Origin of the sequence: Streptomyces sp. NRRL F-6492 (assembly GCF_001280125.1) — a bacterium.
Taxonomy (GTDB): domain Bacteria; phylum Actinomycetota; class Actinomycetes; order Streptomycetales; family Streptomycetaceae; genus Streptomyces.
The window spans coordinates 1-57,078 of the sequence record NZ_LGEG01000160.1; the positions used below are offsets into that span (position 1 = coordinate 1).

Below are 57,078 nucleotides of genomic sequence, written 5' to 3' on the forward strand. Positions count from 1 at the left end.
CCTTCGCCCAACTGAAGTCCTGGCGCATCCTCCGACGAGCCCGATGCTCCACCCGCCGCATCAGCACCATCGTCCAAGCCGTCCACACCCTGCTGACCTCCAACTATTCAGGATGAAAGAGGCTCACTGACCGGTTGTGCGCTGTCGTGCCAACTCCTGGGCGCAGGAGGTCAACGCGGTCGGTCGGGTCGCTCGTAGCTTGAAGAAGTGCCGAGCCGCGGACGCGGCGGGCACGCTACCGATCGCTTCGAAAGGACCCCTCATGTTCGACATCAACAAGGTGCAGGCCGCCCCGAGCAAGGACCTGCTCACGCCCGACAACTCCGTCATGCTCTTCGTCGACCACCAGCCGCAGATGTTCTTCGGCACCGGCAGTGGCGACCGTGCCGCGATCATCAACAGCACCGTGGGTCTCGCCAGGGCGGCGCAGGCTTTCGACGTGCCGGCCGTCCTGACCACGGTCGCCGCCGAGTCCTTCTCGGGCCCCCTGCTGCCGCAGCTCGCCGAGGTGTTCCCCAAGCACGAGATCGTCGACCGCACCACCATGAACGCCTGGGAGGACGAGGCGCTCGTCGCGGCGGTCAAGGCGACCGGGCGCAAGAAGATCATCCTGTCGGGTCTGTGGACCGAGGTCTGCCTGGTGCTGCCCGCGCTCTCCGCGCTGGAGCAGGGCTACGAGGTGTACGTCGTGACCGACGCCTCGGGTGGCGTCAGCCCGGCCGCCCACGAGCACGCGCTGCAGCGCATGATCGCCGCCGGCGCCGTCCCCGTGACCTGGGTCCAGGTCCTCCTGGAGCTGCAGCGCGACTGGGCGCGCCAGGAGACGTACGGCGCCGTCATGGAGATCGTCAAGGCCCACGCGGGCGCGTACGGCCTGGGTGTCGTGTACGCGCAGTCGGTCATCGGCGCGCACGCGGCCGGCTGATCCCTGTGGACACCGGCATTCTGATCCTGCGTCTGCTGGTGGGACTGCTCGTCGCCGGGCACGGTGTGCAGAAGGTCAGCCGGCACCTGGGCGGCAAGGGACTCGAGGGCGGTACCGAGGAGTTCCGTGGTGACGGCTTCCGCGGCGGTGCCCTCACCGCCCTGGCTGCCGGCGGCGGTCAGATCGGCTCTGGCCTGCTGCTCGCCGCCGGCCTCCTGACGCCGCTCGCCGCGACCGGCGTCATCGGGGTCATGACCGTCGCCCTCACCGTGAAGTGGCGCCACGGGCTCTGGGTGCAGAACGACGGATACGAGTACCCGCTCGTCCTCATCGGCACCGCCGCCGCCCTCGCCGCCACCGGCCCCGGCGCCTGGTCCCTCGACGCGGCCCTCGGCCTCACGCCGTACCCGCTGTGGTGGGCCGCCCTCGTGGCCGGTCTCGGCAGCGGACTCCTCACCCGGCTCGTCCTGCACCGGCCCCCCGCCGCCCCGGCGATTGCCGAGCGCTGAGCGCGAGCAACGCAGACCGGGTCCGGCCTGCCGGGTACCCCCGACCGGGCGGCCGGGCCCACCCACCCACCTCTCCCTGTACAGGAGTACTCGATGGACACCCTCACGTCTCCGCACAGCGGTGGCCAGCCGCTGCTGCATCAGAAGGGCGCCGAGACCCAGGCGTTCGGCACACTCAAGCAGTTGCCGATCGGCCTCGGCCACGACACCCGCATGTACGCCTGCCAGCGGCTGAACCGCGTCCTCGCCGACACACAGATCCTCTACTCCCTCTACAAGAAGCACCACTGGCTCATGCGTGGAGCGACCTTCTACTCGCTCCACCTCATGCTGGACAAGCACGCGGAGGCCCAGCTGGCCATCGTGGACGCGCTGGCCGAGCGGGTCCAGAGCCTCGGCGGCGTCGCCGTCGGGGACCCGCGCCACGTCGCGGAGCTGACGTCGATCCCCCGTCCGCCGGACGGCGTCGAGCCGGTGCCCGTCATGCTGTCGCGGCTCCTCGACGCGCACGAGCGGATCCTGATCGACGCCCGGGACGCCGCCGCCCGGCTCTCAGGCGAGGGCGACGAGGGCAGCGCCGATCTGCTCGTCTCCGATGTCATCCGCACCGGCGAGGCGCAGGTGTGGTTCCTGGCCGAGCACCTCGTGGACACCCCTCTGGTGCACGGCTGATGGACACGTACGACGTCGTCGTGGTCGGCGGCGGGCCGACCGGCGAGGTCGTCGCCGACCGGATCGTCCGGTCGGGGCTGACCGCCGTCGTCGTCGAGGCCGAGGCGGTCGGCGGCGAGTGCTCGTACCGTGCCTGCGTGCCGAGCAAGGCCCTGCTGCGTCCCGGCGCCGCCCGAGCGGAGGCCCGGTCGGTCGACGGGGCCCGGCAGGCGGTCACGGCGGCACTCGACCCGGCGCGCGTCCTTGCCCGCCGCGACCGCTTCACCGGGCGCGGTGACGACACCGGCCAGGCCGACTGGCTCGACGGTGCGGGCATCGCGCTCGTACGGGGCCACGGACGGATCGCCGGTGAGCGCCGGGTGGAGGTGGCCGGAGCCGACGGCACGGTCCGTACCCTGCGGGCCCGGCGCGCGGTCGTGGTCTGCACCGGCACGGAACCCGCCCTCCCTCCGGTCGAAGGGCTCGACCGGATCGGTGTGTGGACCAACCGGCAGGCCACCACCGCCGACGCGGTGCCCGAGCGGCTCGTCGTCATCGGCGGGGGAGTGGTGGCCTGCGAGATGGCCACCGCGTGGCGCTCGCTCGGCTCCTCCGTCACCCTGCTCGTCCGCGACCAGGCCCTGCTGACCGGCTGGGAGCCCTGCGCGGGCGAAGAGGTCACCCGGGGGCTGAGCGATCTGGGCGTCACGATCCGCTTCGGGGTGTCGGCCCTCCGGGTCGCCCGTGACGAGACCACTCGTACCGTGACCGTGGGGACCGACGACGGCACCTCCCTTGTCTGCGACGAGGTCCTTGCCGCCGTGGGCCGTCGCCCGCGCACGGTCGACCTCGGCTTGGAGACCGCCGGACTGCCCGCCGGCGACTGGCTCCCGGTCGACGACACCTGCCGGGTCACCGCGGTCGACGGCGACTGGCTCTACGCCGTCGGCGACGTCAACCGGCGCGCGCCGCTGACCCACATGGCCAAGTACCAGGCCCGCGCCTGCGCGGCGGCGATCGTCGAACGAGCCGCCGGGCGCCCGGCCGTCACCGGCGGCCGGCAGCCGTGGAGCGCGGAAGCCGACCGTTTCGCCGTCCCGCAGGCCGTCTTCACCCGTCCCGAGGTGGCGAGCGTCGGCCTCACGGAACGCGCGGCACGCGAAGCGGGTCTCGCGGTACGCACGGTGGAGTACCGCATCGACGACGTCGCCGGTGCCGCGCTCCACGCGGACGACTACCGCGGCCTCGCCAAGCTCGTCGTCGACGGGACCCGAGGCGTGGTCGTCGGCTGTACCCTCACCGGCCCGATGGCGACCGAGCTCATTCACACGGCCACCGTCGCCATCGTGGGCGAGGTCCCTCTGGAGCGTCTGTGGCACGCCGTGCCCGCCTTCCCGACAGTGAGCGAGGTCTGGCTCCGGCTCCTGGAGGCGTACGGCCTCTGAGGCCGGGCCCCCTAACCGAGTCCCGCTTGACCGGCGTATCCCTCCCGCTCGAACGAGCGCACCCCCACGCATCCCCACCCGACAAGGACACACCCACCCATGCAACTCACGAGGCGCACCCTCGCCCTCGCCCTGCCCGCGACGCTCGCCGCCCTGGTCGGCGCCGCACCCGCGAGCCGCCCCGCCGCCGAGAACACCGACCGGCACGATCCCAAGCCCACGATCGTCCTGGTCCACGGCGCGTTCGCGGACGCCTCCAGCTGGAGCGGCACGATCAGGCGGCTGCAGCACGCCGGCTACCCCGTCCTGGCCCCGGCCAACCCGCTGCGCGGTCTCACCGCGGACACCGCCTACCTGCGCAGCGTGCTGGCCGCTGTCGACGGACCCATCGTCCTGGTCGGCCACTCCTACGGCGGCGCCGTCATCAGTGGCGCCGCGGTGGGCAACAGCCGTGTGAAGGCCCTCGTCTACATCGCCGCGTTCACCCCGGACAAAGGCGAGAGCGCGGCCGAGCTCGCCGCCAAGTTCCCCGGCTCCACCCTCGGCGACACCGTGAACCCGCGGTCGTACCCGCTGCCCGGCGGTGGCACCGGCATCGAACTCGTCATCGAACGGTCCAAGTTCCACCGGCAGTTCGCCGCCGACGTCCCCACCGCCGACGCGGCCGTCATGGCCACGACCCAGCGCCCCGTCGCCACCGCCGCGCTGGAGGAGAAGGCCGGGGAAGCCGCCTGGAGAAAGATCCCGTCCTGGGCGCTGATCGCCACCGCCGACAAGAACATCCCGCCGGCCGCCGAACGGTGGATGGCCCGGCGCGCCGGTTCGCAGATCACCGAAGTGGACGCGTCCCATGCAGTGGCCGTCTCCCGCCCGGCCGTGGTCACCCACGTGATCCTCGCCGCCGCGCGGGCGACCGGCTGACGCTCCGACCCAGCCCGTCCCGTACACCCTCCGAAGGAGACCCTTATGAAGAACCGTCCGGTCCTCGAACCCGCCGCCCAGGCCTTCGCCGACGCCACTGGCCAACCGCCGTTCCTCTACCAGATCCCCGTGGCCGACGGCCGCAAGGCCGTGGACGACGTCCAGAGCGGTGAGGGCGTCCTCCTGCCCGACGTCGACGAGGAGTGGATCACCGTCCACGGCGGCCCGACCGGCGACGTCCACGCCCGGATCGTCCGCCCCCGCGGCGTGACCGGTCCGCTCCCCGTCATCCTCTACATCCACGGCGCCGGCTGGGTCTTCGGCAACGCCCACACCCACGACCGGCTCGTCCGCGAACTCGCCGTCGGCACTCGGGCGGCCGTGGTCTTCCCCGAGTACGACCTGTCGCCCGAGGCCCGCTATCCCGTCGCCATCGAGCAGAACTACAGCGTCGCCCAGTGGGTCGCCCGAGAGGGACACCACAAGGATCTCGACGGCACGCGGATCGCCGTCGCGGGTGACTCCGTCGGCGGAAACATGAGCGCCGCCCTCACCCTCATAGCCAGGCAGCGCGGCGACGTCACGCTCGTCCAGCAAGTCCTCTTCTACCCGGTCACGGACGCGAGCTTCGACACAGACTCATACCACCAGTTCGGCGAGGGCTACTTCCTGCGCCGCGACGCCATGAAGTGGTTCTGGGACCAGTACACGACCGAGGAGGCCGAGCGCGCCCAGATCACCGCCTCCCCGCTGCGCGCCACCACCGAGCAGCTCACCGGCCTGCCGCCCGCCCTGGTCATCACCGCCGAGGCCGACGTCCTGCGCGACGAGGGCGAGGCGTACGCGGCCAAGCTCCGCGCCGCCGGCGTCCCCGTCACCGCCCTGCGCGTCCAGGGAGTCATCCACGACTTCGTCATGCTGAACGCGCTGCGCGAGACGCACGGCGCGGAACTCGCCATCGGCGTCGCCACCGACATCCTCCGCAAGGCCCTCGCATGACCGGGCCGTCGACCAGCATGCCCGTCGCGGGCCTCGTGCCCGCCCCGCGGCGGGAGCACGAGCACGCCGACCTTCTCGTCCGCAACGCGAAGGTGTTCACCGGTGACGCCGCCCGTCCCGAGGCCAGTGCCGTCGCGATCCGCGACGGCCGGGTCGCGGCCCTCGGCGACGACCACGACCTCGCCCATCTCGTCGGGCCGGGCACGAAGGTCGTCGACGCCCTGGGCCGCCGGGTGATCCCCGGACTCAACGACTCGCACCTGCACGTCATCCGGGGCGGCCTGAACTACGTCCTGGAGCTGCGCTGGGACGGAGTACGAAGCCTCCGCCAGGCTCTGGCCATGCTGCGCGAGCAGGCCGGCCGCACCCCGAAGGGGCAGTGGATCCGGGTGGTGGGCGGCTGGACCGCCGAGCAGTTCGCCGAGCGCAGGATGCCGACCGTTGCCGAGCTGAACGCCGCCGCCCCCGACACCCCGGTCTTCGTCCTGCACCTGTACCAGTCGGCCCTGATGAACCGGGCCGCGGTGCAGGCGGCCGGATTCACCCGCGACACACCGGATCCGCGCGGCGGCCAGATCGTCCGGGGCCGGGACGGCGAACCGAACGGAGTCCTCCTCGCCGCCCCGAGCGCGCTCATCCTCTACTCGACCCTGGCCAAGGCGCCGGCCCTCGACGAGGCCGACAAGCGCACGTCGACGCGGCACTTCCTGCGCGAACTGAACCGCTTCGGCCTGACCTCGGCGGTCGACGCCGCGGGCGGGTTCCAGAACTTCCCCGACAACTACGCCACGGTCGTCGACCTCGCCAGGTCGGGTGAGCTGTCCCTGCGGATCGCCTACCACCTGTTCCCGCAGACGGCCGGGCAGGAGCTCGCCGATCTGAAGCGCTGGACCGAGATGGTGAAGCCCGGGGACGGCGACGAATGGCTCCGGCTCAACGGCGCGGGCGAGAACCTGACCTGGGCCGCCGCCGACTTCGAGAACTTCTCCGAGCCCCGGCCCGAGCTCGCCGCCGGTTACGAGACCGAGTTCGAGCAGGCCGTCCGGCTCCTGCTGGAGAACGGCTGGGGCTTCCGGCTCCACGCCACGTACGACGAGACGATCCGCCGCGACCTGGCCGTCTTCGAGAAGCTCGCGGCCGAAGGCCTCTTCCCCGGTGGCAACCGCTGGCTCTTCGACCACGCCGAGACCGTCTCGGCCGACAGCCTGGACCGGATCGCGGCCCTCGGCGGCGCCCTGTCCGTCCAGAACCGCATGTCATTCCAGGGCACAGCGTTCCGTGATCGGTACGGTGCCGAGGCCGCCGCCCACGCCCCGCCGGTCCGCGCCATGCTCGACCGGGGCCTGACCGTCGCCGCCGGAACCGACGCCACCCGTGTCTCCTCGTACAACCCCTGGGTCGCGCTCCACTGGCTGGTGACCGGCAGGACCGTCGGCGGCACCGCGCTCTCCCCGGCCGGGAACCGTATCGACCGGGAGACCGCCCTCGACCTCTACACCCGCGGGGGAGCCCGGCTCACCGGCGAGCAGGACGTCAAGGGAAGCCTGCGGGAAGGCTGGTACGGCGACCTCGCGATCCTGTCCGACGACTACCTGACCGTGCCCGAGGACGTCATTCCCGACATCGAGTCCGTCCTCACCGTCGTCGGCGGCCGCATCGTCTACGCGAGCGCGGAGTACGAGGGCCTCGACGAGACCGTCCCGCCGGTCACCCCGGAATGGAGCCCGGTGGCCCACTTCGGCGGCTACCAGAGCGGTGCCCGCCAGGCGACGCTCGTGGCCGAGGCCGTCGCCGAGTCCGAGCAGCACCGCCAGTGGCGCGTCGCGCGCGGCTCCGTCTCCGACACGCCGCCGTCGTTCGTCGACCCCTGCTTCGAGCACTGAGAGAGATCCACACGATGAGTACCGCCTCCCCCACAGCCGACGGCGGCGACGACGCCCAGGCCGGCCTGCCGGACGTTGCCCCGGGCCGCCGCTTCGAGCCGGACCTCCGGTCGATGACGCGGATCAACCTGCGCCCCATCGCCTCACCCATGCCGCTCGGCTTCTTCACGATAGCCATCGCGTCCGTGATGACGGGCTGCCTGCAGCTCGGGCTCTTCGACGAGACGGCCCGCGGCGCCGTCGCCTTCACCGTGCTGCCGGCCTTTGTTCTGCAACTCCTCGTGAGCTTCCTGGCCTTCGGGGCCCGTGACGTGATCGCGGCGACGCTGATGGCGGTCTTCGCCGGCAGCTGGCTGCCCTACTCGCTCATCATGCTCAGCGGCGCGCCCGACGGCCTTCAGGTCCTCGGTGTGTTCAACCTGGCGCTCCTTTGCTTCGGGGCCCTGATGACCGCCGTGACCCGGCCCAAGCGCGCGCTGTGGCTCGTCCTCGCGGTCTCCCTGCCCCGCTGGGCAGCCACCGGCCTCGGCGGCATCACCGGCGCCGAATGGCTGACGCGCACCTCCGGGGCGCTCGGCCTCGTGGTGGCGTTCGTCGCGATGTACACGGCGTTCGCCCTGATGCTCGAAGACATGCGCAGCGAGCAGGTCCTTCCCATCGGCCGCAGCGGCCCCGCGCACCTCGCCGTGGAAGGCGACCTGGCCGTCCAGCTCCGCAACCTGGAACGCCAGGCGGGCGTGCGCCGCACGCTCTGACCGCCCCACCACCCCGTCACACCACGATCGGACAGGAGCACTCATGGAACCGCAGGTGACGGACCGGCCCGAGAAGTCCCGGTACGAGATCCTCGTCGGCGACGACGGCAACGAGACCGCGGGCTTCGCCGAGTACCACCTTTCGGAGGGCGAGATCGCCTTCATCCACACCGAGATCGATCCCCGGTTCGGCGGCCGGGGCCTCGGCGGGCTGCTCGCCCGCGGGGCCCTCGACGACGCCCGGGCCCGCGGGCTGCGCGTCCTGCCGTACTGCCCCTTCATCCGGGGCTGGATCGGCAAGCACCCCGAGTACGCCGATCTGGTGCCCGAGGCGCGCCGCGCCCGCTTCGGCCTCTGAGACACCCCGACATCCACCCCCTGTCCCCTGCCACACACCGAGGAGTTCTCCCATGCCCCGACACGCCCGTCCCACCGTCGTCCTGGTCCACGGCGCCTTCGCCGACGCTTCCAGCTTCGCCCGCGTCATCCCCGAACTGACCGCCGCCGGCGTGGCGGTGGTGGCCCCGGCGGTGCCCAACCGCGGCCTCGTCGACGACGCCGCGTACATAGCCTCGGTGGTACGGGACGTCGACGGTCCGGTGATCCTGGTGGGGCACTCCTACGGCGGCGCCGTCATCACCCTCGCCGGCGTGGAGGACAACGTCCGCGCCTTGGTCTACCTCGCGGGCTACGCCCTTGAGGAGGGCGAGAGCCTGGGCAAGCTGCAGGGCGGCTTCCCCGACTCCGGTCTCGCCGACGCGCTCGTCTACACCCCGTTCCCGGTGGCCGGCTCCACCGAGACCGGTACCGACGTCTCGGTGGCGGTCGACCGCTTCCCCGAACTGTTCGCGGCCGACGTCGAGCCCGAACTCGCCGCGGTGCTCGCCGTCTCCCAGCGCCCCCTGGCCGCGCGCGCCTTCTCCGAGGCGGCGCCGGTCGCCGCGTGGAAGACCAAGCCCTCATGGGGCCTGGTGGCTTCCGCCGACCGCACCATCAACCCCGACGTGGAGCGCTTCGGCTACCGGCGCGCCGGCATGACCACCGTCGAGGTCGACTCGTCGCACCTGGTCATGCTGGCCCAGCCCAAGGCCGTGGCGGAGCTGATCCTGGACGCGGCCCGGTCCACGGGCCACTGATCCGAACGTTGATTATCGAACGATTGGTCTATGCCGTTCGAACGCGGTAGCTTTCCGAAACGCCCGCCGAGACCGTGCGGCGGGCGATCGGAGGAAGCACACCCATGAGGTTCGGCGCGAGGCTCGCGCTCGCCGTCATCACCCTCGCCGTCACCGCCACCGCCTGCGGCACCCCGCAGGACAGCGCTTCGCGGTCGCACACCAGCGCGGACTGCGGACCGTACGCCCGGTACGGCAAGCACCCCGGCACCGAGGTCACCGTCTACGCGGAGAACCGGGACCGGGAGGCCGATCTGTTCGAAGAGACCTGGGCGGACTTCGCGGACTGCACGGGCATCGACGTCCAGTACGAGGGGGACGGGGAGTTCGAGGCCCAGATCCAGGTCCGGGTGGAGGGCGGCAACGCGCCCGACGTGGCGTTCTTCCCCCAGCCCGGGCTCCTGGAACGCTTCGCGCGGGACGGGAAGCTCAAGCCCGCGAGCGCCGGCGTCGCCGCTCTCGCGAAGCAGGGCTGGTCGGCCGACTGGAACGGCTACGCGACCGTGGACGGCACCCTCTACGGCACGCCGCTCGTCGCGAACGTGAAGTCGTTCGTCTGGTACTCCCCGGCGTTCTTCCGCGACAGAGGACTGCGCGTCCCGCGCACGTGGTCCGAGCTGATGGCCGTGACCGAGAAGGTCGCGGCGTCGGGTGTCAAGCCGTGGTGCGCGGGCATCGAGTCCGCCGAGGCGACCGGCTGGCCCGTGACGGACTGGATCGAGGACGTCCTGCTGCGCCAGCAGGGCACACGCGTCTACGACCAGTGGGTCGCCCACGAGATCCCGTTCGACGACCCGCGGGTGATCAAGGCCATGGACACCGTGGGGTCCATCCTCAAGAACGACCGCTACGCCAACGGCGGTTTCGGCCCGGCCCGGTCCATGGCGTCGATCCCTTTCCAGGAGGCCGGCACACCGGTCCTCTCCGGCGACTGCGCCATGCACCGCCAGGCCTCGTTCTACGCCGACATGTGGCCGAAGGGCACCGAGATCGGACCGGACAAGGACGTCTACGCCTTCCTCCTGCCAGGGACCGACCCGTCGAGCCGCCCGGTACTGGGCGGCGGGGTGTTCACCGCGGCGTTCGCCGACCGTCCCGAGGTGCGGGCGTTCCGGGAGTACCTGGCCTCCGCGGACTTCGCGAACGCGCGCATGAGGAAGGGCCCGTTCGTCTCGGCGAACAGGGGCGTGGATCCGGCGAACGCCGCGACCCCGGTCGACAGGCTCTCGATCCAGCTGCTCCAGGATCCCCGGACGCGGTTCAGGTTCGACGGTTCGGACCTGATGCCGGCGTCGGTGGGCGTCGGGACGTTCTGGAAGGGAGCCGTCGACTGGATCGTCGGCGCGAGCACCCGGCAGGTCGCCGACTCCGTCGAACGATCCTGGCCGAGCCACTGATGTCGTTCGACGCCGTCGCTCAGCAGCCCAAGCTGCTGTACCTGCTCCAGGGCGTCGCCGCCCTCGCGGCGGTGGTCGCCCTGGTCTTGTTGGCGCTGCACCGGGGGCCGGTACGGAGGAGAGCCGCGGCCCTGATCCTGCTGACCCCAGCACTGCTGCTGCTCACGGTCGGTCTGCTCCTGCCCGGGCTGCGCACCCTGGCGCTGTCGTTCACCGACGGCGGGGGAGACGCCTGGGCCGGCGTCGACAACTACGTGTGGATGTTCACCGATCACCGGGCGCTGGTGGCGCTGCGCAACACCCTGGCGTGGGTGGTGCTCGTGCCGCTGACGGCGACCGCGGTCGGTCTGCTCTACGCGGCGGCCGTCGCACGGTCGCGGTGCAGAGCGTTCGCGCTGTCCCTCCTCCTGATGCCGATGGCGATCTCCCTCGTCGGCGCGGGTGTCGTCTGGAAGTTCGTCTACGCCTACCGTCCCGCCGAAGCCGGGCAGATCGGCCTGCTCAACCGGCTCGTCGTCGCCTTCGACGGCGAACCGAGGCAGTGGCTCGTGGACTCCCCCTGGAACGTCCTGTTCCTCATCGTGGTGATGGTGTGGACCCAGGCGGGCTTCGCGGCCGTCCTGCTGGCCGGCGCGATCAGGGCCGTACCCGCGGAGCTGACCGAAGCCGCCCGGCTCGACGGCGCGTCCCCCCGGCAGATCTTCCGGTGGATCACCCTGCCGTCGATCAGGCCCACGCTGCTGGTCGTGCTCCTCGCCCAGGCGATCGGCACCTTCAAGGCCTTCGACATCGTCAAGACCATGACCGGCGGACAGTTCGACACGGGCGTCATCGCCCACGAGATGTACGACCAGGCCTTCCGCTACGGCGATACGGGCCGCGGCGCGGCGCTCGCCGTGCTCCTCTTCCTCCTCGTCACCCCCTTCGTCGCCCACCAGGTCAGGGCGCAGCGGAGGGCGGGGTGAACGGCGTCCGGGAGCGTCTGGCCTCCCGCGCCTTCACGTTCATCGCCGTGGTGATCGCGGTCCTCTGGACGACGCCGACCCTCGGTCTCCTGCTCTCCTCGTTCCGCCCCGAGGAGGAGATCAAGACGACGGGCTGGTGGACCGTGTTCGGTACGCCGCGCCTCACGCTCGACAACTACGGCGAGGTGCTGTCCGACGGCGGGAACGGGCCGGGGCGGCTCGCGGAGTACTTCGTCAACTCCGTCGTCATCACCGTTCCCTCGGTGCTGTTCCCGCTCGTCCTGGCCTTCTTCGCGGCGTACGCCCTGGCCTGGATCGACTTCAGGGGGCGCGACGCGCTCGTCGTCGGCATCTTCGCGCTCCAGGTCGTGCCGCTCCAGATGGCGCTCGTCCCTCTCCTGAAGCTCGTCTCCCAGGGTTGGCTGTTCCTGCCCGCGTGGCACCTCACCGGACCCGCGCGGTTCGGCCAGGTCTGGTTCGCCCACACGGTCTTCGCGCTGCCGTTCGCGGTGTTCCTCCTGCACAACTTCCTGGCAGGGCTGCCCCGGGACCTGATCGAGGCCGCCCGCGTCGACGGCGCCTCGCACGGGACGCTGTTGCTCCGGATCGTGCTGCCGCTGACCCGACCGGCCCTGGTCAGCTTCGCCGTCATCCAGTTCATCTGGGTGTGGAACGACCTCCTCGTGGCATTGACCCTGTCCGGCGGAACGGCCGAGACCGCGCCGATGACGGTGAGACTCGCGAGCATGGCCGGGACCTACGGCAACGAGTGGCAGCGGCTCACCGCGGGAGCCTTCGTGGCGGCGCTCGTCCCGCTGCTCGTCTTCTTCTCCCTCCGGCGGCACTTCGCACGGGGACTGCTCGCCGGATCGGTCAAGGGATGAGCCCCGACCGGCCAGAGGAACCAGCCGCGGCGACGGAGCTGAGCCGGCCCGGACTGCGGGGCCGCGAAGCCGAGCTGGAGCGGCTGCGCGCCCTGGTCCAGGCAGTGCGCGACGGCGAGGGAGGAGCGATCGCGCTGCTCCTGGGCGAGCCCGGGATCGGGAAGACCGTGCTGCTTCAGGAGGCCCTCTCGCTGGCGCGGGCCCACGGGTTCCTCGTCAGCCACGGACGTGCCGAGGAACTGCACGAGCTGGCACCCCTCGCCTCACTTGCCTCGGGCCTTCTGCACGGCGACCCGCCGCTGCTGACCACCACGGATTTCGCGGACCTCGCCGGCCACCACGACCAGCGCATCTGGCTCGTCGAACGGCTGGCCCAGCTGATCGAGGAACGCTCGGCGGGCACGCCCGTAGTGATCGCCGTCGACGATGTCCAATGGGCCGACCCGCTGAGCCGCTTCGCCCTCAGCGTCATGCCGGCACGGCTGCTCAGCTCTCCGGTCCTCTGGCTGCTCACGGGCAGGGAGGATCCGGAACTGTACGGGCAGGGGCCGCGGACCACGACCCTCCCGCTGCGGCCGCTGTCCGACACGGCCCTGGCCGAGCTGGCCCGCGACGTCCTCGGCGGGGACGTGCCGGCGCGGGTCGAGGAACTCCTCGACGGCGCGGGCGGCAACCCCTTCCTCGCGGTCGAGATGCTCGCGGGCATCGCGGCGTCGGGCGCGGACGGACCGGAACCGCCCGAGCGGTTGGTCCTCGGTGTACGCGGCCGACTGGCCGATCTCCGGCCGGACACCCTGCACTTCCTGAGGATCGGCTCGGTCCTCGGCCGCGCGTTCTCGCTCGCCGACGCCGCCGCCCTGTGTGGCCGGCCCGCCTCCGCACTCGGCGCCAAAGTGGACGAGGCGATCGCCGCCGCCCTCCTCCACGACGACGGCGAACGCCTCCTGTTCCGCCACGACCTGCTCCGCCAGGCGGTGTACGCCGATCTCGCCCCATCCGTACGCCGGGCGCTGCACCGGGAGGCCGCGAGCCGGCTCATCGTGGCGGGCCGGAGCTCCGTCGAAGCGGTCCCGCACCTGCTGAAGAGCGCCGAACCCGGCGACATGGAGGCGGTCGGACTGCTCGGCACGGCCGCCGCGGACGTGAGCGCCGTGATGCCCGACCTCGCCGCCGACCTGGCTGTACGCGCCCTGGAACTCGTACCGCCCCGTGCGCCCATGGCGTACGACGTGGGGGAACGGGCCATCGTCGCGCTGACCCGCGCGGGCCGGTACACCCAGGCGCGGGACACCGGCGACGCGCTGCTCGCCCGGCAGCCGCCCCTCGACGTCTTCGCCCGTCTGCAGTCCGTACTCGGCGACACGCTGTGGCACCTCGACGACATCCCCGAGCTGACCCGCCGCTCGACGGCGGCGCTGGCAGCCGTCACCGACCCGGTGCTCCGGGCCCGGCTCACTGCCCGGCAGGCCCTGGCCCGGTCCCGCGGGCGCGACCTCGCGGCCGCGCGCGAGACCGGCGAACGGGCGCTCGCCGAGGCGGAGCGGGCCGGTGACCGGGAGGCTCGCGTCCTCGCGCTGTGGGGTCTCGGCGAGATCGCCCTCAACGCGGGCGACTGCGCCGCCGCCCTCGAACACCACACGGCCCTGAGCGTGTTCGACAGAGCCTTCCTTCCCGAGGAGGCCGTCGCCCTCATCCACATGGACGACTTCGACACCGTCCGGCGACTGCTCCGGACCGCGGGCGACGCTTCCCTGCGCCCCGCCATGCTGATCTGGGCCCAGGGAACCCTCACCATGGGGCTCGGCCGGCTCGACGACGCGGACGGCGACTTCGTCACCGCCGAGCGGCTCGAGGCGGACCTCCACGTTCCCGGCAACCTGGTCAACATCCGCGTCAACCGCGGCCTCCTCGCGTTGCTGCGCGGCGACCGCGAAGCCGCCGGGGAACACCTGGACGTCGTGCGGGCGACCGTGGCCGACCGGCCGAACACGGGCAACCGCGCCACGCACCAGTACTTCGAGGCCGTCGTCGCCGACGCCGACGGCGACCACGCGACAGCGGCCGAACTCGTCCGGTCCGTGCAGCGCGACCATCCCTTCCTCCGGTGGCGGCTCCTGCGTACTCATCTCGTCCAGGCCGTGCGGATCGCCCTGCGCGCCGGGGACCGGAACCTGGCCGAGGACCTCGCGGACCAGGCTGCCGCACACGCCATCCGCAACCCCACCGTGCCGACCGCCCAGGGGACGGCCGCCCACGCGTCCGCCCTGGTGAACGCCGACCACGAACTCATGGAGCGGGCGGTCCGCATCCTGCTCACCGGCCCCCGACCGCTGCCCCTCGCCTCCGCGTCCGCCGACCTCGGGCGCGCGCTGCTGACCTCGGGCGACGCCGCCGCAGCGACACCCGCCCTGGCCAGGGCGCACGACATCTACGCCCAGGCCGGGGCCGACGCGGAGGCCGACCGGGTCCGGGCCGATCTGGAACGGGCCACCAGCCGCCCCGGCCGACGCCCCGGACGCCTGCGGCCACGCGCCGACCAGGGCTGGGACGCGCTCACCGCCTCGGAGCGCAAGGTGGCCCGGCTGATAGCCGCGGGTCACACCAACCGGTCGGCCGCGGAGGCCCTCGTCGTCTCCCCGCACACGGTCAACACCCATCTGGCGTCGATCTTCCGCAAGCTCGGGGTACGCTCGCGGGTCCACCTGGCCCGGATCGTCCTCGCCGAGGACGACGCCGGAACGGCCACCGGCGGCTGAGCGACCTCTGCGCCCCCGTGCAAGGTGCGGTGCGCGGGACGGCAACAGAAGGTGCGGGACCGGTCCTAGCGTGACGGGCATACCGCGCCGCTCCGACGCGCGGACCAGTCCACCCGAAACGAGGGAACCCCCATGCCGTACATCACCGTGGGCCAGGAGAACACCAACCCCGTCGAGCTGTACTTCGAGGACCAGGGAGCCGGGCAGCCGGTCGTCCTCATCCACGGCTTCCCGCTCGACGGGCACTCCTGGGAGCGCCAGAGCGCCGCGCTGCTCGACGCCGGCTACCGCGTGATCACGTACGACCGCCGCGGCTTCGGCCAGTCCTCGCAGCCGGCCACCGGCTACGACTACGACACCTTCGCCGCCGACCTGAACACCGTGATGGAGACCCTCGACCTGAACGACGCGGTCCTCGTCGGCTTCTCCATGGGCACCGGTGAGGTCGCCCGCTACGTCTCCGCGTACGGTTCCGGCCGCGTGGCCAAGGTCGCCTTCCTCGCCTCGCTGGAGCCCTGCCTGCTCAAGAGCGACGACAACCCGGACGGCGTGGCCCCGCAGGAGTTCTTCGACGGCGTCGTCGCCGCCGTCAAGGCCGACCGGTACGCCTACTACACGGCCTTCTTCAACGACTTCTACAACCTCGACGAGAACCTGGGCACCCGCATCAGCGAGGAAGCCCTCCGCAACAGCTGGGACACCGCGGCCCGCGGCGGCTCCTTCGCCGCGTCCGCCGCGCCATCGACCTGGTACACCGACTTCCGCGCCGACATCCCGGCCGTCGACGTGCCGGCCCTGATCCTGCACGGCACCGCCGACCGCATCCTCCCCGCCGAGGGCACCGCGCGCCCCTTCCGCAAGGCGCTCCCCTCCGCCGACTACGTCGAGATCGAGGGCGCCCCGCACGGTCTGCTGTGGACCCACGCCGAGGAGGTCAACACCGCCCTCCTCGCCTTCCTGGCGAAGTGAGTTCACGACGTTGATCCGCCGGGGTGACGACGCCGGAGCCCCGGTGTCACCCCGGCCCCGGTTCCCCGCCGAGGGAACCGGACGAGCTCAGGAGAGCAGACACCCCATGCAGTTCGGCATCTTCACCGTCGGGGACGTGACCCCCGACCCCACCACCGGCCGTACCCCGACCGAACGCGAGCGCATCAAGGCGATGGTCGCCATCGCGCTCAAGGCCGAGGAGGTCGGCCTGGACGTCTTCGCGACCGGGGAGCACCACAACCCGCCGTTCGTCCCGTCGTCGCCGACCACCATGCTCGGCTACATCGCGGCCCGCACCGAGAAACTGATCCTGTCCACGTCCACGACGCTGATCACCACCAACGACCCGGTGAAGATCGCCGAGGACTACGCGATGCTCCAGCACCTGGCCGACGGCCGGGTCGACCTCATGATGGGCCGCGGCAACACCGGTCCCGTCTACCCGTGGTTCGGGCAGGACATCCGCCAGGGCGTCAACCTGGCCAAGGAGAACTACGCGCTGTTGCGCCGACTGTGGCGCGAGGACGTCGTGGACTGGGAGGGCACGTTCCGTACGCCGCTCCAGGCCTTCACCTCGACACCGCGGCCCCTGGACGGCGTCGCGCCCTTCGTCTGGCACGGATCCATCAGATCCCCCGAGATCGCGGAGCAGGCCGCCTTCTACGGCGACGGCTTCTTCCACAACAACATCTTCTGGCCGGCGGACCACACCAGGCGGATGGTGCAGTTGTACCGGCGCCGGTTCGCGCACCACGGTCACGGCCGGCCGGAGGACGCGATCGTCGGCCTGGGCGGACAGGTCTTCATGCGGAAGAACTCCCAGGACGCCGTACGGGAGTTCCGGCCCTACTTCGACAAGGCGCCGGTGTACGGCCACGGCCCGTCGCTGGAGGACTTCACCGAGCAGACCCCGCTGACGGTGGGCTCTCCCCAGCAGGTCATCGAGCGGACCCTGTCGTTCCGGGAGACCGTCGGCGACTACCAGCGCCAGCTGTTCCTGATGGACCACGCGGGCCTGCCCCTGAAGACCGTCCTGGAACAGCTCGACATCCTCGGCGAAGAGGTCGTGCCCGTGCTGCGGAGGGAATTCGCCAAGGGGCGTCCGGCCGACGTGCCGGAGGCACCCACGCACGCGTCCCTGCGAGCCGTCCGGGAGGTGTCCGCCGCGTGAAGCTGACCGTCGTCTCCGCGGGGCTGAGCACCCCCTCCTCCACCCGCCTGCTCGCGGACCGGCTGGCCGAATCGGCCCGCGACGGACTCGCCGGCCGGGGTCACGAGGCATCCACCGAAGTCGTGGAACTACGCGAACTCGCCGGCGACATCGCCCACCACCTCGTGACCGGATTCCCCCCGCCGCGACTGAGCGCCGCGATCGACGCGGTGACGGCGGCCGACGGCCTGATCGTCGTGACTCCCGTGTTCGCGGCGTCCTACAGCGGTCTCTTCAAGTCCTTCTTCGACGTGATCGACCCGGACGCCCTCACCGGCAAGCCGGTCCTGATCGCGGCGACCGGCGGCACCGCCCGCCACTCCCTGGCCCTGGAGCACGCCGTACGGCCGCTCTTCGCCTACCTCCGCGCCGTCGTCGTCCCCACCGCCGTGTTCGCGGCCTCCGAGGACTGGGGCTCGGGGGGAGACGAGTACACCGACGGCCTGCCCGGCCGCGTCCGCCGGGCGGGCGCCGAACTCGCCGCTCTCATGGCGGTGCGCCCGGTCGGGGAGGAGCCCGAGGACGACGTCACCGTCCTCGAACGGCAACTCGCCGACCTGCGCTTCGACTGAGACCGGCCCGCGGGCCGGGCGACGGCGGGGTGGTGCATATGGTTCATACTGTTCCGCCGTACCGCACGAGGACCGAGCCCGTCCCGTGCGGCCCAGGCCGGCGGAATGAGCGTGAACCGAGTGACGACAAGGACCGTGCCCGAGGAGCTCGACGACGTACGGACACCCCTCCGCGGCAGAGACGCCGAATTGGCTTTCATCGAGGCGCGGCTCGACGCGCTCGACCGGGGCGAAGGCGGGATCGTCCTCGTCGAGGGCCCCGCCGGCATCGGCAGGTCCAGGATCCTCGCGGAGGCCGCGGCGGCCGCGCGGCGCCGCGGGACGAGGGTCTTCGAGGGGGCCGCGGGCCCCGACGAGCACGTCGTGCCGCTCGGCCCGTTCCTCGACGGCGTGCTCGCCGACAAGGGGCCGCTGTCGGGCGCCGTCCGTCTCCGGGACCTCGCCACCACACCCGGTCAGCGGTTCTGGCTGCTCCAGGAACTGGGCGACCGCCTGCGGGAGACCGTGCGGAACGGCCCCCTGCTCGTCGTCCTCGACGACCTCCAGTGGTGCGACGACCTGACCCTCCTCACCTTTCACACCCTCGCGGCCGGACTCTCGTCGCACGCCGTCCTGTGGCTGGTCGCCGTGCGCGGCGGCAGTGTGCCGTCGGGAGTGCGCACGACCCTGGACAGGATCCGGCGGGCAGGCGCACACGAGCTGGCGCTGGGAGCGCTGGGGGACCGGGCGACCGCACAGATCACCGAGGACGTCCTGGGCGCCGCTCCCGACCCGGACGTCCTGAGCGTCGCCCGCCGAGCCGAGGGGGTGCCACAGCTGCTGGTCGAGCTGCTCGGCTCACTGCGTGAGGACGGGGCGGTGACGATCGAGAACGGCATGGCCAGACTGTCCGCCGGACCCCCGGCCCCACGGGTCCTTCCCTCCGTCGAACGCCCCCTCGACCAGCTGTCGGACGAGGCCCGGGAGCTGGTGCGGACGGCGGCCGGCGTGGGCGGCCCGGTCACCGTCGGACAACTCGCCGAACTGCTCGGCAGGTCCCCGGCGGCGCTCATCATGGCACTGCAGGAATCCCTCGACGCCGATCTGCTCGCCGAGAGCGGCGACCGCCTCGCCTTCCGCCACAACCTGATCCGCGAGGCGGTGGGAGCCGGCCTCCCCCTGCCGCTTCAAGCCGCCGAGCCGCCGCCGGGGAGCGCGGCCTCCTCCGTCGACCGTCCCGGACCCCCGGCGGGAACAGCGGGCCGAGACGCCGCGGAGGCCGACCGGCTGCGCACCGAAGGGACGGAACTCGAGTCCACCGCACCCGGACTTGCCGCGGAGCGCACCCTCAAGGCCCTGGAGCTCACCGCGGCGGACGCTCCGGAGCGGCCTCGGGTCATCGCCGAGACGATCCCGCTGCTCTGGCAGACGGGACGGGCCGCCCAAGCGCGTGAGCTGGGGGCCTCCGCCCTGGCGGCCGGTGGCCTCGGACCCGAGGACGAGGCCCTCCTACGCCTTGCCCTGGCACGCCTCGCCGTCCAGTTCGACTTCTCCGAGGCGGTCCGCCAGGCCCGCGCCGGGGCGGAACTGCCCGGGATATCCGTGACCGCGAGAGGGCGACTGCTCGCCATGCTCGCCGTCGGCCTGTCGATGTCGGGCGAGCACGCTGCGGCCGAGCAGGTCGCCGCGGAGGCGTGGGAGACCGCGGCGGCAGCGGGGGACCGCACTGCCGAGGCCACGCTGACGACGGTCCGCTCGGCCGTCAGTTTCCACCGCATGGACCTGACCGAGGCGTTCCGGCAGGCCGAGCGGTCCGCCGCGCTGGCCGACGCCCTGGGCGTCAGCACCTCGCTGTGGATGCCGGAGGCCTTGTGGCACGCTCTCCTGGCGAACACCACGGGACGCACCGCGGAGGCGCTCGCCGTCGCGGAGGAGGGCATCCGGATCACCAGGGAGCAGGGCCGTACGGCCGCCACCCGCATGTGGCTCATGACCCGCACCCGCGTCCTGCTGGAAACCGGACGGCTGTCGGACGCCCGGGCCGACGCCGAAGCCGCGTCCCCGGCGACCGGCGACCCCGGCCCGGGCAACCTCGCCGACGTCACGCTCCGGTACGTGATGCTGCGCGTCGCCCTCCACACCGACGACCGGCAGACCGCAGAAGCGTACGCGGCGGAGGCGAGGCGCATGCGGAGCGACGGCGCACCCGTCGTCCGGCACTTCGGCACCTGGATGCTGGCCCTGATGGCCGACTCCGAAGGCCGGCCCGACCGCGCCATGGCCGAACTCGACGAGGTGATGACGTCGCCCGCCGCGGACCGGCCCGCCTACGCCGGCCTGATCGACCCCGCCGACGCCCCGGTGCTCGTCCGCATGGCGCTGCGCGCGGGCAGGCACGAACGGGCCGCGCAGGCGGTCGCCCTGGCCGAGAAGCGAGCCGTGCTCAATCCCGGCCTCACGTTCCTCGCCGCCACCGCCGCGCACGCCCGGGGGCTCCTCGACAACGACCTCGCCCCTCTCGTACGCGCCGTCCGGCTGTACGAGGGCTGCCCTCGGGTGCTGGCCCGGGCGTCGGCACTGGAGGACGCCGGACGCAAGCTCGCGGCCACCCGCAGGTCCGAGGCGGTGCCGTACTTCGAGACGGCCCTTGCGCTCTATGCGCGATCCGGTGCCGAGCGCGACGTCGCACGCGTCCGCCGGCGCCTGCGGGCCGTCGGCGTCCGCCGCCGGCCCTCAGCGGCCGGACTCTCCGACACATGGCCCGAGTTGACGGCCGCAGAGCTACGGGTGGTACGGCTCGTGGCCCGAGGGCTGACCAACCAGCAGGTGGCCGAGCACCTCTCCCTCTCACCGCACACGGTGAGCTCGCACCTGCGCCGGGCCTTCACCAAGCTGGACGTCACCTCGCGCGCCGGGCTGACCCGGCTGGTCAAGCACCGTGACAGCGGAGCGTAGTCGCTTCGTATCCCACGTGGATGTCGTGGCAATGGACGATTCATGCGATGTGCCGACGTCGTCGTTTCCTCAGACTGATCAAGAACCGCGGGATGCAGAGGTTCGCGGGGAAGAGTTGATCGAGAGAGGAACAGCGCATGACCGTAAGGCTCCAGCGAGCCCGCCCCGGCAGCCCCGAGCTCCAGGCACTCGTCGACGAGCTCGCGGAGCGGCTCGGCCGGTCCGTCGCCGTCGACGACCCGCTGGTCCGCATGGTCTGCACGAGCCGCCACTTCGGCGACGAGGACCCGGTGCGCATCGGCACCCTGCTGCAGGGCCGCGCCGACAATGCGGCCATCCGCTATGTCCTCGCCCAGGGGGTGACCCAGTGGTCCGGACCCGGATTCATCGACGGCCGTGACGATCTCGGACTGCTGCCCCGTTACGTGGTGCCGCTGCGCGAGCGCGGGCATCTCCTCGGGCTGCTCGTGGTGGTCGTGCCCGAGAAGGCGCTGGGGGAGGAGGAGACCGCCGCCATCGCCCGGGCTGCGGACGCCATGTCGGCCCAGTGGTACGGGGAGCACATCGCCGCCGACACCCGGAAGACCGACGAGCGGGACCTGGCCCTCGCACTCGTCGGCGCCGACGTCGCCGCACGCACCACCGCGCGTCGGCACGGCAAGGAGCTCGGGCTGCTCGGGGCGGCGGAGCACGTCCTGGTCACCATCGTCCAGCTGAGCTGCGGGACGGAGCTCGTGCGGCAGTCCGAGGCCGCCCTGTGGGCGGCGTTGGAGGGGTTCCGGCAGACGCGCACCGCCCAGGGCCTCATCGCGATCGACAAGGAGCGGGCGCTGCTGCTCCAGCTCCGAGACCGGCCGCAGCGCCCTGACGAGATCGCCGCCCAGTCCGCTCGCATCCTCGACGAACTCCGCACCTTCCTCGACTCGTCGGCGGACCCCGTGATCGGCGTCGGCGGCCGGCACGCCGGCCTGGACGACGCCTGGACGTCGTACGAACAGGCGCTCGTGGCGGCCCGCGCGGCACGCCGACTGCCCACCCTGAAGAACATCGGTGACTGGGAGTCGCTCGGGGAACTCGCCGTGCTGCTCCAGCTCCCCGAGCACGCCCTGAACGCGTCCCTCGTCCCGAAGCCGCTCCGCACCCTGAGCGAGGCTCATGGCGGCGACCGCCTGCGGGACACTCTGCGCTGCTTCCTCGAACACGCGGGATCGATTCCCAGGACCGCGGACACGCTGGGCATCCACCGCACCTCGCTCTACTACCGCCTGCGCCAGATCCAGGAGATCACCGGACTCGACCTCGACGACGGCGCCCACCGGCTCACCCTGCACCTCGGCCTCAGGATCGAGGAACTCCTCGCTCCGGGCGCCGACGGGACCCTGTGACCACGGACTCGCTTCGACAAAGCGAGGAGGATCCACGGCCCGATTCCTACAGCTCGCGGTGGTGCGGGCGACGGGCCCCATTCGATGATGTCCGGGACGGGCGGGGCACCACGTACCGCCTCTGACCAGGGGAGAGGTCATGAAGGAACTGATCACGACGGACGGCGCACGGCTCGCGTACCAGGACACCGGCGACGAGGGCGTCCCGCTGGTGATGCTGCACGGCTGGGGGCAGACGCAGGCGATGTTCCGCCACCAGGTCGAGGGTCTCGCGCCCGGTCGACGCGTCGTCACCGTCGACCTCCGCGGCCACGGGAAGTCCGGCAAACCGCGTCACGGCTACCGCATCGCCCGGCTCTCCCACGACGTGCTCGAACTCGTCGACCACCTCGGTTTCGACCGCTTCGACGCACTGGGCTGGTCCATGGGCGTCTCCGTGTGGTGGAGCTTCGTCGACCAGTACGGGACCGGACGGATCCGGCGCTTCGTCGCCGTCGACCAGCCCGCGGCGGTCGCAGCCGTGCCCTGGATGACCGAGCAGGAACAGCGGAACTCCGGCGCCATTTTCGATGTGTCGGGGCTGTTGTATCTGGGCGCGGCACTCGCGGGGCCGGAGGGCGACATGGTCCTCGCCGACTTCGTACGCGGCATGTTCACCGGCGAGCCCGACCCCGAGGTGCTGGCCTTCGTCGCCGAGGAGATCAGGTCGACGCCCGCCTACGCGGGCGTACCGCTGCTGTTCGACCACTGCGCGCAGGACTGGCGCGACGTGCTTCCCCGGATCGATGTGCCGACCCTGGTGATCGGCTGTGAGGGAAGCCATGTGCACCCCGAATCGCAGCGCTTCGTCGCCGAGCGGATTCCCGGCGCACGCCTGCACATCTTCGCCTCCGACGTGGCGAGCTCGCACTTCCCCTTCCTGGAGAACCCGCCGGCCTTCAACGCCGTGGTGGAGAAGTTCCTGGCCGAGGAGCGGGCGATGGGGGCGTGAATCCGCCCCCTCCGCCCGCACGAACCTACGGCTAGGAATCCCCATGACTCTCACACTGACGTCACGTACGCCCGAACGGGTGCCCCGGCAGACATCTGCTCCGACCTCGCTCCCCCCCTCCCGCTCGGGGTGGCTGGTCCAGATGCTCTCCGAGATGCCGGACACGAACGACCGGAACCACGTCTACCTCGGTGTCCATGTCCGTGGGCCCGTCACAGTCCTCCATGAGCGTGCCAAGACCCCGTTGGAGCCGAATGATCTGGTCTTCTGCGACCCGGCCCGACGGCACTTGCTGCAGTTCGGCGAGGACTGCCAGATGATCTTCTTCCGGGTGCCCCGCTGCTATCTGGGCGTCACGGAGTCGGAACTGGGCCAGGTGCTCGGCATCCCCGTACGCGGCGGGGAGGGGATCGGGGCTCTGGCGTCCGACTTCCTGACCGCGCTCGCCGCCAAGGCGGAGTTCCGCCGGTCCACGATCGGGGACCGGCGTGCCCGGACGGCCGTACACCTCCTCTCCGTCCTGGTCGTGGAGCTCCTCGAAGCGGACACGACGGACGAGACCGACGACGCGTCCGGGACCGGCAACGAGATGCTGTCCCGCATTCGCGCCCACATCGAAGAACACCTGATGGACCCCGACCTGTCACCGGATTCGATCGCACGCGCCCATCACATCTCCGTCCGGTACCTGCAGAAGCTCTTCCAGAACGACGGCAGCACGGTGAGCCAGTGGGTGCGGCAGCGCAGGCTCGAGTTCTGCCGGTTCGAGCTGGGCCGCTCCAACCGGAAAATCACCATGGCCGCGGTGGCACACCGCTGGGGCTTCAGCAGCCCCTCGCACTTCAGCCGCACGTTCCGCGGCGCCTACGGCATGAGCCCCAGCGAATGGCAGGCGCTGGCGACCTCGGCCTTCACACCGACGCATGCCGGCGCCCAGGACGAGCGAAGGCGCTGAGGCGCGTGTGCGCCGTCATGACAGCGTGGTTGCGCGCAGGGACAAGAGGTGCCGATTCCTCGGCTCTACCGTGAGTAATAGTCGCACGGACCTCTGCCGAATTCCGGGCCGCGCCCCGACCGTCGTCGTGACGACGCCCCACACGTGGCCCGACACTGAGAAGAGAACTCGCATGACCAACCCCACCGTCGTCCTCGTGCACGGCGCCTTCACGGACGCGACAGGCTGGATAGGCGTGATCTCGGAACTCCGGAGCAGCGGTATCCCGGTGATCGCTCCGTCCAACCCGCTCCGGGGCCTGACCGCGGACGCCGCCTACCTCGCCTCGGTCCTGGCGCAGATCGAGGGTCCGGCCGTACTCGTCGGCCACTCGTACGGCGGTGCGCTGATCACCGTGGCCGGCGCCGCGGAGAACGTCGTGGGGCTCGTCTACGTGGCCGCCTACGTGCCCCACGAGGGCGAGAGCCTCGGCCAGCTCCAGGGAGGCTTCCCCGAGTCCCCGCTGGCGGGCAACCTGAAGGAGTGGACGTACCCGCTCCTCGACGGCGACTCCGCGGTCGAGGTCACGATCGACGAGACGGCCTTTCCCTCCGTCTTCGCGGCGGACGTGCCCGAGGACGTCGCCGGCGTCCTGGCGGTGGCCCAACGTCCGCTCGCCACAGCCGCGTTCACGGAGAGCGCGCCCGCGGCGGCGTGGCGGACGAAACCGTCCTGGGCTCTGGTGGCCGGGGCGGACCGCACGATCAGCCCCGAGGTCCAGCGCTTCGGCGCCGCACGGGCCGGAGCCGTCGTCGTCGAACTCCCGGACGCCTCCCACGCCGTCGTCCTTTCCGAGCCCACACGGGTCGCCGACCTGATCAGAGACGCCGTACGGGCGACGAGCTGACCGACCGGCCATCGGAACGACAGGAGTGGGACCGCGTCAGCCGGTACGCCACACCCTCGGAACGGACCGGGGGCCCTACCCGCCTGGCCGCGGAGCGCGTCCCGAGTGACGGTGAGCCATTCGTGGACCTCGCGGTCGTGCTGTACGGCCTTGGCCAGGTTCTCGCTGTCCAGAACGAAGGCGCCGCTCACGCGGCTGCCCCGACCTCGAACGAGAGGCTACCGGGCAGCTTGGGATGGGCATTCAGGGCACCTTAAAACCGCTGGTCAGGCGGTCTAGGCGGAAGGATGAGGAGATCACCCGGACTTACTACCTCCCTAGGAACTGCGGTTACGATGCCGCCTACTGAGTTCCCCACATCATTGTCATATGAAGGCGGTCGGCGTCAGCGAGACGTGCCGCTGATGCTGACTTTTGCTGACCTCCGAGGATCGCAAGCCGCTGACCTGCGGTGATGTGTGCTGATCGTCATGTGGTGGAACTTCGTCGGCCGATCCGGCGACGAGATCGTGCAGGCGCGAAACGACTGGGAGAAGGGCTCGCGGTTCGGCGAGGTGCACGGCTACGACGGTGCCCGCCTGCCCGCCCCGGAACTGCCCGCCACCCCGTTGAAGCCGCGTGGGCGAGTGCGCTGACCTGCGGAAATGCGGGGATGGGGCGGCGGTGCGGTCACTGGCGGCCGCCATGCCCGGACCTCCGATCCGCTGCCTGGCCTGGGTTCGGGGGCGGGCGTCCGCCGGGTCCGGGGAGAGGGTGTCGAGTCGCGTCTTCGGATGTCTGTGACAAGGTTCGACCGGATCGATGCTGACCTTTTGCCGACTTTCCTGACGGCCCGTCAGGCGTGTCGTGCGGGAGTCGGCACCCCTTCGTTCGACGGTGGTGCAGGCGATCTGGCATGCCTGGCCTGCACCCCGGAGCAGTGTCAATGACTGACCGCCGCCATGCCCCCAGAACGCGAACAGCGCCGGCACGAAACAGGAGCCCGGCCTCCGGGCCCACCGCCAGTTCCTGGCCGACCTCCCCGCCCACCGGCCCTCGGGCGAGAGCCTTGTCGCATCCGGGGTGTCCAAGCCCGGCGCCCCCGTCTTCGTGGACACCCGCTCCTTACCCGGCCGGCCGGCCGCCGCACCGCATCGCCTACCGCTGCCAGGGCACCGGAACCGCCACCGCCACCACGCGGCGTCCCACCCCGCACGGCGGGTTCGGGCTCTCGTAAAACCGTCACGGTTCCTCTGCCCCGTCCCCCACCACCACGGCGCCTGCGTCCTGGAAACAGCAGCGACCGGCCCGGCCGGACTGCGCGTCGAACCCGACGGCAGCGCCGTGGTCGCCCACGGCCCGTTCACCGACACCCTCCTGGCCGCCGTCCGCGCCTGCCACCCCACCCGCGCCCGAGGAGCAGAGGGCCGACACCTGCGCCTGACCCGGTAGTGGGAAGACGACGGCCCCCGCCCATGCCGGGGGCCGCCTTCCCGCTGTTCCGCGCGAGCAGTCCTCAGTCGCCCAGGAAAGGCTAGAGGATGTTCCAGGTGAGCTGCTTGTCTCGCATGCGGAGTCCTTCGACCCGTCGCTGGATCTCGCTCAGCGACTCGGGGGCATGTCGGACCTTCCGTGCGTTGGTGGTGATCATGCGCAGTTCGCGGATATCACGCAAGACCGGATAGCCCGCGCTTCTCCTGACGTCCCACCCGTAGGTGTCCGCGAACGCTTGGTAGTGGGCTTGGCCGTAGCCGAACCGTCTGCAGTGAACCTCAACGGTGACGAGGTCCCATTCCGGCTGCCCCTGGGCCACCGTGTCCCAGTCGCACAGCACTGCCGACCCACCAGTGGTGTGCAGCGCGTTCCGGTGCTGAGGGTCGCCCTGTATCAGTCCGGGTACGAGGGAGAACTGGACGTCCCCCAGTGCTTCTTCGAGTCGGTCCGCTTCCTCCTCCAAGAATCCGAGGGCTACGGCAGGAAGGCAGGTAATGGCCGTCAATGAGCGACGGATCGCGCGGATGTTGTCGTGCTCGGCAAGAGCGATCGGGGGCGGGGGCAGCGAGTGAAGCGTCTTGAGAGGCCCGGCCAGCTCCCCCGCCGCCACCGGATGCCCGGGCTGTGGCCAAGTAGGTCCAGAAGGTGACAGCGTGCCCGTCGACCCCGAGGACTGGAGGCCGGACAAGGGCACCGACCTGTTCGGCCGGACGTGAGCCCAAACGTCCTGACCTGCCGGGCCGGGGACGGGACGATCGGCTTTGCGGGCACCCTGACCGGCGCCCTCGGCGCGGCTGACGACGACCTCGGAGGGATCCCCTCGGGTCGTGGCCCTTCACGGGTTCGCGTCGAAGCGCACCCGGATCGTCAGGCCTCCGCCCTTCGCGTTCGCCGTTGCCGTCGCGGTCGCGCCGTGGGCGCGCGCGACGGAGTCGACGATCGACAGGCCCAGGCCCGCGCCCTCTCCCGCGGCGTGGGTGCGCTCGGTTAGGCGCCGGAAGGGTTCGAAGAGCAGGGGGACCGTGGTGTCCGGGACCACCGGGCCGGTGTTCGTCACCTCGATGCCGTCCGGCCCGGTGCGGACCTCCACCCGGCCGTCAGGGACGTTGTGGCGTACGGCGTTCGCGAGCAGGTTGTGGAGCAGCCGGTCCAGGAGCACCGCGTCTCCGGGGACCGTCAGCGGCCGGGCGTCGACTGCGACCGTCACCCCGCGCTCCGCGGCCTCGGCCGCCAGCGCGTTGGCCGCCCGGCGGGCCGCCTCGTGCAGTGCCACGGGTCGTCGCTCGGTCAGGCCCTGGTCGGAGGCGGCCAGGAGCAGCAGCCCTTCGATGATCTTCTCGCTCGTGTCGGCGACGTCGATCAGCTTCGCGCGGATCCGGGCGACCCGCTCCGGGTCCGGCTCCCCGGCCAGTCCGATTTCGGCGGCGGCCCGCTGCACAGCGACCGGGGTCCGCAGCTCGTGCGCGGCGTTCGCGGAGAACCGCTGCTGCGCCGACACCAGCCGTTCCATCCGGCCGAGCATGCCGTCGAAGGTGTCGGCGAGTCTTTTCAGCTCTCCCGGTGGAGCGTCCAGGGCGATCCTGCCCTAAGTACTTCGTCCGGAGGCCGTCCCCAGCAGGTTCTCGCCCGAGAGTCGACGGGCCGTCTCGGTGATCACAGCGACGGGCCGCAGCACCCGGCCCGCCACCCACCAGGCGAGGATGACGGAGAGGACGGCGTACGCGGCGAGGACGAGCAGCGAGACCGTCAGCAGCCGCTCCAGGGCGGCGCTCTCGACTGCGTCGCTCACCCGGCTGGTGACCGTCATGCCGCGGTTCGCTCCGGGCGGCAGCGGGCCGGGGCTCGCGGGCTGGGCGTCCTGCCAGGTCGGCAGAGGGTACGGCGAGACGAACGGAGCGGGTGTGGAGGACGACAGCTCGTCCAGCCGCTTCGCAGGTACGGCGCCGTTGACCGCCACGCTGATCGTGGAGTACAGCCCCTCCTTGACCAGGAGGTACACCATCCCCGTGAGCAGTCCGCCGGCCAGGAGCAGCAAGCCGCCGTACAGGGCCGTCAGCCTGACCCGCTCGCTGCCCAAGAGGCCTTTGAGGGTGTTCAGGCGCTCAAGGCCCCGGGCGTTCACGAGGTCCCCGAAGTGATTCGGTAGCCCGAGCCCGGCACCGTCTCGATCACCGGCGGCTCACCCAGTTTGGCGCGGAGTTTGCTCAGGGTTACCCGTACCGCGCTCGTGCGGTAGCTGGTGTGTTCCTCCCACACCTGCTCGATGAGGTCCTCGCCGCTGACGACGGCTCCCTCGGCGCGCAGCAGGGTCTCCAGGACCGCGAACTCCTTGCGGGACAGCTGCAGGTGGCGACCGTCGCGGCTGGCCTGGCGGCGGGCCGTGTCGAGGACGATGCCGGCCCGTTCCAGGACGGGTGGCAGCGCAGGCCGGGCACGCCGGCCGAGGGCCAGGACACGGGCGAGTAGCTCGTCGTAGGCGAAGGGCTTGGCCAGGTAATCGTCGGCGCCCAGACCGAGGCCGTCGACCCGGTCGCGCACCGTTCCCGCCGCCGTGAGCATCAGGATCCGCGTGAGCAGCCGCTGCTCGACGACCTGGCGGCACACGTCGTCCCCGTGCACGCCGGGAAGGTCGCGGTCCAGGACGAGCACGTCGTACTCCCCGAACCGCATTTTCTGCAGTGCCTCCAGCCCGTCGCCGGCGACATCCACGGCGAGCGCGTCCCGGCGCAGCCCCTCGGCGATCATCTCGGCCAGGAACGCTTCGTCCTCCACCACCAGTACGCGCATGAGCCCTGTGTACCCGACGGGGGCTTTCGTCGGTGTTAACCCATCCGCTGAGGGAAACGAAACATCCCTGCGCGGCACGCTGCGCCCATGACGATGCGAACGACTCGACGGAACATCGCGCTGGCCGCCGCGACCGGTCTGGCCGCCCTCTGCCTGCTCACGACCGCCTGCACCGCCGACGGCGGCAAGACCGGCACCGGGAGCGAAACGGTCAGCGACGAGGGCAAGAAGGCCGACCAGGCGCTGGAACACCGCAAGTGCCTGCGCGAGCAGGGGCTGGACGTGCCCGAGCCCGAGCCCGGCGAGGAGGGCGTGGGCCTGACCATCGGCGGTGACGGCATGTCCAAGGAGAAGATGGAGAAGGCGTTCAAGGCCTGCCGTGACAAGGGCGGAGCCGGCATGGGCAAGGAGCTGACCCAGGCCGACAAGGACAAGATGATCAAGTACGCCCAGTGCATGCGGAAGAACGGCGTCGACATGCCCGACCCGAAGTTCGAGGGCGGCGGCGCGGTGTCGGCGGCGCGGCCGGCGACCCAGGGCGCGGAGAAGGAGAAGTTCGACGAGGCCAACAAGGCCTGCGAGAGCGTGTCGCGATGAGCCGGCGCAAGCTCGTGGTCGCCCTGGCGGCGATCGTGGCCGTCGCCGGGGCGGGTGCGGCCGCCACCGCTCTGACCGCGCGCGGGCCGCGGCCCGTCGTGGCGGACCCGGGGCTGCCGCCCGCGACGACCGCGATCACCCGGGGCGACCTCAGCGACAGTTCCCGGCAGGACGGGACCCTCGGACACCTCGGTGAGCGGAAGATCAACGGGGGCGCGGCCGGGACCCTCAACTGGATCGCCCCGACCGGCTCCGTCGTCGAGCGGAACGAGCGTCTCTACGAGGTCGACGGCAGGCCCGTCCGCCTGATGTACGGCGCCGAGCCCATGTACCGGACGCTCAAGACGGGTGACGAGGGAAAGGACGTACGGCAGGTTGAGGAGAACCTGGCCGCGCTCGGGTACACCGGCTTCACCGTCGACGACGAGTACTCGGAGAAGACCGCCGCCGCCGTCAAGCGGTGGCAGAAGTCGCACGACCTCAAACAGACCGGCACACTCGGGCCCGACACGATCGCCTTCGCGGGGAGCGCGGTGCGCGTCGAGGAAGCAAGCGCCGCGACCGGCGACCAGACGGGCCCCGGCCGGCCGGTGCTCACCGTGACGGGTTCCGAGCGCGTCGTACGGTTCAAGCTCGCGGTCGCGGACGCGGCACGGGCGAAGACGGGCACGCGGGTCTCCGTGGAACTCCCGGACGGCACGCGAGCGCCGGGCAAGGTGTCGTCGGCGGGCAGAACCGCATCGGCGGGCGACGATCCGCAGGACCGCACCCCGAAGATCGACATCACCGTCTCCTTCGACGACCCGGAGAAGATCAAGGGCGTCGACCGGTCACCGGTCGCCGTCGACCTCACCGGCGAGACGCGCAAGGATGTCCTCTCCGTACCCGTCAACGCGCTGCTCGCCCTGCCGGGTGGCGGCTTCGGCATCCAGGTCGTGGAAAACGACCGGGCCAGGGACGTGGAGGTCGAACTCGGGATGTTCGCGCAGGGACGCGTCGAGATCAGCGGCGACGGACTGCGCGAGGGCATGAAGGTCGGGGTGCCGTCCGCATGACCACGACGACCACCGCGCCCCCGGCCGCCGTGACGGCCCCGCCGCCCGCGGTCGTACGACTCCGCGGGGTCACCAAGGAGTACGCGGGCGGGGTACGCGCCCTCGACGGGATCGACCTGAACGTCGGCGAAGGAGAACTGCTCGGGATCGTGGGCCCGTCCGGCTCCGGAAAGTCCACCCTGCTGCACATCGTCGGCACTCTGGACCGGCCCACCGCCGGGACGGTCGAGATCGCCGGCCACGACGTGGCCACGCTGGCGGACCGCAGGCTGTCGGCGCTGCGTGCCCGGCACATCGGCTTCGTCTTCCAGGCCTTCCACCTGGTGCCCGGGGTCGGTGCGCTGGAGAATGTCGCCGAAGGGCTGCTGTACTCCGGGCTGCCCCGGGCCCGGCGGCGAGAGATGGCTGCCGACGCGCTCGTCCGGGTCGGGCTCGCCGACCGGATGAAGCACCGGCCGCACGAGCTGTCCGGCGGGCAGAAGCAGCGCGTCGCCATCGCCCGGGCAGTGGTCGGCGAACCCGATCTGCTGCTCGCCGACGAGCCGACCGGCGCGCTGGACTCGACGTCCGGCGAAGCGGTGATGGACCTGCTGCACGACCTCAACGCACAGGGTACGACGATCGCGGTCATCACCCACGACACGGAGATCGCGGAGCGGCTGCCCCGCCAGGTCCGTATCCGTGACGGCCGGATCGCGGCGGACACCGCGCTCGGAAAGGTCGCCACCTGATGGCCCGCGCGAACAGGGCGGTGCGAAGGGGCAGAACGCTGCGAGCGGCCCGGCTCGGGCCGCGGGACGTCCTGCACGTCGGCTCGGCAGGGCTGCGCAGTCGTCCCGTACGGGTGGTGCTGTCGGCGCTGGGGATCGCGATCGGCATCGCCACGATGATCGCGGTGGTGGGCATCTCGGCGTCGAGTCGGGCGCAGTTGACGCGGCAGCTCGACGCGCTCGGCACGAACATGCTGGTCGCGAAGGCGGGCGAGTCGATGTTCAGCGGCAAGGAGGTGAAGCTGCCGAAGGACGCGGTGGGCATGGTCGGCCGGATCGACGGCGTCGAGGACGTCGGCGCGACCGGGGACCTGGGGCACTCCGTGCGACGCTCGGAGAAGATCCCCGAGGGCGGGACCGGGGGCATCGCGGTCAAGGCCGCCACGGAGGGAATGCTCGACGTGCTGCGCGGCGGCATGGCCACGGGCACCTGGCTGAACGCCGCCAACGGCCGCTATCCGTCCGTCGTCCTCGGCCATGTGGCGGCGGAGCGGCTCGGCATCACCGAGCCGGGCCGGCAGGTCTGGATCGGCGACCGGTACTTCACCGTCGTCGGCATCCTCGACCCGTTGCCGCTGGCGCCGGAGATCGAGCGCTCGGCCCTGGTGGGCTGGGAGGGCGCGCAGCGGCTGCTCGGCTTCGACGGGCATCCGACGGCGGTCTACGAGCGGTCCACGGACGCGTCCGTACGCACCGTGCAGAAGCTACTCGCCTCGACGATCGACCCGCGCAACCCGCACAACGTGGCGGTCGGGGACCCCTCATCCGCCCTCCAGGCGAAGGCGGTGACCGAGGGGGCCTTCTCCTCCCTGCTGCTGGGGCTCGGCGGGATCGCACTCCTGGTGGGTGGGGTCGGTGTCGCCAACACCATGATCATATCGGTCCTGGAGCGCCGGCACGAGATCGGCCTCCGCCGCTCCCTCGGCGCGACCCGGGGCCAGATCAGGATCCAGTTCGTGGTCGAGTCCCTGATGCTCTCCGGTCTCGGCGGACTGGCGGGCGTGGCCTTGGGCGGGGTGGCGACGGCCGCGTACGCGTACGCCGCCGGGCTGCCCTGGGTGGTCCCGCCGTGGGCGGTGGGCGGCGGTTTCGCCGCGACGCCGGTGATCGGTACGGTGGCCGGTCTCTATCCGGCGGTCCGGGCATCTCGGCTGTCCCCGACGCTGGCGCTCCAGGCGTAGCGGAGAAAAGCCCCGGGGGTGGTGGCGATCCTTTGCCGCGGTCTCCGGGGCCTCTTCGGCCGTGCTCCGACCACCTTCCGGCTGCCTGGCGAAGCAGCCGGTGATGCCGACCAGAACCTGCCCGTCCGATCACGTGGTCACCAGTGGTCCGGATCTGCGAGCCCTTCTGTGGTCAACTGGACCGCCGTCCAACTGCGCGCCCTGGCCGACGAGGTGCCGGTGGGCCTGGGTACCGCCTGCCCGCCCGCCACTCCGACACCCTCCTCCTGTAGGGACCGGTCATGGGATCCGACCGCTGGAGGACGGGCTGAAACGCGAGGCGCTTCAGCCGGGGCAGAGCCTTCCGTACCATCGAGGATGGTGAGTTCTCGGGCAGTGGCCTGGCGTTTCCACTCGGGGGCGGTGGTGGCGTAGGTGGTGACGTCGTGCCAGCAGCCCTGGGTGCGGAAGAGCTGGTGAAGGGTGGCCTCGGGGCGGAGTCCGGCGGCGTGCATGATCGGGGCCATGTGGTGGTGGTCGCTGCGGTGGCCGGCCCAGACGCGGTGCAGGCCCAGGTGCCCGAAGCCGTAGGCCATCAGCAGGCGTCCTGCCTCGTGCCCGTGGCCGCTCACCGGGGCGCCCGGCAGCAGGACCAGGCTGGTGAGCATCGCGTTGCTGCCGTACTCCTCGATGAGCAGCCCCATGGTGCCGACGAAGGTGTCGTTGTCCGGGGCGCACACGGCGAGGGTGTACTTGCGACGGGGGTGGGTGTGCGGTTGGGCCAGGGCCCGGGCGAAGGCGTCATGGGCCTGGGCGGTGTCCATGCGGTCGATGCCGAGGTAGCGGGTGAGCACACGGTGAGTGAGGATTCGTGTGAAGGGTTGGTAGTCGTCGGCGCGCAGCTCCCGCAGCCGCAGGTGCTTGCCGCACAGTTCGGGGACCCGGTTCATCGGACGGCTCCCCAGGGTGCTGGCAGGTTCGCGCCGGCGGCCACGAGCGTGTGGAGGTCGATGGAGTGCCGGCCTGACGGAAGGGGTTCGCCGAGCAGGATGCGGCGGGCGGTGTCGGTGATCAGGGCGGCCCCGAGCATCACCCCGCTGGCGAGCTGGGGCCAGCTGGAGAGGGAATGTCCCACCCGGGTGAGGGCGTCGGTCATGGCAGGGCTCAGACGCTCCTGGTCGACGATGGTGAGCAGGAAGCGGATGGCCTCTTCTGGTTCGAGGCTGCGTACGTCGTCGGCGCGGACGTCGCCGGTGCGGCCGTGGAAGAGCGGACGGTCCGGTTCGAGGTCGAAGCGCTCGATGTCGAGCAGTCCCCGGTCGTTGGTGTCCATCAGGACGGGGATGTGCCGGTCGCGGGCGTGCTCGCGGGCGGCGACCTTGACCCATGGGGTGTCGCACTCCTCGACCAGCAGGTCCAGGCCGTCACCGTCGGCGGAACCGCTGAAGAAGTCCCCGATGGTGCCCTCGGTGATACCGCCCCGGAAGACCTCGATGTCCAGGTAGGGGTCGAGCTCGTACATGCGGCGCGCGCACAGCACGCTCTTCTCCACCCCGATCTCGTGGACACCGGCCCGCAACCGGTTCAGGTTCGACAGGCCGAGCTGGTCGAAGTCCGCCAGCCGGAAGGCCCCGCCGACCCCCTCCATGGCGCAGGCCAGCGCCGCGCTGCTGCCTACCGACAGCCCGATGACGCCAACCCGGCGCCGCAGCAGGATCTGCTGCTGCTCACGGGTGATCTTGTCGCGGTTGCGATCGGTACGCACCAGCCGGAACTCGGCCTCCGGCAGCACGTGCACCAGGCGCCCGGACCACGGGTACCAGACCCACCTGCCGTAGGCGTCGGGCCGGCCGTCCACGGCCTCGGCGATCGCGCGGGAGCGAGGGCGGGAACCGAAGGGATCATGGGGGGCCCGGCAGCGCAGAAGTTCCTCGATCTGCTCCTCGATACGGTCGTGGACCTCACGCACGGCGGACGATTCCCGCAGCCCGGCCAGGACAGCGGTATCGGCAGACGTCGCCGGGTCCAGCACCAGGGGACGAAACGATTCGCTCGCCTCACGAACGGGGGGCAGCACGAAGTGGTCCGGCTCCTGGCCGGACTCCATCAACTGAGTCACGACCAAGAAGCTAACAACCCGACGATCTTGGAAAGCCGCACCTCACCCGCAGGGGCGCACTCGAATTAATCTTCTACGTGAACGCGCCCCTCGCGCCCCTGCGCGCTCCCCAAACAGCCTATGCGGCATACCGGCCGGCACACCTGCATGCGACTCGTTGACGCCGGCACCGGTGCCTGCAATGCCGCCTGTAAGCAGGATGAGACCGTTCACTACAGCTCGCTGAGCACTGACGCCAACCGCACGTACGGTCCGCGACGGTTCAGGCGCCCGGTGTCACCGTCCTTGGACTGCTGTGCCATCCTCTTTGCACGCCGACCCTGCTGGACGCTGGACCAGCGCACGGCCGGTGGGCCTCATGGAAGAACACCCTCACGGCTCAAAGATCCATCGGTCGGGGTCTTCTCTCATCCACCTCGCCCACGAGCCGCCCCTACGGCGACGGCCGATGGCGAACGCACCACTGGCAAGGAGCATCGCCATGCTCCGCAAGGTCGCCATCATGCTCGCCGGTCTCTTCTCCGCCGGCGCACCCAGTGCCGGAGTCGCCTCGGCCGACGATCTCTCCGCCGGAGTCGGCGTAGGCCAGGTACCCGACTGCAATTTCTCCGAGGGAAGTGCGATCGTCGATGTCGGCTGCACAGACATCGGTGTCGACGTCAACCCGGACCTCATCGGCCTCCACTGCCCCCGGGACCAGCACCCATGTTCCGCGGGCTTCGGACCTGGGCGACATGCGCGCCCTTCAACACGAAACATGCCCGGCGCCCCGATCCCGGCGGGCGCGGCCCGGATTCCGGGCGGCTCGTCGCCGACCTCGCCCGCCGTCTGCCCACGCCATGGAAGCCGACACGTTCCGAACAGTCAGCGGATGCCCCGGCACGCGGCACCGAACCCGTACCGTCAAGGCCGGCGCCCGGTACATGGTCCGGGCGTGCCGGGCATCGTGGACGGCTCCGTCTGCGCTTCGGCGCCGAGTGGCAGGCCCGGGAGCCGACGGTCGGCGAGCGTGGCGAGGTCGGCGACGTCCCGCACGAGCCGCTTCCTCGCGTGGACGGTGGAGTGCTCGAGGCCGGGGTGCGGCCAGGGTCATGTTCCGTCCAGGGAAGCACGGCTGACGGGCCCGTACACACCGTCGGGATCCCCCGAGAGGCCGCGGTCCTTCTGGAGCTGAGTGACGCCGCGGCGGGTGGCCTCGTCGTAGGTGCCGTTGACGGTGACGTAGGTGAAGCCTTGGCCGAACAGCAGTTGCTGCAGTCTCGTCACGTTGGGACCGGTGTCACCCGTGCTGAGGGTTCGGGGTTCGGCCGGGGAGCCCGGTTCCGCGGTCTCCTGTGCACTGCTCGGTGCCGGACTGTGTTCTGCGGCGTCACCGTCATGAGGTGCGAGGATGCCGCTCAATGTCGGACTGGCTTCCGCGGGGGAGCCCGTGGTGGGCGTGTCACCCTCGAAGGTACGAGTGGCGCTCGGCGCGGCAGCGGTGGTCGATGTCTGGGCCGGCCGGTCGACCGCCGGGGTGACGGCGCCTGCGGCGGGCAGGGGTGAGGCCGGTACGGAGACGGATATTCCGGGAAGGCGGGCGGCCTGCGGATCTTCGTGACCGGCTTCGGAGTGGCGCGGGCCTGTGCCTTCGTCGACAGGCAGAACGTACAGTGCGCCGCCGAGGACGGCGGCAAGGAGAACACCGGCCGTTCCCACGAATCGCCCGGGTCTGGGCCGGCGCTTGCGTCGACCGGGCCTGTGGTGGTGGCCGTCGTGCGGCTGTGCGGGGGCCGGCAGGGGGCCGAGACCGTCGAGCAGGGTCATGTCGGCCGGCTGGTCGGCGTCGGCTGCGGGTTCTGCAACGCTGAGAAGGTAGGGGCGTACCAGTTCGACATCGGCCGGGTCCGCCCCGGCGAGGGCCGGCACAGGGCAGATGTCGGCGGGAACCTCACCGGGGCGGTGCGTCATGCTGCGTTCCTCAGGGGGTGGTCGGTGGTCAGGCGCGGTTGCCCGCGTTCCGGCGGCGCATGAAGACCAGTCCGCCGCCCAGAATCAGCAGGGCCGCCGCGGCGCCCGCGATCGCGGTGACGTTGCCGCCGCCGGTCTCGGCCAGGTCGCCGCCTGTCGCCGGGACGGCGGTTGTCGGGGACGAGGACGGGGCATCGGAGGCGGCCGGGCTGGTGCTGTCGGACGGGGGGTTCGTCGGGAAGGTCTCGGTCGCGGACGGGGTGTTGCTCGGTGCGAGGGGCTCGTCCGACGGCGGGACCGAGGTCGCCGGGCTGGTGGCGGGGGTCGTGGGGGACGTCATGCCGGGGGTCGGCTCCTCAGCGGCCGGGGTCGTCTGGGACGCACTCGGCGTGGGGGTGCTCTCGGCGGTGCAGTCGCGGCTGCCGCCGTTCCACCAGCTGATGTTCTTCTCCTTGATGACCGGCTTGTTCGGGCCCTCCGGCAGGTCGCCGTGCTCGAAGCCGTCGTTGGCGCCGTGCCGCCCGTCGTACTTCACGCTGCCGCGGTACAGGTCCACCTGCGCGAAGCAGCCGGCGTCCGGGACGGAGATGTCGAGGGAGTCGGTCGCGCCGTTCTTGACCGTCGCGGTGTCGAAGTCGTGGAAGACCTGGAGACCGGAGGTGTTCCACGTCGGGCCGTGGGTGCGGTACGAGGCGAGGGAGACGGTGCAGCCGGGGCTGCCGGCGGCGGGCCGGACCTGGACGTGCACCTTGCCGTCGGCGGCCGGCTTGAGGTTCAGGTCGTCGACCTTGACGGCCGCCGCCCAGACATCGCCGTTCAGGGAGAACTCGCAGTCCCCGCTCGTGTCCTGCGACGGCACCGAGTCAGCCGCCTTGTACGACCCGGCGTTCCGCTTCTCCCAGCCGTCACCGCCCGGCGCGCCGTGCGCCCAGGTGCCGGAACCGCCGGCGAGGACCAGACAGACGGCGGCCGAGCCGCCGACGACGGCGCGACGCGCCGCAACTGCTGCAGACATACGAGGTTTCCGCTCTTGACACAGGGCAGGCCGAGTCCGACCTCTGAAAGAGGATCCGACCTGCAGGTTCGAAAAGAATGGCCGAAATGATCACTGAAGGCCGAACCGATAGTCCGACATTTAACGGATCGTGTCAACGCAAGCCTTCCGATAAAGGAAACGCAGAGAGCTGACGGGCAAGACTGAAGTCGGCGCCTGAAGCGCTCGCGACGAGCGGACAGGGGATCGTGACCGCTGAAACCATCGGTAACCGATCTGACCGTCACACTCTTGATGGCATGTTCGGCACTTCGCTGCTCGCCATCGCAAGATCACCGAACCTTGGCAAAGCCTCATGACGGCCCATCAGGCCCTTCTGGTTTCCGTCCACATGTGCCCGCAGCATCCCCTGCGCCCGGCTTGCTGCCCAGATCGCTGCAGCCTTCCACCTCATCCGCAGGGCAATAGGGATCCTTCTTGTGCCCGCGTCGAGCCTGGCCGGGTCCGCATGAACCGCGAGACGGCCAAAGTTCGCACTTCTCAACAAACCACTCCTATCTCTCAATAAAACACTCCTAGCGGCCGACCAGAACGAAGCCGTTACCCCTTATCAGTAAACGAACACAAGCCCAACAGAATAAACATCCAAATTCTGGTCGGTCTGTTCAGTTGAATATCGCAGGTCGCGCCGCACCGTAGCGCCGGACGTCCTGCCCTTCCCGAGCCACCTGGTAACCGCCCCCAATACCGCGGTGTGGCTCGGCCTGATCGGTCTCCTGGCCGGCACCGCAGAGCCATCTTCGGCCCGTCGACGCCGACGACGAACGCTAAGGGCTGTCCCGCAAGTGCGGCCGTGCCGTGACCTGAGCCCGGATCGATAGGGTCAAGGCCACAGCCGATGGAAGAGGAATGTTCCATGACCACGTACGGCCAGCTGACCGAGTGGGCCGGTCTGGGGCATGTCACGCGAGCCGGACGGGACGTTGTGGCCGGCTGGCAGATCCCGGGCTTCATGAAGGCACAGCTCGTCGAGGTGGGCATCCCGGTGGCTCCGCGCCTCATCGAACGTGTCGTGATGCAGAGCGAGGCCGAGCCGGTCCTGCTCACGTCCCGGGGCCCGCTCTACCGTCTCACCGAGCAGGCGGACCCCGATGATCAGGACGAGCGGTTCTCGTTCGGCGTTGAGCCGGAGGCCGGGACGGTCTACTTCGTCATGCCGGACGGGGAGGCGTGGTTCGCCAACTCGGGTGTCGGCGTGTGGCTCGATGTCCTTCACCACTACGGCACCTGCGTCACAGCCTCAGAGCTTCTCGGCGAGCCGGACGGCCCCGAGGAGTACCTCTCTGAAGAGGAGGAAGAGCGGGCTTTCGCCGAGCTGAACCGGCTGGCCGAGGAACTGAAAGAGATCGACCCGGCAGCCTTCAACGGCTACGAGGGGCTTCTCTGGCCAGGGCTCCTGGACCGCTGGCTCTACTGACCTCGGCCGGCGGATCCAAGGATCGTAGGCTTGGTTCCGCGCAGGAGGCCGGGGCCACCCACGACTGAGATGATCTTCATGTGGGGGCTGTGATCACGGCGTCGGAGCCGTCATGGATAACGCCGCACTCCGGGCTGAGTCCGAAGCAGTTCGGGAAACTGATCACCATGCTGCGACGCGGAGGACCGCCCCTTGTCTACAGGGGAGAGAATCCGAAGAATCCGCGATTTGGCCCGGCCGGAGATCGCTGGCGGAGGCCGCAGGCTGATCGGGACGCCCGGCACCTCGGCGGGAAGAAGGAGATCGGTGCCCCGCCGCGGCGGGGCACCGATCGGTCAGGAGCGGGGGTTCTCGGCGGCGGCCCAGAGCAGCTTGGTGAGCTCGTCCGGCCGAGAGGAGCGCCGTGTCGCTGATTTCGGCTGGGACGACCACGTCACCCCTCGACGGGCTCAAACGACAAGCTGAGGCCAGGCGTGGTGTTCCTGTCCAGCCTCGTTGTCATCGGGTCGGCCGAAGTCGGGCTCTTCCTGCGCGAAGTCGGCCGGAGCCGGAGCCGGAGTCGGAGTCGGGGCCGGGGCCGGGGCCGGACGGGGCGGAGGCGCACCGCCCTGGCCTGTGAGGAAGAGGGCCGAACCGGCGAGCCGCTGCCTCGTGCCGCCGTCTTCGGCATGCCCATCGCGACGCGCCCCGAGATCGATCGGAAGCAGCCGCGTACGGTCGGGGGGGCCGGTACCCATCGCCAAGGCGCTGCCCGTCGGACGGCCGCGGCATGGACGCGCCCCGCGTGCCTCCGACCTCCTCGTGTCCGCCTTCGGCCGTGTCGTCAGGCGGTGCGCGGCCTCCTGAGGGGGGCTCCTGCCGCATGGAGGCTGGCGAGGGCCTGCTGGTAGGACTTGATCAGGCTGGTCTCCAGGTAGCCGACCCCGAGCTCCTGGCAGTGCTCGCGGACGATGCTCTGGGCCTTGCGCAGGTGCGGGCTGGGCATGCTCGGGAAGAGGTGGTGCTCGATCTGGTAGTTGAGACCGCCCAGGACGACATCGGTGAAGTAGCCTCCGCGCACGTTGCGGGAGGTCAGGACCTGGCGCCTCAGGAAGTCGGGCCGATCGGCGCCGCTCAGGACCGGCATGCCCTTGTGGTTCGGGGCGAAGATCGATCCGAGGTAGACGCCGAAGAGACACTGGTGCACGAGCAGGAACGCAACCGCCTTGGCGGGCGGGAGCACCAGGAACAGTGCGCCGAGGTAGACGGCGAGGTGTGCGGTGAGCAGGGCTCCTTCCCACACGCGGTGCTTGAGCGAGCGGTCGAGCAGCGACCTCACTCCGGACACGTGCAGGTTGAATCCCTCCAGTGTGAGCAGGGGGAAGAACAGGAACGCCTGCGAGCGGCCGAGCAGCCGGGGCAGTCCTTTGGCCGCGCGCGCCTGCTCCTGCGTCCATACGAGGATGTCCGGGTCGAGGTCGGGGTCGAGGTCCTCGTGGTTGGGGTTGGCGTGGTGACGGGTGTGTTTGTCCTGCCACCAGCCATAGCCCATGCCGATGCCGAGGTTCCCGGCGATGCGCCCGGACACCTCGCTGGCCCTGCGCAGCCGGAAGACCTGCCGGTGGGCGAGGTCGTGCGCGAGCAGCGCCACCTGCCCGAACACGAAGGCGAGGAAAACGGCTGTCAGGAGCGTCCACCAGCTGTCGCCGATCAGGACGAAGGCCGCCCACCCGGCGGCGTACAGGGTGGTCACGGCCGCGATGCGCAGTGCGTAGTACCCGGGGCGCCTGGTCATGAGCCCGGCTTCCTGGATCTTTCGGGAGAGGCGGGCGAAATCGCTCCCCGTGTCCTTTCGTGCGGGAGGAGGGCGAACCGTCTGTGAAGGGATCATGGCCGAGGGTCGCTTTCCGTAGTCGCAGGCGAGGAGCGGACCGGGACGCGTGGGATGCCGTACCCGAGGTCTCACCCGGTGCGGGTGGTGTTCCCTCCTTGCGCCTACCCGCGACGCCGCACTTGACATACGCCTGGGCCCGCCTCTTTCCGTTCCGGCCTCCCGTCGGCCGGAGCCCGACCGGCCGGTACGGCCGTGCCGGCGGGGCGAGTCCCAGGAAGCACGCCGGGACCGTCGTCCTGGGCGGCGACCGCGAGGGGGCGGAGGACCAAGAGCAGCGGGAGATGGGCACGGAACCCCGCGCGGCCACGGTCGAGGTCTCGCACGGGCGTGCGACACCGCCGCGCGCGTAGGGAACTCATTCCACTGTGAGAGGAAAGGCGCGGGGCTGGGGCCTCGGCGGCCAGGTACGTCGAGGAACCGGATGGCCTGCCGCACACCGCCGGCCGGAACGGGGGTGGCGGTCCGCGGCCGGGAGTTCGGTTCCTCGGTCGATCGGTTGCCTCTTCGGTGCCGCTTCGGCCGCACGCTCAGAGGGGTACGGGGGTAAGGCGTTCGGTGACGTGCGCCGCCGGTGGCCGCGTCCGGGATCGTGGAAGTGGACGATGGCCGGTGCTCTCCGGCGGGAAGGACGTCCTGTCGCGGTGTCCCGGTGTCTGGACGAGCTCCTGGACGTTCTCCTCGCGCGGGGCGACCGGCTCGCCGATGGTGAGCCGGTCTTCGCGCTCGTCGCAGTCGGTCTCGTCCTGGTGGATCCGGGTACGCAGCGCCTCGGGGTGCGCGTCGAGCTGCCCGGCCAGGTGCGTGCAGAACGGTTCGAGGCCGCCTCGCGGCACACCCGCACCGTACGCTCACGCAACCGCGGCGAGTACCTCCTGGGAAGAGTCGTAGTCACCGGCCGGCTCTTTGTGGACTCGCGCGGAGCCGGGCGCGAGGGCTCATGACATGAAGGGGCTCACGGAGCGGGCCCTTTCCCACATGCCGGAGGCCTGCTCGGTGGGTCGCTGCTGCTCGCCGTGCAGGGCGTTGAGCACCACCAGACATCCGGTGAGCGCGGGTACCGCCCACTGTGCCCAGGCCAGCTGCCGCCTGGCCTTGTCGAGGTCGACGGGGTGCCTGCCCGCCTTCTCGGCGTCCTCCGGGTCGGAGGAGGAGGCCAGCTCGATCTTCTTGCCCAGGACACGGGTGTAGGCGGTGGCGGCCAGGGCCGCGGCGGTGACGGCCGTCTTGGCCGCGGTGGAGGCGGCGACGCCCTGCTGGGTGGCGACGCGGTGGGCGTTCACGGCGAGCAGTCCGCCGCCGCCGAACAGGTGCGCGCCGATGGCGGCGGCGTTGACCGGCGTCCACTTCGCCCAGCCGGCGGAGGCGATCCGGTCCGTGGCCCTCTGCGTGCCGCCTTCGCTCTCGGCCGCGCCGTTGAGGCCGACCGCGCCCATCAGTGAGCCGCCGAACCAGGCGGCCAGCCCCACGTCGTGCAGGCTGCGGATGAGGGTGTTGCGTTCGGACATGACGGTGCTCCTTCAGAAGGGGGGACGGAAATGGCCGGCAAACACACCGAGTACCGCCCACCCTCGCCGCACCTCGCCCGTACCGCCATCCCGACTGACCCGAGTGGGCATCCCGAAGGTCCAAACGCCCCGGAGCGGTGACCGAACGGGACCGGTCGCCGATTCCCGCGGCCCACCGGATGACCTCTGCCGCCAGGGCGGAGCTGGAGGATGCTGGAAGCAGCGGCACTCCGCACGGAGCGGCACCGACCGGCGGACGTGTCGGAACGCCCGGGGACGGCGGATGCCGACAGGGCCGCCGGTTTCGGGCCGTGCGTTCACGTGCGCCACCGGGCGGGCTTGGACGCGTGGCCGGTCCCGGCCGGTACGAGGTTTGGTCCTGGAGGACGGCACGCGGCGGTGCATCCCGGGCACCCCCCTTCGTCCGGCGCTTCGGCCACTTCTTCGCGACCGGAATCGATCTGCTTCTCGCTGGGGACCCGGACCGCGTTGGCCGTGTCGTTGCGGACCCGGTGCACGGCGTGCAAACGCGGGGCGGGTCTCGGGCTCCTCCCGGGCGTGCGGCGCCGCCGGAAGGACCGGCCGGAAGTGACGGACTCCACGCCGGGCGGACGGCACCAGGTGTGACCCCGCGAGGATGAACACGAAGAACCGGACGGCGTGGAGCCGCCCGGTCCGGGCCGTCTGCTCGAAGAGGCTTCGCGCAGTTCGTTCGTCTCGGGTCCGTAAGGCCGACTCGCGCCCTGGCGGTGGTCGGCGCACCTCGTCCGGTCGGAGCCGGGAACCGGATCCGGCACCCGGGCGGAACACCCGGAGGCAGTCCGGCGAAGTGGACGCCGGTGACGGGGACACGACCGCCGGAACTGCCCAAAGGTACCGGTGTCAGCGCTCGTCGGCCGCAGCGCGGCGGTTCCGTGCGCCGCGGCTGTCGCCGGCACGGCTACGGGCCGCGTCCGCGGCGACGAAGGCGAGGAGGGCGGCGAGGGCGCCGGCGATGAGGTTGCTGGTGATGGAGCGGGTGCGGGCGACGTCGCCGGCGACGACCCAGGGGGCGAAGCAGGTCCAGACGCCGATGACGGCGGCGGCCCAGGCCATGGAGTGGGTGCGTTCGTAGGAGTTGCCGAGGCCGCCGAGGAGCAGCATGTAGGCGATGCCGGCGATGAGGTTGGTGACGGCGAGGGTGGTGAAGCCGTTGAAACCGACTATCCAGGGGGACGCCGCGATGTACAGGCCGGTGACGACGGCGAGGGCCTCGACCATCTGGGCCCTTGGGGTGGCGGCGGCGCGGTCGTGCCGGGCACGCAGCTCCACCAGGTCGGGATGCTCTTCGATCGGTGCGTGATGACTGGTCGCCATGATGACCTCCAGAGAGAGGAACGGTCGACCAGTCCTTACCCATAAAGACCGTATAAATAGCTATATCGCACGAGAAGTCTGAGTTGCTCCGTCGCGGAGTCGCCCGGATCCGACGCGGCCCGAGGAGCGGACTCCCTCCGTGCACCCCTGGTCGAGTGCTTTGTCGCGGTTCCGCGTCCCTGTGGTCGCTTCACTCCTGAGTACTCACCGAGCTCTTCCAGGGGTCTTCATGGCCTTCTCGGCGGAGCGGTCGCCTCTTGTGCCCGTGGGGGGAAGGGCACCGGGAAAGATCGTCGCGGCGTTCCCGGAACAAGGCCCGCGCCGAGCGCGACCCGCAGGTGTCCGAGCGTGCGCAGGACCTCACCGTCCCGGCCGTCGGCGAACCGGTCACCAACGCCTGCGCGTACGCCCCCGGCCCGGTCCTGATGGAGCCGCGCATCGGCACAGGCGGGGCGGACGTCGTCGTGTGGGACAGCGACCCGGCCGCCCGCAGCTGCTCCCGGCCGACTGGCGACTACCGGATCCGGTCGGGTCCGACCGGGGCTGAAGGGTCGCTCACCGACATCGGATGGGCTGCTGAGGGTGGCCGCGGTGGAGGCCGCCGGGCTGCTGGACACCGGTCCGGACGGCGTCTTCGACGGTCTCGCCTCGCTGACCGCCCGAATCACCGGAGTGGCTGGAGACGGACGGCTCGGCGATCGACGGCTCATGCGTCAGGGCACTCGAAGGGTGCTCCCACCGGACCGATGACCGGCAACGGGCGTTCCGCGTTCCGGCCACGTTCGCTCGCCACGAGGTCCCGGGGCGAGAGGGGCCGCGGCTCTGCGGCCGTCGTCCCGCAGGGGGCCGGATAGGAACTCTCCGTCGTGGCGTACGGCAGGCACACGCCGGGCTCGGGCGCGTAGCGCAGGAGGTGGGAGCGTACCCGGTCGGTGTAGGGGCGCAGCCGGGCCGGGATGCCGTTCTCCTTCTGCACCACCCAGGTCGCGGTGCGGTAGGCCGCGGCGAGGTTGAGGGCCGGGTCGCCCGCGACGCCCTCCAGCTGGGGTGCCAGCGTGCACAGCATGCGGCCGAGGGCGGCGATGGACGTCTCCGCGTCCAGCGGGGGCCGGGGGACGCTGTGCTGCAGGTCTTCGGGGAGGTAGTAGCGCAGCACACGGGGGGTCCAGCGGGCAATGCCGTACTCGTCCGCGGCGGGATCGCTCAGGTGCGGATCGAAGTCGCTCTCGGTCTTCAGTATCGCCGCGACCAGGGCGGGCGAGAGCTGGGGCGCGGCGCAGGCGGTGCCGGCCGCCACGATCGCGGGACGGTAGCGGGCGGGGACGCCGGCGTGGCGGCTGAACCAGGCGTCGGGGGCGCGGGCTTCGCGGCCGTTGCGGGGCGCGGAGGCGGCGCCCGTGGTCGCCAGCAGCAGCACCGCTCCGGCGATGCCGGCGGCGCGACGCAGGATGCGGCGTCGGCCGGGCTCGGCCACGGCAGGTGTGCCGGGGCGGGGCGGGTCCTGCGGGGGCTTTCGGGCGGGCGGGTCCTGCGTCGGGTGGCCGGAGGCCGGGGGGACTTCGGTGCCCGGGCGCGGTGAGGGGTGTGCCGGGGCGAGTAGTACCGCCAGGGCACGGCGGCGCGACTCCCACGCTGCCACGTCGCCGCCGCACGCCGTCACGTAGGCGGCGAGGACCGCGGCGCTCGGCAGCCGCTTGCCGCCCGCCGCCGCGGCCAGCGTCGAGGCGGCGAAATGGGTCTGTGCGGCAAGCCGTTGGTATGACGGTAATCCGGCGGTGCGACGCAGCGCGCGCAGGTCCCGGGCGAAGAGCGTGAGCGGCCCGCCTCCGGGGTCGAGAGGCTGTTCCTGCCTGCCCATGGCGAAGTCCTCCGACTGCGACCGGCCTGGTCGGCCGACTTTTTGTCTGCCAATTGTCCACGGATTGGCCAGAGCGACAAAGACGGTTGTCCGCCGCGCTTTGCTGGGCGTGACCGGGCAGTCACGGCGTACGCCCGGGCGCGCCGACACGCGATCAGAAACCGAGGACACGAGATGAGACCAAGTGAGCGAGGTGGCGGTGGTCGAGGACCACTCGACCGTACGCACCTGCTGAGAGTGCTGCTCGCGGCGGTGATGGCGGTGGCCTGTCTGGGCCTGCCGGCCACGACGACGGCCGCCGCGGCCTCACCGGCAGCGGCCCCCGCTTCCGCGGCCACCGCCATGACCACCGCCGGCGAGGCCGCCGCCACCTGCGCCCCGCTGAAGCCGGGGGCCAGTGCCACCGCGGTGGACGCGGTGGAGGCCGCCTGCCGTTATGTGGGCTGGAGTTACGCGTGGGGCGGCGGCCACGCCCAGGGCCTGCCCGGCCCGAGTCAGGGCATGATCGACCCGACCGACCCGCGGTCGTACGGGGACCCCAAGCTCTGGAGCTTCGACTGCATCGGGCTGGTGCGCTGGGCCTGGTACAAGGCGACCAGGCAGGACATCGTCAGCGAGCGCACCACACAGTCCACCTGGCAGAATCCGGGTTACGCCCACACGAAGTTCACCAAGGAGCAGGGCGAGGCCCCGCTCCTGCCCGGCGACATCCTCTACTTCGGCACGGGCATCACGCACGTCGCGCTCTACCTCGGCGGCGGCAAGGTGGTGGAGGCCCCCAACTCGGGCGATGTCGTTCGAGTCGCGGACGCCCGGTGGGACCGCTACCAGGGCGCGTTCCGACCGCACACCTCCGGCGTGTTCCCGGTCTGGGAGTACGACGGGCTGGGGCAGCACGTGAAGACGTGGGGCCAGCCCAACCTGCGCGAGAACTCCCACACCGGCAGCCCGGTCAAGTGGCAGAACGGCAACGGCATCTCCGTCGCCGTCCGGGCGTTGTGCCAGCGGGTGGGCGAACGGGTCACCGTCGACGGCATGGCCAACAACGTCTGGACCTATCTGCCGGACTACCGCAGCTGGGTGAGCAACTTGTTCCTGCAAGGCCCCGCGATCATGCCGGGCGTACCGTCCTGCGGGCAGTACGCGGCCATCGGGGGCACGCTGGACGGCGCCGACTCGAACACGTCCTGCGGCGACGGCACCGAGCCGAACTCCACGGGCGCGTGGACGGCCAGGTCGACCACCGTGTGGGGCCGCACCGTCGAGCTGCGCTACAACGGCACGACCGCGTGCGCCTGGGGGCGCGTCATCGGCGGCACGATCGGCGACGAGATCTGGGTCGACCGCAGCAGCGACGGCGGCGCGACGTGGGAACCGATGCTCGGCTACACCACGGTCACCTCGGGCGGCGACGCGTACACCACGCAGTGGAACGACAACGGGCTGGTGATGCGCGCCTGCGGCACCAACGGCAAGGGCGGGACGATCGCCTGCACCGGCTGGTACTGACGCGCCGCCCCTCCGCCCGGCGCTCCCCTTTCACGTTCTCCCGCGCGGTCCCGGCGGCCGCGCCGCGCACAGGAAGACAGGCCAGAGGACAGATGACCTCCCTCCTCATGAAGACGAAGACGAAGACGAGCACGAAGACGAGCACGAAGACCGAGACGAAGGCCGAGGGGCAGACACGGGCGGGCCTGGGCGGGCGCATCGCGTCCCGTCTGCGCACGCGTGTCACCACCGCCGTGGCTGCGACGGCCCTCGCCGCCGGCACCCTCACCGGCGCGGCGGGCACCGCGCACGCCGACGGGCGCGGTGTCGGCTGGTACGGCGTGTGGGCGTCGAACGTCAACCTGCGCACCGGCGGAGAGGAATGCCAGCTGCGGCCGGGCACAGTCAACTGCTTCCGCGTCGTCAACCAGGTCAGCGCCCCCGCGGCGGTCTACGTGTACTGCCAGACGTACGGCGTCGAGTCCGTGGGCGGCAACCCGTACTGGCTGTGGGTCATGCCGACCCACGGCGAGCGCGGTTACATGTCGAGCTACTACATCGACAACGCGTCGAACTGGATCGACGGCGTACCCGAGTGCTGAGTCCGGTCGGCTGAGCCCGGCCCGGTGCGGGGGGGGCATCGTCACGTCTTCGGACGGGGCGGTGCCCTCTCCCCTTGTCGGGGTGCGGGAGGGGCGGGCAGGGCTCGTCCCCGATGCTGAGGGCATGGGATTCGCCGTCTTCACGGCCCTGTCCGGACTGGTCATCGCGCCGACCGCCCTGGCCTTCGTCGGCCAGCTGCTGCGCGGCGGTGGCCCCGGTGAGGCCCGGACCTCGGAGTGTCCGGCTCATCGCGTCCCTGACCGGCAGAGACCGCGAAGGCGGTACGCCGTTGCTCACCGAGGTTCCGGCCGCCGCTGTCCGGGGCGGGCCCCCGGACAGCGGCGGGGTGTTCCGGCGGCCGACAAGGTCCACGACCACGACGAGGAGGCGGTCCTCAGCTTCCCGCGCCAGGGGCCCCCGCCCACGTGGTGAGCGCCCGTGCCCGTTCGGCCTGCCGCTCGGCCACGTCACCGGTCCGGCTCGCCCAGGCGACATGGCCGTCGGGACGCATCAGAACCTCTGACACGCCGGCCAGTTCGGGGTGGTGGTCCCACCCGGTCACCGTCACGGCCTCGACGCGTCCGCTCCACCCGGCCTCGACGGCGGGTGGGAGCGCCTCGCCCCCGGCGAAGTCCAGCAGCAGGAAACGGCTGCGGTCGGTCAGTTCGTAGACCCGCGTGGCGGACGACCCCGCGGCGGTCAGGCCGATGTCCGGCATCCGCCGTCCCTCCAACGGGTCGGCGTCCGGGCGGCGGGCGGGGTAGGCGGTGTCGAGGGCGGACACCCGCCCGGCCAGGTTCCGGTTGACCTCGGCCATGCCCAGGAACTCGTCGAACATCCGGCGCAGCGCGGCGGCGGGCCCCGCGTACTGCGGGACGAGTACCAGTTCTCCCAACAGCGTCTGGACCCCGGTGTTCTCGACGACCGCCGCACCGACCGGCCGGCGCTCGGCGTCGTAGCCGTCCAGCAGCCCGGGCGGCGCCCAGCCGCTGATCTCGGCCGCCAGCTTCCAGCCCAGGTTGGCGGCGTCCTGCAACCCGGTGTTGAGGCCTTGCCCGCCCGCGGGGAAGTGGATGTGGGCGGCGTCGCCCGCCAGCAGGACGCGGCCCGCGCGATAACGCTCGGCGAGGCGGCTCGCGTTGCCGAAGCGGGACAGCCACCGGGGTCGACCGACGCCGCAGTCGGACCCGCAGATGTCCGCCAGGGAGGTCCGGAACTCCTCCAGCGTCACGGGCTCCCGGGAGGGAACGCGCATCCGCGTGGGATCGAGGTAGACGAGCCGGGCGCCCCCGTCCTCCAGCGGTGCGACCAGCACACCGCGGGCCTGTGCGCGCCGAAGTCCCGGATCGGCCCGGTCCACGGTCTCGAAGTCGCCGAGGACACCGGTCAACGTCTCCTCCGTCCCCGGGAACCCGATGCCCGCGGCCGCGCGCACCAGGCTGCGTCCGCCGTCGCACCCCACCGCGTACGCCGCCCGGAGGGTGCGCCGTCCGCCGGGCGCGTCCACCTCCACCTCGACACCGTCGGAGTCCTGGCGCACGGCGACGGTCTCGTGCCCGCGCAGGATCTCGACGCCGAGCTCGCCGGCCCGTTCCGCGAGCAGGGCCTCTGTGCGGGCCTGGGGGATGTACAGCGTATAGGCGTGGCGGCTGTCGAGGGCGCTGAAGTCGAGCCGGGTTCCCAGTCCCGCGAAGTGCCAGTCCGGCACGGTGGTGCCGGCCGCGAGGAAGCGGGGGGCCAGCCCCCGCAGGTCCATCAGCTCGATGCTGCGCGGATGCAGCGTCAGGGCCCGGGAGTCGCGCTGCGGTTCCGGGCGGCGCTCGACGACCAGCGGTCGTACGCCCGCCAGCGCCAGCTCGCAGGCGAGCATCAGTCCGGTCGGACCCGCTCCGACGACGATCACATCAGAGGTCATGTCTTCCTCCACATTAGTGAACAGCGTTCACGTGAACGCCGTTCACTATAATCACGGCCATGAGCGATCCGTCCACCTCCCGCCCGGCCCGCGGCCGTCCGCCCCGCCTCGACCGGGCGCGCACCGTCGAAACCGCACTGGCCCTGCTGAACGACTCCGGTCTCGACGCGCTGACCATGCGGCGGCTCGCGGAGGCCATGGACGTACAGGCCGGGGCGCTCTACCGGCACTTCCGGACCAAGGACGACCTGCTGACCGCGATGGCGGAGCGGATGATGGCCGACCTCCGGGTCCCCGAGGGCGGTGAGGCCTGGAGCGACCGCCTCTCCGGTCTGGCCGGGGCGTTGCGGCAGGCCCTGCTGGCCCATCGCGACGGTGCCCGTGTGTTCGCCGGGACGCACTCCACCGGTCCGGGCACCCTGGGCTTCGCGGAGGCTTGTACGGGTGTCCTGCGTGACGCCGGATTCACCGACGCGGACGCGGCCAGGGCCTTGATGGCGGTGGTCCACTTCACTGTCGGGCACACCTTGGAGGAGCAGGCCGCGCTGCGACCTGAGGACGGTTCCCCGGCCGATCCGGAGGTCCTGCGCGAGGCGGTCTCCGCCGGCGGATACCCCCACCTCACAGCCGCTCTGCCCACCCTCGTGGAGCCGGACCGCGCGCCCCACTTCGATTTCGGCCTCGCCTTGCTCGTGGCAGGTCTCGAAGCGCTGCGCCGACCGCACCGGTGATCCGGCGGGCCCCGGTCCGAGGCGGTCCGGCAGGCCGCGACCGACGCGGACCGCGACCTTGACGCCCTGGCGATCTGCTGCGGCGGAGCCGGCAGGACGCCGGGGACGCGTCGTCGGACGACTCCGGGCGGAAGCCGACGCGCATGCGGTCCCGCGGACGGGACATCCGGTCCCTCTACGGAAAGGGGGCTGTGGATGAGTTCGGAGCCGAAGGTCTTACTGGCGCGGGGCGCGGACGATCCGGCCGGTTGGGCGTGGATCGCCGCGATCTTCGCGCTCTACCTGCTGATCGGCTACGGGCTGGAGTACCGGTCGAAGAAGCGCAGAGGTGTCGCCCGCCCGGCGAGAGCGGCGGCGGAAGGCCTGTGGTCCGAACGCGAGGGGATCGACCCGGTGCGACGCTTCGCCGGCCGCATGGTGATGCTGTGCGGCGCGCTGGTGACAGGACTCGCCGGGTTCCTCACCCGAAACGCGCACACGGCGGTGCAGTTCCCGGTCGTGGGCGCCGTGGCCCTGCTCGGGATCTTCGCGTGGGCGTACTTCGACCACCGTACGGAGCCGCGCGGTGAGACCGGCCCCTGAGGGCCGCCCCGTAAACGGTCCTCATTCCGCGGTCGGGGCGAAGGGGTGCAGTTCGTCGCCGCCCGGCTGGACGATGCCGTAGCTGCTCTCCGGGACCTCGTTCCAGGCGCCGGGCAGGTCGCCCAGGGGTTCGGACACGACGAGGCGGGTCTCCTCCGAGACGTCCCGCAGGAACGTGACGTCGGGGTGCAGTCTGCGCAGCGTCTCCACCCGGCTGCTGTAGAACAGGGAGCGGGAGGCGCGCTCGCTGGAGTAGCGGAAGGCCCAGAGGCGCTCGCCGTCGGTGATGGCGAGCGTCATCTGCAGGGGGAACTCCACTCCGTGCTCGCGGCCGACGCGCTCCACCACCCCCGCCATGCGGGCGACGGCGGCGGGCGGGTCCCGGTCGAGGCCGAAGGTGAGGGCCAGGTAGAACATCACCTCGGAGTCCGTCGTCCCTTCGAGGTCCGCGTACAGCCCCGGGTCGACGAGCAGCGCGAGGTCGCGGCGCATGAGGTGGAACCCCGCGACGGCGCCGTTGTGCATGAACATCCAGCGGCCGTGCCGGAAGGGGTGGCAGTTCGACTGCTGCACCGCCGTCCCGGTCGACGCCCGGATGTGCGCGAAGAACAGCGGCGAGCGGACGTGGTCCGCCAGCTCCCGCAGGTTGCGGTTGCTCCAGGCGGGACCGATCTCCCGGAAGAGCGCCGGGGAGTCGACGCCCTCCGTGTACCAGCCGACGCCGAACCCGTCGCCGTTGGTCGTCTCCACGCCGAGCTTGGAGTGCAGGCTCTGGTCGATCAGGGAGTGCGCGGGCTTGTACAGGATGGTGTCGAGCAGCACCGGCGTGCCCGAGTACGCCAGCCATCGGCACATGCGTCATCACCTGGATCCCTGCCGTGCTCCGGGAGCGACACCGGGAAGATCCCGTACGGCCCTCCCATTCTCGGCCCCCTCACCCGGGAGTGCCACGCGTGTGCCCTCCGAAGGGCCCCTCCCGTCCTTCCCCGGCGTCGTCCTCCCAGACGAGCGGGTACGCCTCGGCGCCGGTCCGCTCGGCCCACCGAAGCCGGTCGAGCACGACGGCCCGCCGGTCCTCGGGGACCCGCTCGACGAGCGTGCGCAGGAGGTCGCGCGTTCTGCGCAGCGCCATCGGGGAACCGGTCGCGGCGAAGAGCACGTCGTCGACGGCGGTCCGGACGTAGTGGTCCCAGCCCGGGACCGGAACGCTCACCCGCGGCCGTCCGGCGGAGTCGTGGAACCGGCCCACGGCCAGGTCCCGGCCGGCGAGACGGATCAGCAGGGCCTCCAGGCGGTCCAGTACCTCCACCGCCGTGGCCGGATCGTTCACCGCGGGTGACAGGGCGCGGAGGGCGATGTCGGCGAGGAGCCGGAAGGGCAGTTCGGGGTCCTGGTCGAAGGTGCGCTCCACCCCCGTCGACAGGGTGGTGAGGAGGACCGCCGCCCGTGCGTCGTCCCCGGCCACCCGGGCGATCACCGTGCCCTCCGTCAGGGTGGTGCCGGGGGCGACCCGGAAGGCGACCGAGAAGTCGTGCTCCCGGGCCAGGGCCAGGAGGGCGGGCACGTCGATGCTCTGCAGCACGGCCGGCGGCCTCGTCCAGCGCACCTCCGTGCCCGTGCCCGTGTCGGTGTCGGTCGCCGGGAGCGGCTGGGCGGCGGCCGGTGCGTACGGGTCGACGTACAGGGCGTCGTACAGGCGGTGCGCGCGGGCGGCGATCGCGGTGAGCGACTGACCGAGCTGGATCGAGTCGAACGCCCGCATCTGCAGGGTGCGCATCAGCGCGAGCGCGACCAGGGTGAGGAGCACCGCCGTGCACGGGACGAAGACGGAGACGCCCTCCCGGGAACCGATGGCCAGGCCCGAGGTGATGCAGAAGACGAAGAGGCCGATCGTGAAGGCGAACGTCCGCCAGACGATCGGTTCGTGGCGGAACAGACCGAGGCGGGGGGTGAACGTGCTCGCGGAGAACTGCACGACAAGGAAGAGCACCGAGTAGATGACGCTCACCAGGCTGATGACGCCGAAGCCCAGGGTGAACAGCACGCTGACCACCCGGCCCGCGTCCACCTGAGGCCCCCCGGTGACCAGGGGCGCCGGCAGTCCCAGTCCCAGGCCGGCGAGGGCGCACAGCAACTGGGACAGGTCCCTGCGCACGGTGCGCCCGGGCCGCCGGAACGACGTGGCGCGCCGGCGCCGTTCCCGCGCCCCGGGACGGACGGGACCGTCGGCATGGTCCGGCATCCGGCCTCCTCCGGGTCGACTGTGACCCCCGCCCGGCACCCGTACGCCCCCGCCCGGCACCCGTACGCCCCCGCCCGGCACCCGTACGCCCCCGCCCGGCACCCGTCCGTTCAGGACGCGAGGAGGCGTTGCCTCTGCGCCGCGGTGCCGTCGCCAGGGGTGCGGCCCAGAGGTTCCCGTACACGATGACGCCGGCCGAGCTGCCCGGTTCGACGGCGGCCGCGGCCTCCCGCAGGTCGTCCTCGTCGAGCAGCTGGGACAGTCCCTCCCCGGTCATCCGGTCGTCGCGGAACTCCGGGACCAGGTGGTCGACGGGTCCCGTCCCGGACGTGTCGTCGGAGGTGTCGTCGACGCTCATGGCGACTCCTCGGCGGGTGGTCGTCCGTCTCGGACGCGCGACGGGCTCTGCGGCCCCTGTGGCTCCGGCCGGGCGTCGCGTCGTGTCCCATCGCACCACCGGGGAGTCGTACGCGCACCCGCGTGCCCGGGTCAGGACGTCGCTGCGGAACGCTTCGCGGGGGTGGTCCTGCGGGCGCCGGTGGCGGCGCGCTTGGGCTTGGGGGAGACGCTCTTGCGCCGTCCCGCCTTCCCCTCCTCCTCCTTCTTCTTCTCCTGCTCCTCCTTCTCCTCCTGCTCCTCCGATTCCGTCGGCGGCTTCGGCGGTGCGGGGCGGTGCCGGGCGGTCGACCACTCCAGTTCGATCTCCAGCTCCAGCCTGCCGTCCCCGATCTCCACCTCGATCTCGCTGTGGAGCTCGTCGGGAACGCGCAGGCTCAGCGTGCTGTGGCCGATGTTCCACTCGACCTCTCCGCCTTTTTGGAGGGCCGCCGCGAGCTCCATGAGCTGTTCGGCGGCTTCGAGGCGTGACACGGTGCGCTTCTGCTCGAACGTGAGGTCCTTCATGGTCTGTCTCCGGTTCGGGTGCTGGAAGTGACCGGCGCCCGGACGGCAGGGGCGCCGCACACGGCGGTCCGAGGACCCGCCGTCGTACCGGACCCGGCCGCGTCTCGTTCCCAGCGTGCGCCGTGGCCGTGCCCGCCGCACCCCGAGGGGTCACGGAACGCGACTCCGCCGGGAGACCGCGGGCGGGACGACGGAGAAGGGCGGCCGGTGCGCTCCGGAACCTCCCGGAGCGCACCGGCCGCCCTGTTCCCCGTACGGCGGAGGGTTACGCCCCGTCCCGTACCGTCCCGGTGAACTCCGGGCCCGGGACCGGCTCCCAGGAGTCGTCGAAGAGCGACAGGACCGCCCGGAGCGACTCCGCCGGTTCCGTGACGCCGTCCGCGACGGTGGGCATGCTCAGCTCCGCGCCCGTCTCCCCGGCGGGGACGGAGAACCACAGGGACAGACCGCCCGGGACCGCCTCCGACAGCGGTACGGCCGGGTCCGGGAGCCTGCCGATCCGCTGCTCCAGCCACTCCCGGTCGACGTCCGCCGTGGACAGTTCGGCGCCGCCGGTCACCGGCAGCAGGCCGATCGTGCCCATGATGTCGGCGTCCGCCGCGTCGGACAGCGTCACCCGCCAGGTCAGGGCCTCGCCCTCGGCCACGTCGTCCGCGACGGGCACCACGGTCACCGTGGGCATGGGATCGTCGTTCCGCGCGGTCACCCCGCCCCGGTGGGCGCCGACCACGGCCCCGCGCACCGCCTTCACGAACGCGTCGTGCGGCACGTCGTAGCCGAAGCGGGTGTTGCCCCGGACCTCGACCGGTACGTCGATGTCGTGGCGTCCCGGCCGGATCGTCACCAGGCGCGAGGTGACCCCCTCGCCGTCGGGCCCGGGCACGAACAGGCGGACCTGTCCGCCGCCCTTCCCGGAGACCCGCACCGGGACGCGGTAGGTCCGCGCCCCGGAGTCGCCCTCGTCGACCGTCAGCCGGCCGATGTCGATGCGCGGCAGCGCGCCCGGGCGCACCGCGGGGGTGCCGGGGCGCCAGCCCCACGCGTCCACGAGCCACGCGCGGCCCGAGCCGCCGCCCGGGGACAGTTCGAGCGACGCGATCCGCTTCAGGTCCAGGCCGGCCCGGCTCGCCGCGGACAGCGGGACGCGGACCTCGCGCGCCCACACGGACGCGGTCCGCTCGCTGCCCGGCAGCCCGTCGACGCGGACGCGGCCCAGCTGCGCGCGGCGGCCCGAGGCGTCGGTCACGGCGACGTCGAACCCGGTGCCCGCGCTGTTGGGCGGGACGGCCAGGCGCAGGGCCAGGGCGTCGGAGCCGGACAGCGGGACCGGCCGGGACGGACGCACCGCGACCCGCTTCCCGGGGGCGTCCCACCGCAGCGCGACGGCGTCGCGGCCCGGCTCGGGAAACGCGTCCCAGACCGCGAAGTGCGGGGACGCGCCGCCCTCCTCGGGGTTCAGGCAGGCGCGCTCGGCGTCGGGGTCGACCTGGGCGCACAGCCGTCCCGCGCCGGAGACGGCCGTCGAGGAGTCCGGCAGGAAGGCCGGGGTGCGGTGCCCGCCGACGGCGTGGGTGAGGACCCGGGCCGGGCCCGCCGAGGGCGCGCGGCGGCCGGTGCCGTCGAGCAGCGGCCGGACCCGGTCGTCGCCCCCGACGAACAGCCGGGCCGACGCCGCGATGTAGGCGGCGCCTGCCTTCTGCTGCTGCCCGGCGGTCAGCCGGGTCGCCGCGCCGGGGGAGCAGACCGGGTCGGGCGTCTCGTCGGACCAGAAGTCGTCGAACGCCGGGGCCTGGGCCTGGCCCGGGGTCCACTCGGTGTTGAAGAAGTTGTGGTTGGCCCCGACCACGTAGACCGAGCTGTGCAGGGCCGTGCCCCGGCCGACGCCACGGGTGCCGTCGAGGTAGATCTGGCCCTGGAGGTCGCTCACGTCCCCGTCGCAGCCCGGCAGGATCGTCGTGGACGGCACGTCGGGGGCCGGGTTCTGGCCGAAGATCGTGGGCCCGATCAGGACGTTGCCGCGGATCTTCCACCGTACGGGACCGTGGTGGCCGTCCCGGTCGGCCGGCGGCGGGTAGAGGCTGTCGAGCGCCGCCCGGTTGACGCCCTCGCCTCCGCGCGAGTGGCCGACGAGCAGCACGCGCGACAGGTCGGCGGGCGCGGTCCCGCGCACGGCGGCCGGCGCGCCCTTCCGGTTCGCGGCCCAGTCGGCCCAGCGGGCCAGGTGCAGCCGGACCAGGGAGGAGCGGGCCTGGGCGCCCGCGTCGTCGATGCTGTGGTCCTGCCCGTTGACGCCGTTGGCGGATATGGAGAGCGTCACGTACCCCTGGGAGGCCAGGAGCTTCTGGGCGTCCAGGTACCCCCGGTGGCTGGGGATCTCCCGGGTGCCCGCCGGGCAGGGCCACGCACCCGTCGCGTCCTCGGTCCCGGGCGTGTAGCAGGTGGCGTGCCGGCC

47 protein-coding genes and 4 pseudogenes (1 of these 51 only partly in view) are annotated in these 57,078 nt (G+C 71.7%); 34 read left to right on the forward strand and 17 right to left on the reverse strand.

What is annotated here, in order from left to right; translation table 11 throughout:
- From ADL08_RS36590 to ADL08_RS35495, 24 genes and pseudogenes are all read left to right on the forward strand, one after another.
- Positions 1-116: pseudogene (locus tag ADL08_RS36590) on the forward strand (IS5/IS1182 family transposase); the annotation flags it as partial.
- Positions 117-262: 146 nt separating this feature from the next.
- Positions 263-925 (forward strand): hydrolase, encoded by a 663-nt coding sequence (locus ADL08_RS13600; RefSeq protein ID WP_053642556.1) that lies wholly within the window; start codon positions 263-265, stop codon positions 923-925.
- 5 nt (positions 926-930) lie between these two features.
- Entirely contained in the window at positions 931-1,434 is a 504-nt protein-coding gene (locus ADL08_RS13605) for a DoxX family membrane protein (RefSeq protein ID WP_053642558.1), read from the forward strand.
- Between the two features lie 93 nt (positions 1,435-1,527).
- Positions 1,528-2,106 (forward strand): Dps family protein, encoded by a 579-nt coding sequence (locus ADL08_RS13610; protein WP_053642560.1) that lies wholly within the window; start codon positions 1,528-1,530, stop codon positions 2,104-2,106.
- Positions 2,106-3,530: a dihydrolipoyl dehydrogenase family protein gene (locus tag ADL08_RS13615; RefSeq protein ID WP_053642561.1), complete on the forward strand. Its 1,425-nt coding sequence runs from the start codon at positions 2,106-2,108 to the stop codon at positions 3,528-3,530. The genes ADL08_RS13610 and ADL08_RS13615 overlap by 1 nt, the downstream gene beginning before the upstream one ends.
- Before the next feature lie 99 nt (positions 3,531-3,629).
- Entirely contained in the window at positions 3,630-4,451 is an 822-nt protein-coding gene (locus ADL08_RS13620; RefSeq protein WP_053642562.1) for an alpha/beta fold hydrolase, read from the forward strand.
- A gap of 45 nt (positions 4,452-4,496) precedes the next feature.
- Positions 4,497-5,450, forward strand: a complete 954-nt coding sequence (locus ADL08_RS13625) for an alpha/beta hydrolase (protein ID WP_053642563.1) — start codon at positions 4,497-4,499, stop codon at positions 5,448-5,450.
- Entirely contained in the window at positions 5,447-7,333 is a 1,887-nt protein-coding gene (locus ADL08_RS13630) for an amidohydrolase (protein WP_053642565.1), read from the forward strand. The genes ADL08_RS13625 and ADL08_RS13630 overlap by 4 nt, the downstream gene beginning before the upstream one ends.
- Before the next feature lie 14 nt (positions 7,334-7,347).
- Positions 7,348-8,088 (forward strand): GPR1/FUN34/YaaH family transporter, encoded by a 741-nt coding sequence (locus ADL08_RS13635; RefSeq protein ID WP_053642567.1) that lies wholly within the window; start codon positions 7,348-7,350, stop codon positions 8,086-8,088.
- 43 nt (positions 8,089-8,131) lie between these two features.
- Positions 8,132-8,446: a GNAT family N-acetyltransferase gene (locus tag ADL08_RS13640; RefSeq protein WP_053642569.1), complete on the forward strand. Its 315-nt coding sequence runs from the start codon at positions 8,132-8,134 to the stop codon at positions 8,444-8,446.
- A 52-nt stretch (positions 8,447-8,498) separates the two neighbouring features.
- Complete coding sequence (locus ADL08_RS13645; RefSeq protein WP_053642571.1) at positions 8,499-9,224, forward strand: alpha/beta fold hydrolase; 726 nt, start codon at positions 8,499-8,501, stop codon at positions 9,222-9,224.
- Positions 9,225-9,328: 104 nt separating this feature from the next.
- Positions 9,329-10,660: an ABC transporter substrate-binding protein gene (locus ADL08_RS13650; protein ID WP_053642573.1), complete on the forward strand. Its 1,332-nt coding sequence runs from the start codon at positions 9,329-9,331 to the stop codon at positions 10,658-10,660.
- Positions 10,660-11,625 (forward strand): carbohydrate ABC transporter permease, encoded by a 966-nt coding sequence (locus ADL08_RS13655; protein WP_053642575.1) that lies wholly within the window; start codon positions 10,660-10,662, stop codon positions 11,623-11,625. The genes ADL08_RS13650 and ADL08_RS13655 overlap by 1 nt, the downstream gene beginning before the upstream one ends.
- Complete coding sequence (locus ADL08_RS13660; protein WP_053642577.1) at positions 11,622-12,509, forward strand: carbohydrate ABC transporter permease; 888 nt, start codon at positions 11,622-11,624, stop codon at positions 12,507-12,509. The genes ADL08_RS13655 and ADL08_RS13660 overlap by 4 nt, the downstream gene beginning before the upstream one ends.
- Complete coding sequence (locus tag ADL08_RS13665; protein ID WP_078968463.1) at positions 12,506-15,265, forward strand: ATP-binding protein; 2,760 nt, start codon at positions 12,506-12,508, stop codon at positions 15,263-15,265. The genes ADL08_RS13660 and ADL08_RS13665 overlap by 4 nt, the downstream gene beginning before the upstream one ends.
- Positions 15,266-15,397: 132 nt before the next feature.
- Positions 15,398-16,234, forward strand: a complete 837-nt coding sequence (locus ADL08_RS13670; protein WP_053642579.1) for an alpha/beta fold hydrolase — start codon at positions 15,398-15,400, stop codon at positions 16,232-16,234.
- A 106-nt stretch (positions 16,235-16,340) separates the two neighbouring features.
- Complete coding sequence (locus ADL08_RS13675) at positions 16,341-17,426, forward strand: LLM class flavin-dependent oxidoreductase (RefSeq protein WP_053642581.1); 1,086 nt, start codon at positions 16,341-16,343, stop codon at positions 17,424-17,426.
- Entirely contained in the window at positions 17,423-18,037 is a 615-nt protein-coding gene (locus tag ADL08_RS13680) for an FMN reductase (RefSeq protein ID WP_053642583.1), read from the forward strand. The genes ADL08_RS13675 and ADL08_RS13680 overlap by 4 nt, the downstream gene beginning before the upstream one ends.
- Positions 18,038-18,142: 105 nt before the next feature.
- Positions 18,143-20,971, forward strand: coding sequence for a helix-turn-helix transcriptional regulator (locus tag ADL08_RS13685; RefSeq protein ID WP_078968462.1), 2,829 nt, complete (start codon positions 18,143-18,145; stop codon positions 20,969-20,971).
- Between the two features lie 137 nt (positions 20,972-21,108).
- Entirely contained in the window at positions 21,109-22,356 is a 1,248-nt protein-coding gene (locus ADL08_RS13690) for a PucR family transcriptional regulator (protein WP_053642585.1), read from the forward strand.
- A gap of 139 nt (positions 22,357-22,495) precedes the next feature.
- Positions 22,496-23,347 (forward strand): alpha/beta fold hydrolase, encoded by an 852-nt coding sequence (locus ADL08_RS13695; RefSeq protein ID WP_053642587.1) that lies wholly within the window; start codon positions 22,496-22,498, stop codon positions 23,345-23,347.
- A 154-nt stretch (positions 23,348-23,501) separates the two neighbouring features.
- Positions 23,502-24,302 carry a helix-turn-helix domain-containing protein gene (locus ADL08_RS13700; RefSeq protein ID WP_234352122.1) on the forward strand — a complete coding sequence of 267 codons (801 nt, stop codon included), beginning with the start codon at positions 23,502-23,504 and terminating at the stop codon, positions 24,300-24,302.
- Between the two features lie 172 nt (positions 24,303-24,474).
- On the forward strand, positions 24,475-25,188 hold the full coding sequence (locus ADL08_RS13705) for an alpha/beta fold hydrolase (RefSeq protein WP_053642591.1): 714 nt from the start codon (positions 24,475-24,477) through the stop codon (positions 25,186-25,188).
- Positions 25,189-25,652: 464 nt separating this feature from the next.
- A pseudogene (locus ADL08_RS35495) lies at positions 25,653-25,823 on the forward strand (pirin family protein); the annotation flags it as partial.
- An 878-nt stretch (positions 25,824-26,701) separates the two neighbouring features.
- On the opposite strand, the gene ADL08_RS38125 reads toward ADL08_RS35495, so the two are convergent.
- The 3 genes and pseudogenes from ADL08_RS38125 to ADL08_RS13720 form a co-directional block, all read right to left on the reverse strand.
- Complete coding sequence (locus ADL08_RS38125) at positions 26,702-27,124, reverse strand: phosphotransferase family protein (RefSeq protein ID WP_234352123.1); 423 nt, start codon at positions 27,122-27,124, stop codon at positions 26,702-26,704.
- 372 nt (positions 27,125-27,496) lie between these two features.
- Positions 27,497-28,738: pseudogene (locus ADL08_RS39185) on the reverse strand (ATP-binding protein).
- 41 nt (positions 28,739-28,779) lie between these two features.
- Positions 28,780-29,448 (reverse strand): response regulator transcription factor, encoded by a 669-nt coding sequence (locus ADL08_RS13720; protein ID WP_053642595.1) that lies wholly within the window; start codon positions 29,446-29,448, stop codon positions 28,780-28,782.
- An 87-nt stretch (positions 29,449-29,535) separates the two neighbouring features.
- Here ADL08_RS13720 and ADL08_RS13725 point away from each other — a divergent pair, with 87 nt between their 5' ends.
- The 4 genes from ADL08_RS13725 to ADL08_RS13740 are packed head-to-tail and all read left to right on the forward strand — an operon-like array spanning position 29,536 to position 33,051.
- Positions 29,536-30,045, forward strand: a complete 510-nt coding sequence (locus ADL08_RS13725) for a hypothetical protein (protein ID WP_053642597.1) — start codon at positions 29,536-29,538, stop codon at positions 30,043-30,045.
- Complete coding sequence (locus ADL08_RS13730) at positions 30,042-31,100, forward strand: peptidoglycan-binding protein (protein WP_199837002.1); 1,059 nt, start codon at positions 30,042-30,044, stop codon at positions 31,098-31,100. Before ADL08_RS13725 ends, ADL08_RS13730 begins: the two co-directional genes overlap by 4 nt.
- Positions 31,097-31,831: an ABC transporter ATP-binding protein gene (locus ADL08_RS13735; RefSeq protein WP_053642599.1), complete on the forward strand. Its 735-nt coding sequence runs from the start codon at positions 31,097-31,099 to the stop codon at positions 31,829-31,831. The genes ADL08_RS13730 and ADL08_RS13735 overlap by 4 nt, the downstream gene beginning before the upstream one ends.
- Entirely contained in the window at positions 31,831-33,051 is a 1,221-nt protein-coding gene (locus ADL08_RS13740; protein ID WP_053642601.1) for an ABC transporter permease, read from the forward strand. Before ADL08_RS13735 ends, ADL08_RS13740 begins: the two co-directional genes overlap by 1 nt.
- Positions 33,052-33,188: 137 nt before the next feature.
- Here ADL08_RS13740 and ADL08_RS13745 read toward each other — a convergent pair whose 3' ends face one another.
- From ADL08_RS13745 to ADL08_RS13760, 4 genes are all read right to left on the reverse strand, one after another.
- Entirely contained in the window at positions 33,189-33,980 is a 792-nt protein-coding gene (locus ADL08_RS13745; RefSeq protein ID WP_234352124.1) for a GNAT family N-acetyltransferase, read from the reverse strand.
- Positions 33,977-35,149 (reverse strand): ThiF family adenylyltransferase, encoded by a 1,173-nt coding sequence (locus ADL08_RS13750; RefSeq protein ID WP_234352125.1) that lies wholly within the window; start codon positions 35,147-35,149, stop codon positions 33,977-33,979. The genes ADL08_RS13745 and ADL08_RS13750 overlap by 4 nt, the downstream gene beginning before the upstream one ends.
- Positions 35,150-36,238: 1,089 nt before the next feature.
- The gene (locus tag ADL08_RS35505; protein WP_078968460.1) at positions 36,239-37,099 is read right to left on the reverse strand and encodes a peptidoglycan-binding domain-containing protein; all 861 of its coding nucleotides are present in this window, start codon (positions 37,097-37,099) and stop codon (positions 36,239-36,241) included.
- Between the two features lie 28 nt (positions 37,100-37,127).
- Entirely contained in the window at positions 37,128-38,114 is a 987-nt protein-coding gene (locus ADL08_RS13760; protein WP_053642605.1) for an LAETG motif-containing sortase-dependent surface protein, read from the reverse strand.
- A gap of 895 nt (positions 38,115-39,009) precedes the next feature.
- On the opposite strand from ADL08_RS13760, the gene ADL08_RS13765 reads away from it, so the two are divergent.
- Both ADL08_RS13765 and ADL08_RS36595 read left to right on the forward strand, forming a co-directional pair.
- Positions 39,010-39,570: an SUKH-4 family immunity protein gene (locus ADL08_RS13765; RefSeq protein WP_053642607.1), complete on the forward strand. Its 561-nt coding sequence runs from the start codon at positions 39,010-39,012 to the stop codon at positions 39,568-39,570.
- Between the two features lie 80 nt (positions 39,571-39,650).
- A pseudogene (locus tag ADL08_RS36595) lies at positions 39,651-39,776 on the forward strand (IS5/IS1182 family transposase); the annotation flags it as partial.
- Positions 39,777-40,393: 617 nt separating this feature from the next.
- Here ADL08_RS36595 and ADL08_RS13770 read toward each other — a convergent pair.
- The 5 genes from ADL08_RS13770 to ADL08_RS38735 form a co-directional block, all read right to left on the reverse strand.
- Positions 40,394-41,440, reverse strand: coding sequence for a fatty acid desaturase family protein (locus ADL08_RS13770; protein ID WP_053642609.1), 1,047 nt, complete (start codon positions 41,438-41,440; stop codon positions 40,394-40,396).
- Between the two features lie 530 nt (positions 41,441-41,970).
- Positions 41,971-42,276: a hypothetical protein gene (locus tag ADL08_RS37170; protein WP_159043134.1), complete on the reverse strand. Its 306-nt coding sequence runs from the start codon at positions 42,274-42,276 to the stop codon at positions 41,971-41,973.
- A gap of 102 nt (positions 42,277-42,378) precedes the next feature.
- Positions 42,379-42,948 carry a hypothetical protein gene (locus ADL08_RS13780; protein WP_053642613.1) on the reverse strand — a complete coding sequence of 190 codons (570 nt, stop codon included), beginning with the start codon at positions 42,946-42,948 and terminating at the stop codon, positions 42,379-42,381.
- Between the two features lie 882 nt (positions 42,949-43,830).
- Entirely contained in the window at positions 43,831-44,304 is a 474-nt protein-coding gene (locus tag ADL08_RS13785; protein WP_107092124.1) for an SPW repeat protein, read from the reverse strand.
- 706 nt (positions 44,305-45,010) lie between these two features.
- Positions 45,011-46,162 (reverse strand): hypothetical protein, encoded by a 1,152-nt coding sequence (locus ADL08_RS38735; RefSeq protein ID WP_159043133.1) that lies wholly within the window; start codon positions 46,160-46,162, stop codon positions 45,011-45,013.
- A 237-nt stretch (positions 46,163-46,399) separates the two neighbouring features.
- Between ADL08_RS38735 and ADL08_RS13795 the strand changes: the two genes are divergently transcribed.
- Positions 46,400-47,671, forward strand: a complete 1,272-nt coding sequence (locus ADL08_RS13795; protein WP_053642616.1) for an NlpC/P60 family protein — start codon at positions 46,400-46,402, stop codon at positions 47,669-47,671.
- A gap of 92 nt (positions 47,672-47,763) precedes the next feature.
- Positions 47,764-48,252, forward strand: a complete 489-nt coding sequence (locus ADL08_RS13800) for a hypothetical protein (RefSeq protein WP_234352127.1) — start codon at positions 47,764-47,766, stop codon at positions 48,250-48,252.
- A gap of 395 nt (positions 48,253-48,647) precedes the next feature.
- Here ADL08_RS13800 and ADL08_RS13810 read toward each other — a convergent pair whose 3' ends face one another.
- Complete coding sequence (locus tag ADL08_RS13810) at positions 48,648-50,168, reverse strand: monooxygenase (protein WP_053642621.1); 1,521 nt, start codon at positions 50,166-50,168, stop codon at positions 48,648-48,650.
- Positions 50,169-50,227: 59 nt separating this feature from the next.
- On the opposite strand from ADL08_RS13810, the gene ADL08_RS13815 reads away from it, so the two are divergent.
- Complete coding sequence (locus ADL08_RS13815) at positions 50,228-50,899, forward strand: TetR/AcrR family transcriptional regulator (protein ID WP_078968458.1); 672 nt, start codon at positions 50,228-50,230, stop codon at positions 50,897-50,899.
- Positions 50,900-51,094: 195 nt separating this feature from the next.
- On the forward strand, positions 51,095-51,481 hold the full coding sequence (locus ADL08_RS13820; RefSeq protein WP_053642625.1) for a hypothetical protein: 387 nt from the start codon (positions 51,095-51,097) through the stop codon (positions 51,479-51,481).
- 21 nt (positions 51,482-51,502) lie between these two features.
- Here ADL08_RS13820 and ADL08_RS13825 read toward each other — a convergent pair whose 3' ends face one another.
- The 4 genes from ADL08_RS13825 to ADL08_RS13840 form a co-directional block, all read right to left on the reverse strand.
- Positions 51,503-52,336 carry a class II glutamine amidotransferase gene (locus tag ADL08_RS13825; protein ID WP_053642627.1) on the reverse strand — a complete coding sequence of 278 codons (834 nt, stop codon included), beginning with the start codon at positions 52,334-52,336 and terminating at the stop codon, positions 51,503-51,505.
- 79 nt (positions 52,337-52,415) lie between these two features.
- Positions 52,416-53,723 carry a DUF2254 family protein gene (locus ADL08_RS13830; RefSeq protein WP_053642629.1) on the reverse strand — a complete coding sequence of 436 codons (1,308 nt, stop codon included), beginning with the start codon at positions 53,721-53,723 and terminating at the stop codon, positions 52,416-52,418.
- Positions 53,724-54,212: 489 nt separating this feature from the next.
- Entirely contained in the window at positions 54,213-54,626 is a 414-nt protein-coding gene (locus tag ADL08_RS13835; protein WP_053642631.1) for an amphi-Trp domain-containing protein, read from the reverse strand.
- A gap of 265 nt (positions 54,627-54,891) precedes the next feature.
- On the reverse strand, positions 54,892-57,078 hold the 3' portion of the coding sequence (locus ADL08_RS13840) for a hypothetical protein (RefSeq protein ID WP_053642634.1). 630 nt of this gene lie beyond the right edge of the window; only the last 2,187 of its 2,817 coding nucleotides appear in the window; its start codon lies beyond the right edge, outside the window — the gene reads right to left on this strand; its stop codon occupies positions 54,892-54,894.

What these genes read in the sequence shown, in the direction of transcription:
- ADL08_RS13815 (WP_078968458.1), top strand. Translation starts at nt 50,228, where the DNA reads ATGAGCGATCCGTCCACCTCCCGCCCGGCCCGCGGCCGTCCGCCCCGC.
- ADL08_RS13600 (WP_053642556.1), top strand. Translation starts at nt 263, where the DNA reads ATGTTCGACATCAACAAGGTGCAGGCCGCCCCGAGCAAGGACCTGCTC.
- ADL08_RS13780 (WP_053642613.1), bottom strand. Translation starts at nt 42,948, where the DNA reads ATGTCCGAACGCAACACCCTCATCCGCAGCCTGCACGACGTGGGGCTG.
- ADL08_RS13635 (WP_053642567.1), top strand. Translation starts at nt 7,348, where the DNA reads ATGAGTACCGCCTCCCCCACAGCCGACGGCGGCGACGACGCCCAGGCC.
- ADL08_RS13760 (WP_053642605.1), bottom strand. Translation starts at nt 38,114, where the DNA reads ATGTCTGCAGCAGTTGCGGCGCGTCGCGCCGTCGTCGGCGGCTCGGCC.
- ADL08_RS13695 (WP_053642587.1), top strand. Translation starts at nt 22,496, where the DNA reads ATGAAGGAACTGATCACGACGGACGGCGCACGGCTCGCGTACCAGGAC.
- ADL08_RS13720 (WP_053642595.1), bottom strand. Translation starts at nt 29,448, where the DNA reads ATGCGCGTACTGGTGGTGGAGGACGAAGCGTTCCTGGCCGAGATGATC.
- ADL08_RS13645 (WP_053642571.1), top strand. Translation starts at nt 8,499, where the DNA reads ATGCCCCGACACGCCCGTCCCACCGTCGTCCTGGTCCACGGCGCCTTC.
- ADL08_RS13700 (WP_234352122.1), top strand. Translation starts at nt 23,502, where the DNA reads ATGCCGGACACGAACGACCGGAACCACGTCTACCTCGGTGTCCATGTC.
- ADL08_RS38735 (WP_159043133.1), bottom strand. Translation starts at nt 46,162, where the DNA reads ATGGGCAGGCAGGAACAGCCTCTCGACCCCGGAGGCGGGCCGCTCACG.
- ADL08_RS13620 (WP_053642562.1), top strand. Translation starts at nt 3,630, where the DNA reads ATGCAACTCACGAGGCGCACCCTCGCCCTCGCCCTGCCCGCGACGCTC.
- ADL08_RS13630 (WP_053642565.1), top strand. Translation starts at nt 5,447, where the DNA reads ATGACCGGGCCGTCGACCAGCATGCCCGTCGCGGGCCTCGTGCCCGCC.
- ADL08_RS13615 (WP_053642561.1), top strand. Translation starts at nt 2,106, where the DNA reads ATGGACACGTACGACGTCGTCGTGGTCGGCGGCGGGCCGACCGGCGAG.
- ADL08_RS13665 (WP_078968463.1), top strand. Translation starts at nt 12,506, where the DNA reads ATGAGCCCCGACCGGCCAGAGGAACCAGCCGCGGCGACGGAGCTGAGC.
- ADL08_RS13770 (WP_053642609.1), bottom strand. Translation starts at nt 41,440, where the DNA reads ATGATCCCTTCACAGACGGTTCGCCCTCCTCCCGCACGAAAGGACACG.
- ADL08_RS13610 (WP_053642560.1), top strand. Translation starts at nt 1,528, where the DNA reads ATGGACACCCTCACGTCTCCGCACAGCGGTGGCCAGCCGCTGCTGCAT.
- ADL08_RS13650 (WP_053642573.1), top strand. Translation starts at nt 9,329, where the DNA reads ATGAGGTTCGGCGCGAGGCTCGCGCTCGCCGTCATCACCCTCGCCGTC.
- ADL08_RS13825 (WP_053642627.1), bottom strand. Translation starts at nt 52,336, where the DNA reads ATGTGCCGATGGCTGGCGTACTCGGGCACGCCGGTGCTGCTCGACACC.
- ADL08_RS13640 (WP_053642569.1), top strand. Translation starts at nt 8,132, where the DNA reads ATGGAACCGCAGGTGACGGACCGGCCCGAGAAGTCCCGGTACGAGATC.
- ADL08_RS13785 (WP_107092124.1), bottom strand. Translation starts at nt 44,304, where the DNA reads ATGGCGACCAGTCATCACGCACCGATCGAAGAGCATCCCGACCTGGTG.
- ADL08_RS13670 (WP_053642579.1), top strand. Translation starts at nt 15,398, where the DNA reads ATGCCGTACATCACCGTGGGCCAGGAGAACACCAACCCCGTCGAGCTG.
- ADL08_RS13735 (WP_053642599.1), top strand. Translation starts at nt 31,097, where the DNA reads ATGACCACGACGACCACCGCGCCCCCGGCCGCCGTGACGGCCCCGCCG.
- ADL08_RS13725 (WP_053642597.1), top strand. Translation starts at nt 29,536, where the DNA reads ATGACGATGCGAACGACTCGACGGAACATCGCGCTGGCCGCCGCGACC.
- ADL08_RS13675 (WP_053642581.1), top strand. Translation starts at nt 16,341, where the DNA reads ATGCAGTTCGGCATCTTCACCGTCGGGGACGTGACCCCCGACCCCACC.
- ADL08_RS13765 (WP_053642607.1), top strand. Translation starts at nt 39,010, where the DNA reads ATGACCACGTACGGCCAGCTGACCGAGTGGGCCGGTCTGGGGCATGTC.
- ADL08_RS13730 (WP_199837002.1), top strand. Translation starts at nt 30,042, where the DNA reads ATGAGCCGGCGCAAGCTCGTGGTCGCCCTGGCGGCGATCGTGGCCGTC.
- ADL08_RS35505 (WP_078968460.1), bottom strand. Translation starts at nt 37,099, where the DNA reads ATGACGCACCGCCCCGGTGAGGTTCCCGCCGACATCTGCCCTGTGCCG.
- ADL08_RS13745 (WP_234352124.1), bottom strand. Translation starts at nt 33,980, where the DNA reads ATGAACCGGGTCCCCGAACTGTGCGGCAAGCACCTGCGGCTGCGGGAG.
- ADL08_RS13655 (WP_053642575.1), top strand. Translation starts at nt 10,660, where the DNA reads ATGTCGTTCGACGCCGTCGCTCAGCAGCCCAAGCTGCTGTACCTGCTC.
- ADL08_RS13830 (WP_053642629.1), bottom strand. Translation starts at nt 53,723, where the DNA reads ATGCCGGACCATGCCGACGGTCCCGTCCGTCCCGGGGCGCGGGAACGG.
- ADL08_RS13690 (WP_053642585.1), top strand. Translation starts at nt 21,109, where the DNA reads ATGACCGTAAGGCTCCAGCGAGCCCGCCCCGGCAGCCCCGAGCTCCAG.
- ADL08_RS13740 (WP_053642601.1), top strand. Translation starts at nt 31,831, where the DNA reads ATGGCCCGCGCGAACAGGGCGGTGCGAAGGGGCAGAACGCTGCGAGCG.
- ADL08_RS13705 (WP_053642591.1), top strand. Translation starts at nt 24,475, where the DNA reads ATGACCAACCCCACCGTCGTCCTCGTGCACGGCGCCTTCACGGACGCG.
- ADL08_RS13800 (WP_234352127.1), top strand. Translation starts at nt 47,764, where the DNA reads ATGACCTCCCTCCTCATGAAGACGAAGACGAAGACGAGCACGAAGACG.
- ADL08_RS13835 (WP_053642631.1), bottom strand. Translation starts at nt 54,626, where the DNA reads ATGAAGGACCTCACGTTCGAGCAGAAGCGCACCGTGTCACGCCTCGAA.
- ADL08_RS13810 (WP_053642621.1), bottom strand. Translation starts at nt 50,168, where the DNA reads ATGACCTCTGATGTGATCGTCGTCGGAGCGGGTCCGACCGGACTGATG.
- ADL08_RS13625 (WP_053642563.1), top strand. Translation starts at nt 4,497, where the DNA reads ATGAAGAACCGTCCGGTCCTCGAACCCGCCGCCCAGGCCTTCGCCGAC.
- ADL08_RS13685 (WP_078968462.1), top strand. Translation starts at nt 18,143, where the DNA reads ATGAGCGTGAACCGAGTGACGACAAGGACCGTGCCCGAGGAGCTCGAC.
- ADL08_RS13820 (WP_053642625.1), top strand. Translation starts at nt 51,095, where the DNA reads ATGAGTTCGGAGCCGAAGGTCTTACTGGCGCGGGGCGCGGACGATCCG.